Genomic DNA, 48,594 nt, shown 5'->3' with positions numbered 1-48,594 from the left:
TGCGAGGTGTAGGCCGGGTCCACGTGTACCAGAGCGACACCGGCACGGGCCGCCTTGTAGGCGATGAACCGGCCGAGCTGGTGGAAGCTCCATGAGTGCAGCGTGACCCGCTGGGGCTTGCGGAGCCGTACCCGGTCACGGATACCCCGGAGATCTTCCAGGGCGATGCCTTGCCCGGTGCGTGCAGCCTCGGTCACGATCTGCTTGGCGATGGTGTGGTCGGTGTTCGCGGCGAACCGGGCCTCGGCCCGGCGGCGCCGCCTCAGCAGCCGTTTCGCGGACTTGGTCTGCTTGGCCTGCAGGCGGCGGCGCAACTCGCGGTGGCGGTGACGGACCGCGTTCAGGCCCTTGCCGCTGTGGCGAACCCCGCCACTGGTGGTCGCGAGGTTGACGATCCCCAGGTCCACCCCCAGGAATCCGTCCGGGGCGGCGACCGGCCGGTCGGGAACGTCGCAGGTGGCGATGAGGAACCACATGCCATCGCGGTACAGAAGGTCCGATTCGCCCTTGCGGTAGGCGGCCAACGTCGTGAGCTGATCGGCCGAGGCGCTGAACGCCACGCTCCTCATCCGCCCGCGCGTGGTCCAGATGCTCACTGTGCGCGCGTCCACCTGCCAGGACAGACAGCGGTCGTCGAACGGCTGGGCCGCGCCGGGGCGAAAGACGATCGGCGTGGCCAAGGCACGCTCGCGCCGCGCGGAGCCGGGCCTGCCCACCTGGCCGTTGCGGACATTGGCGTGCAGCGTGGCGTAGGCGTCGGTGACCTTCTTGATGACATGCTGCGCGGCCTGAGCCGCCAGCCCGTATCTGTCCTTGATCTGCCCGTAGACGTGCTTACGCAGGTGGTAATTGCGAAATACCCGCTGGTCGTGGGCGAGCGCCGCCACCCAGGTGGCCGCGTCGTTGACCGCGCGCAGGGTCGCCTCCAGCGCCGCCGCCTGCTCAGGCGTCGGCAGGAGTCTCACCTGCACCACCAGCTTCACATCGCCCAAAATATCGTTTGGTCCATGTCACCGCGGTGGGAACCCGACTTTGACATCCGCCGGGGCCGAACCGTTGTCCACCCGCTGCACGCGCATTTGGTCCTCACCCCCAGGTACCGGCGCGGGGTCTTCACCGACGAACTACTGCGCCGCTGCGAAGACATCATGATCGAGGTGTGCGACAGCCTCGGCGCCCGGCTCGTCGAGTTCAACGGCGAGCACGACCAGGTCCACCTACTCGTCTGCCACCCGCCCAAGGTCGCCCCCTCGACCCTGGTCAATTCCCTCAAGGCCGTCTCGGCCCGCCTGCTGCGCAAGGACTACCCCGCTCACATCCGCGAGTACCCGTGGGACGGCCGTTTCCGGTCGCCGTCCCACTTCGCCGCCTCCTGTGGCGGCGCACCCTTGAGCATCATCAAGGAGTACATCAAAACCAGAAACGCCCGGACTAACGACCAGACGTTCACAACCCCAGGACCGGGAAGCGATTCCTCCCGGGCATGAACGCCCGGGGCTCCTCGCCAGATCACGCTGAAGATCCGAACTCGCGGCAGACCCTCAGGCCGGGTATCGGGTCGAGGCCAATGTGGCCGATCTCGTGAGCGGGTGCGGTCACCGGGCGGCCTGGAGGGGGGCGAAGGCCGGAAACTCCTCATCCGTTCGGGGCCGTGGCCTTCACCGCGGACAGTAGGAGGTCGATGCCGAAGGAGTAGTAGGCGTCAAGGTCAGGGGGAGTGGAGAGGGTGGCGGCGAAGGCGGCCAGGTGGGGGTAACGACCGGGAGGCAGGCGTTCCAGGTCGAGGCGATGTTGCCGCCTGAGCTCCGTGGCCTCCTCCTCGTTGCTTCCCACGCCGCCGGGCTGGCAGGACACCATCGCCGCGGCCCCCAGGAGCAGGTAGGTGGCCACCTGGTCGGCTTCCTGGAGCGTGAACCCGGCCTCGGTAAGCAGCCCGATCGCGGTGTCAGTGGCCCGACGGTATTCCTCGGCCGCACTCTTGTCGATCATCGGCAGCAGGGTGGACAGGTATGGGTGCGCGCGAGTCTGCTCCACCAGCGCAGTGATCATCGCGCGCAGGCGCTGGCTCCAGGGACGGTTCGGGTCCACATCGGCGACGAGCGCCGCGAGCAGGTGGTCGGCGAGCGCGGAGAGCAGCTCGTCCTTGTTCTTGACATGCCAGTACAGCGCCGTCGGCGTGACGCCGAGCTCGGCGGCGAGCCGACGGATGGTTACCGCCTGAAGCCCGTCGGTGTCGGCGAGCTTCAACGCCTGCTCAATGACGGCCTGGCGGGTCAGTTTCTCGGGAGCCACTTGACAACTATACGCGGCACAGGATCTCCTAAGCAACGTACATGTACAACGTTCATGAACGATGTACAGGGCAGGTCGGTAGCTGATTAGGCGACCGTTTCCGCTGGGAGGCACGCATCGCGGTCATCCCGGCAAGACCAGATCCACAAGGGGGCACCAGACATGAGACACGACGAGAGGGCCGAACCCACGCGCCTGCACCGCTTGGACCACTGGCTGTATCGCGGCGGTCGGCCCAACCGCCTGGCGCGGGCGATCAACCGGGTCTGGGCCACCGTGTTCGCGGCCGGGGTGCTGCAGCCGGACCGGATGGTGACCCTGCAGGTGCCGGGCCGACGTACCGGCCGCGTCATCTCCTTCCCGCTGGTCGTCGCGGACCACCAGGGCGAGCGCTACCTGGTGGCGATGCTCGGCCAGAACACCAACTGGGTGCACAACGTCCGCGCGGCCGAAGGGCGGGCGGTGCTGCGGCACGGCCGCAGCGAGGCGGTGCGCCTGGACGAAGTCGATCCCGGAGCCCGTGCACCCATCCTGCGCCGCTACCTGGCCCGCTCGCCGGGAGGCCGCACCCACATCCCGGTGGACCCGCAGGCACCGCTGGAGGAGTTCGAGCAGATCGCCGCGCAGTACCCGGTCTTCCGCATCACGCCCGACCGGTCGGCGTCCCCGCCCGGTTCTGGCCGATAGCCCTGCCCCATCCCGCGCGCCCCCCATGCCGCACCGGAGCCCAGGACCGACCCGGCATGTGGTGCGTGAGCCTCGTAGGGGGAGGAGGCGCCCCGACCCGGTGGCACCCGAGGTTGAGGCGCACCGAGGATTCCCCCGCGTGCGCGGCACTCGCTGTCCAGGTCTTCCACGTTCAGGGTGAGGATCTCCTTCGCGCGCGGCGGTTTCGTAGGTCATCCGCCAGAGCACTCGCTCGCGCAGGCCGTGCGCGTCATCTGGTCGGCTCCGTGACGATCGCGTCGGAATCCGGCATACGGCCAACCTGGCTTGACTTAAACCTTGGTTTAACAACGAGCCTGGTTCTGCCGGGGCGTCCGAAGGACGCCGCATATCCCTTGTGACCAGCGGAGAAACTGTCGTGCCCGAAGATCCCCTCCAGCTTGCAGTGAACGAGACCGTAGCTCAGTGGATCAAGCGGAACGCTCGCCCACTGGCCACGCTGGATCCCCAGGCCCCCCTCGACGACCTGGGGCCGCTGCGGGACATGGCCGCCGGGGCCGCCATCGTGGCTGTGGGCGCTTCGACACGCCAGGCCCATGAACTGTCGGCCATCACCCACCGGATCCTGCGTTCCCTGGTCGAGGAACAGGGATTCCGCTCCCTTGCTCTCGAAGGTGACGACCCGGCACGTGTCGGGCTGGATGCGTACGTACGGACCGGACGCGGCGATCCGCGGGCGCTGCTGGCACGGGCGCGGCCGTTCTGGCGGACGGAAGAAATCCTCGGTGTCGTCTCATGGATGCGCGCTCACAACGAGCGGCACCCGCACGACCACGTCCGTTTCGCCAGGCTGCCCGAGCCTGCCAGACCGGCTCCGCCGACCCGCGAGAACCTGGAAGAGCGCCTGGCCGATGATGTGATCTGGTGGCACGAACGCTCAGGACACAAGATCGTCTATTGGGGCGGTATCGCCCACACGATCAACTCTCCCGGCCATCTGGGTGGCCACCTGCGTGCGCGCTTCGGGCCCGGCTACCTGTCCATCGGCCTGACCTTCACCTGCGGCGCGCTGCCCCAATCGGTACCCAGCCCGCCGGCGGACTTCGCCGAGACGCCGTTGAGCGCCGCCGGCCTGGACGCGTTCCTGCTCGACCTGCGCACGCCCGGCCCTGAACCGGTACGCGCCTGGCTGCAGGCCCCGGCCAGAACCCGGCTGATCGGCCCCGCCCAAGACCCCACAGAACACCTGTCCGGCGGAACGTTCGGCGGCTGGTTCGACCTCGTCGCACATCACCGGCGGGTGACCCCCGTTCACCTCATCTCCATCTGACAAAGCAGGAGGCGCCATGAACACTCTCCACGGCAAGACCGCCCTCGTCACCGGCGCGAGCAGGGGAATCGGCCGGGCCATCGCCCTGCGCCTGGCCCGCGACGGCGCCCGCGTCGCCGTCCACTACGGCGGCAACGGGCAAGCCGCCAAGGAAACGGTCACCGCGATCGAGGCGGCAGGCGGGCAGGCCTTCACCTTGCAGGCCGAACTGGGCACGCCCGGCGACGCCGCACACCTCTGGGCCGCCTTCGACGCGCGCGCCGACGGACTGGACATCCTGGTCAACAACGCGGGCATCCTCAACGACGAGCCCGGCATCGAGCACGTGACCAGGCAGCAGTTCGAGCGGATCTTCGCCGTCAACACCACCGCCCCGTTCTTCGTCACCAAGCTCGCGCTGCCGCGGCTGCACGACGGCGGCCGGATCATCAACATCTCCACGATGCTGACCCGCGGCTCGGCCATGCCCCAGTCCATCGGCTACGCCATGTCCAAGGGCGCGCTCGATGTGCTCACCTCGACGCTCGCCAAGCAACTCGGACCGCGCGCGATCACCGTCAACACCGTGGCGCCCGGCGTCATCGACACCGACATGCACCAGGGCAGGCTCGTCGGGGACGCGCTGGCCTGGCTGTCGTCGCTGTCGCCCATGGGCCGCGTGGGCACCCCCGGGGACGTCGCCGACGCAGTGGCCTTCCTGGCCTCCGACGACAGCCGCTGGGTGACCGGGCACTGGCTGGACGCCTCAGGAGGAACCCTGCTGTGACGGGTCACGACGGGACCGCCCCACCCATGTGAACGCCCAGACGGCCCTCGTACCGCCGGCGAGTAGTGCTCCGTGGTCCACGTGATGACAGCATTGGTCGAAACGGTCAAACACCAGGCCTGGTCGGCCTGGTCGCCCAGCTGCGGCTTGGTGATGGCGCTCTGGTGGGTGTAGTGCAGCAGGCCATCGGCGCCGGCCGCCTCCCACCGGGCACTGATCCAAGCGTCATCCGGGACGTCAGAGCAGCAGGCGCACCGCGGCGAGCAGGGTGAGCCCCAGCGTGATGCGTTCGAAGAGTGTCCGGTCGATCCGGCCGATCACGGCACGCCCGGCCGCGGCCCCGGCCAGCACCGCGGGGGTGCCCAGTGCGGCGAACAGGAGGGTGGCCGGGGTGATCAGGCCGAGCGCGACGCTGAACGGCACCTTGAAGGCGTTGATCGTCAGGAAGAACCACGCGCTGGTCCCCAGGAAACCCAGCATCGGCAGGCCCGCCGCCAGGAGATAGACGGCCATGATGGGCCCCGCGGCGTTGGCCGTCATGGTGGCGAAGCCGGCCAGGACGCCCGCCAGGGCCGCCACGGGGCGGTGGTGGGCGAGGGAGTCCTCCTGCGCCCGGCGCCGGTTCCACAGGTGCACGACGACGATCACCACCAGGATCACGCCGATCAGCCGTCTCATCTGCGCGTCGTCGACCCAGCGCACCACGAACGCGCCGGCGACCACGCCCAGGGCGACCCACGGAAAGAGCCTGATCAGCCTGGGCCAGTCGGCATGGCGGCGGTAGGAGAACACCGCGACCACGTCGCCGACGAGCAGTAGCGGCAGCAGCATGCCCGTGGACTGCCTGGTCGGCAGCACGAGCGCGAACAGGGCGATCGCCACCGTCCCCGCTCCGGAGACGCCGGTCTTGGAGAAGCCCACAAGGAACAGGGCGGCCAGCAGCACCACCCACTGGACGGCGTCAAGGGAGAGCATCGGCCTCGCCGGAAACAGGGCACGAAGGGGGCGTACCGGATGTGAGAGGTCAGAGGCGACGGTACATGATGCGCAGGCCGACGGAGTCTTCGGCCGGCACCCCGTCTGGATGCCCGGTACTGGTCACGCAAGCCTTTCGGTCGCGTCCGCCGGGTGGGCCGCGGCCTCCGCTCGACCCGGGGGGAAGTGGCTGTCGACTTCCGGCCGTCCGTCCGAATCTGGCGGTCTCGACTGTCAGTGGTGGCCGCAACGCTCTGAGCTGATTGTCGTTCAGAGGGGGGCCCGATGGCGTTCCGGGCCGTGCACGCCGGCCCCACGCACACAGCACCCCAGGAGAGACCCGTTATCGTGCGTTGCGTATCCCGAGAATGTAGGTCGCGGTAAGCGCAACGGCACGGTCTTCGTCATGTGACAGATCTGCGAGGGCACGTGATGCTGTGATTCCCGGGATATCCGCGAGCGCCTGTGTCAGCCGTCGACGTGCAGACGATTCACCGGTGCCGTGGGCGAGGCGATCAACGAGCCTGATGGCGATCTGATCCGCCAACGCGGGACGACTCGCCAGCGCGCTCAGTGCATCGGCTGCATCGACGTCATTCGTCCCCTCGACGACCATATCGATGAGCGTCGGGACCGCGTCGGCTACTCCACGTGCCCCGAGCGCCAGAGCCGCATACCTGCGGACCACGATGTCGGGGTTCGCGAGGGCGTCCTGCAGCAGTGCGGTCGCCTCACCGTGCGGAATCTCGACGATGGACTGGACGGCACGTTTCCGCACCTCGGCCACCGGTGAGCCGAGGCCCTCCGCCAGCAGCGCCAAGCCGTCATCGCCCGACCGCGCCAACGCCCATCGAAGGGCTCCGGCGACGTTCGGGTCCGTCTCGCTCAGCGCTGCCTCGACCAGCGCTTCCACGGGCATCGGCGCCTCGTCGACCGAGGACAAGGCCGCGCGCTGGCGCTTCCCGGCGCTCTTTGACCCCAGCGCCTGCAGGAGTGCGACGATCTGGAGGACGTCCTCCCAGCCGGCGGGTTCTACGGCGTCGATCCGGCGCAGGCGCGTGAGCAACTCCGTTTCAGCCGCAATGCGTTCTCGCGTCTGGCGGATGAGGTCGTCGACGAGCTCCGAGGGCGTGAAGCCGGGATCATCGAGCGCGCGCCCGACTTCACGAAGCGACAACCCCAAGGACCGCAGGCTCTCGATATGAAAGATCCGCCGAACGTCCTCGCTGGAGTACTCCCGATAGCCTGCGCCGCTACGACCCGTTGGCCGCACCAGGCCGAGCGAGTCGTAATGCCTGAGCATGCGGGCGCTGACCCCGGACCGTCGTGCCACATCACCGATCAACACGGCCCATCACCCCTCCTTGCTGGTCCCGCCGAGGGCCACCACGCGCTTGGCCTCCTCGATCGCGAACTCGAATCCGGCATCCGGGTCGCCCAACAGCCGTTCCGTGGCGATCGCGTGCGCGCGCACGCGCGGGTCGAGATCCGTCATCGCAACGCTCAGCGTGGGCACAATCACCTCACCGAGCGCCACCAGCGCCCGGCTGAGGCTCAGCTGCGTCTCACGTTCGCCGCGCCCGAGCTGTGCCGACAACACTGCGGCCAACTCGGGCTCTTCACCTTCGGGCACGAGCACGACCGCTGCCCGCCAAGCGCTCCGCGCCACCTCATCGTCGGCGTCGGACAGAAGCGCCCGTGTGATCGCCGGCCACGCTTGCCGATCCCCGATCTTGGACAGCGTGTGCAACGCCTGACTTCGTGCCTGCGCACGCTCCGAGCGGAGTTCCCTGAGAAGCTCTGGGACCGTCATTGATGCTGAGTGGCGGGTGAGTGCCCATGTAAGCATGTCGCGCACGTAGAAGTCGGGTTCGATCGCGCATCGTTCGATGAGCTTGTCGATGAACCGCGGGTCAGGGGTCGTGCCGACCGCTAGCGCCGCCCGCAGCCGCACTGGCGAGCGGCTGTCCTCCAGCCCCTGGAAAGCTCGAATCGTATCCGTGTCCTGTTTCTGCATGGTCATCGGGACCACCTCCTTGGCAACAGTGAAGACCTTGTCACCGTGTCAAGGTCAAGCGGGGTCACGCCGCGAGATCATCAGGCACCCTCTGTCCATCGAGTTCGGTGCTTGTCAAGGCAGCCGAGACATGCGTGACGTTATGAGGCATGTTCACGTGTACGCCGACATCACGCAACGTCACGAATCACGAGTTGTGACACAGGCACTCAGCCTTCGGCGTCCTCCCCGCCCCCCGGCACAGTCGATCACCGCATCTACAAGATCGTTTGCTTTGACCGTACAGTGCATGGCGCGGTGCGCGGCCTCCGATCAGGGGCGGCGGCCCGCAAGGACGCAGAACTCGTTCCCCTCCGGGTCGGCGAGTACGACCCAGCTCTCATCGCCTTGGCCGACGTCGGCGTGTCGAGCACCTAGGTCGAGCAGGCGACGGACCTCTTCGTCTTGCTCCCTGTCGGTTGGGTTGACGTCGAGGTGGAGCCTGTTCTTGACGGTCTTGCCCTCGGGCACGCGCGCGAATGTCAACGTCGGTGGCACTGGGCCAAGGTGGTTCTTGCCTTCAGGCACCATAGGGGAGCCAATTGTGACAATTCCATCGTCTTCTTCTTGCACCTCGTAGCCAAGGACCGAGCACCAGAACCGGGCGAGACCGTTGGGATCGGCACAGTCGATCGCAAGGTCGGTGAACTTACTGGTCATGTCAGGACCTCCCGGTCAAGTAGCGGGTCCGCCAAAGGCCACACGCTAATCGCAGTGTTCGACAGCGAGGTAGGCCGCGCGTGGTGTGCGTTTCGGATGGCTACGAGCACAGCCGTACGGCCCGTGCGCTCGCCCCGCACAGAGCCTATGAGCACACGTGGTGAATTCCCGCAGGCGTATCGGGCTCCACGGGCGGGCACAGGTGAAAGTTTCAGTCGCCACCGGGCACAGGGGCGCTGGACCGCGTCTCGCCGGCGCCTGGTAGCCGCAGGTGGAAAGGGATGCGGCGGGCGCCGGAACCTCTTTGAGCACCGAGGCCACGGCATCCCCGATGGCTCCGGGAGGGGATTTTCGGTATGTGATGAAGGTTCTGAAAGCGCTTTCCAAACCCGTATCCGCTCAACCACAAGGGGAGAGCATGTCCCGATCATCACCACCGCCCCCGCGCCGCCTGCGCGTGATCTGCTCGGCGGCCGCGCTCGCGCTCGCCACGAGCCTGGCTCCGGTCCTGGTCGCCCAGGCCGCGGCGGCCGGCTGCCGCGTCGACTACTCGGTGTCCACCCAGTGGTCGGGAGGCTTCACCGGCAACGTGGCGCTCACCAACCTCGGTGACCCGGTCAACGGCTGGACCCTGAACTGGAGTTTCGCCGCCGGGCAGCAGGTGACCCAGGCCTGGAACTCCACCGTCACCCAGAACGGCACCCAGGTGAGCGCCACCGACGCCGGCTACAACGCCGCGATCGCCACCGGCGCCACCGTCTCCTTTGGTTTCAACGCCTCCTGGAACAACTCCGCCAACCCGGCGCCGGCGGTGTTCACGCTCAACGGCGTCGCCTGCACCGGCTCGACCGGCCCGACCCCGACCCCGACGGTCACCCCGACTCCCACGCCCACTCCCACTCCCACGCCCACTCCCACGGTGACCCCCACGGTGACCCCCACTCCGTCCGCCGGCGCCCGGCAGGTCGAGGACCTCGACCGCGGGCTGATCAGCGCCCGCTCCGGCAGCGGCAACTTCGTCGCCTGGCGCCTGCTGGGCACCGACCCGGCGGACGTGGCCTTCAACCTCTACCGGGGCTCGACCAAGGTGAACGCCTCGCCCATCACCGCCTCCACCAACTACTTCGACTCCGGCGCCGCGGCCGACGCCTCCTACACCGTGCGGGCGGTGGCCGGCGGCACCGAGCAGGCCGCCTCCGAATCCTCCCTGCGCTTTTCCGGTGGCAACTACCTCGACGTGGCGATCCAGCCCCCCTCCGGCGGGACCACACCCGACGGCGTCGCCTACACCTACGCCGCCAACGACGCCAGCGTGGGCGACCTCGACGGCGACGGCCGCCACGAGGTGATCCTCAAGTGGGAGCCCACCAACGCCAAGGACAACTCCCAGTCCGGCTACACCGGCAACGTCTACATCGACGCCTACCGGCTGGGAGGCGGACGGATGTGGCGCATCAACCTCGGGCGCAACATCCGCGCGGGCGCGCACTACACGCAGTTCCAGGTCTACGACTACGACGGTGACGGCCGGGCCGAGGTCGCGATGAAGACCGCCGACGGCACGGTGGACGGCACCGGCACCGTGATCGGCAGCTCCTCCGCCGACTACCGCAACTCCTCCGGATACATCCTGTCCGGCCCCGAGTACCTGACCATGTTCAACGGGCAGAACGGCGCGGCGCTGTCCACGGTCAACTACGACCCGCCCCGCGGCACGGTCTCGGCCTGGGGTGACTCCTACGGCAACCGGGTCGACCGGTTCCTGGCCGGGACCGCCTACCTGGACGGCACCCGGCCGAGCCTGATCATGGCCCGCGGCTACTACACCCGTACCGTCGTGGTGGCCTGGGACTTCCGTAACGGCTCGCTGACCCAGCGCTGGAAGTTCGACTCCAACAGCGCGGGATCGGCCTACACCGGGCAGGGCAACCACCAGCTCTCGGTCGCCGACGTCGACGCCGACGGCAAGGATGAGATCGTCTACGGGGCGATGACCCTCAACGACAACGGCACGGTCCTGTGGAACACCGGCCTCGGCCACGGGGACGCGTTGCACGTCGGCGATCTCAACCCGGCAAGGAGCGGCCTGGAGGTGTTCAAGGTCGACGAGGATGCCTCCAAGCCCAGCTCGTGGATGGCCGACGCCCGCACCGGGCAGATCCTGTGGCAGACCGGCTCGGCCGGCGACAACGGCCGGGGCGTGTCGGCCGACATCTGGTCCGGCAGCGCCGGAGCCGAGTCGTGGTCGGCCTCCGGCGGGGACGGCATCTTCAACACCTCCGGCCAGATCGTGGGCCGCAAACCCTCCTCGACGAACTTCCTGGCCTGGTGGGACGCCGACCCGGTACGGGAGCTGCTGGACGCCACCAAGATCGACAAGTATGGCACGAGCGGTGAGACCCGCCTGCTGACCGCCGGCGGGGTGCACTCCAACAACGGCACCAAGGCCACCCCGGCACTCTCGGGTGACCTGCTGGGCGACTGGCGCGAGGAGGTCATCTGGGCCACCTCCGACAACACCGCGCTGCGGATCTACACCACCACCGCCGTCACCGACCGGCGGATCCACACCCTGATGCACGACACCCAGTACCGGACCGCGATCGCCTGGCAGAACACCGCCTACAACCAGCCGCCGCATCCGAGCTTCTTCATCGGCTCGGGCATGTCGGCCCCGCCCAGGCCCAACGTCTACGTGCGCTGAGGGAAGGGCTCAAAGGAGCGGGACCAGATCGGGGCCGACGACGTGCCCCTGATGGAGGTCGGGTTCGTTCTGGTCGTGCCGGAAGTGCCCGGCGTACCAGACGACGACGTTGGTGGCGCTGACGCTCTCGCCGTTGACGAAGCGGTTCAGCATCGCCCGGTTGTCGGAGCCGGGGTTGCCGTCGTAGAGCTCGGCCGGGTGGTGGCGCAGGAACCACAGGTCGGCGACACCGTAGGGGTCTGCGGTGTTGTCGTGCTCACCGGGGTGTATCCGCCACCCCCGGCCGCTGGTCTTGTCGGTGACCTGCCAGAACAGTGCGGGAGGACGCCTTCTTCTGGCGACCTCCCGCACGATCGTCACCGGCTGGGGCACGGTCGAGCCGGTGTCGTCGAACTGCTCGATCACGTCGTTGGCCGAGCCCTCCACGTCGAAGTCGAAACGCCAGTAGACGTGGTGGCGGTGGCGCATGCAGGTGCGCGGGTTGCGCACCCCGGCGAAGCCGAAGCGCGGCCTGATCGTGCCCTCGTCGCTCAGGCGCCACTCCGAGGCGTAGCGGTACCAGCCGGCCGCCAGCTCGCTGACGATGCGCAGCTCACCGCCCGTGTGGTGGAAGGCCACGCCCTGGAAGTTGCCGGCGTCGTTGTCGCCCCGCTCCAGGATGGTGCGCGGAGGCTCCGAGCAGATCCGCCACCCCCAGCCCACCGGGTCGGTGCCGGTGGCGGAGAAACGGGTCTCCTGGTTCTGCCAGTCGCGGTAGGTGACGCCGTCCTCCTCGTACTGGACGTTGAGGATCGGCACGTGCGCCTGGCGCAGCACGAGCCTGCCCCGGTAGCGCACCTGCCTCAGCTCGACCCCGGAGCCGTCGCCGGGGTTGGCCGGCGAGGAGGCCCGGGGCCGCACCACGACCATGCTCCACAGCTCGGTGCCGCCGTCGACGACGCGCAGCCGCACCTGGTCGGGGCCACCCTGGTCGCGCAGGCTCTCCACCCCCACCGGCAGGTGCGACTCACAGTCGCCGGGGTGCATCGCGACACTGACACCGGCGGGGGACCAGTCGACGTCGCCGGTGGCGATGTCCACGGCCACGATGCGGTGCCTGGTCTCCCCCGAGGGGTGGTAGATGCCCAGGGTGGGACGGCGGGTGGTGGTGCCGTCGGGGTTGTCCAGATCGGCCAGGGGCGGCATGGGCTGGTAGATCAGCACGTCGTCTCCGGCGGGGAAGCGCTCCTCGGCCCGCAGGATCGCCGCCGCGGCCCGCAGCTCCTCGGGGCGCGGGTTGGGCCGGTAGGCGCTGGGCAGCACCTGCGCCCCCTCGGGCCGGTCCAGAGTGCCGCGCAGCTCGACCCCCCGGTTGGAGACCGGATCGAACACCGCTGCCCGAAACGAGGCGTTCTCATCTGGATCGTGGCCGAGCGCCACCGCCGGGCCCACGATCAGCCCTGCGGCGTCGGCGACCCGCAGGTGCTCGCGCACGTCGGGGTGCGCCGCGGCCACCTCGCGCACCCGCTCGGCGGCAAGCTCCGCCCGGCCGACCGCCTCGATGATCACCTGTACGGTCATGCCGGCCTCCCCGTCGTGACGTTCACCGGCCGTCCCACCTCCGGCATACGGCGCCTCCCCGTCATACCGTCCCGATGCGGCGCTGGGAAGACCCAAGATCGCGGAAACCGTCCGCGCCGCCGGGGAGCATGGACCCCGGCCCGGCAACGGCCCTGCGCCCGCACGGTGTGCTCCAGGCGCCGGTGGCGGAGCTGTTCGTCAACTGGCGGGCGAGTGTGGACTTCGACCGGCTCAAGGCGATCGACAATCCACCGGCGGCCAGACCGCCGACACCGCTCCTCCACGGCGGCGACGACAGCACGGTGCCGGTGCGGCGCTCCGGTTCGGCCGGCCGCTGCGCTATGAGGAGTTCCCGGGCGCCGAACACACCGGCTCCTGGAACACCGACCGCACCCGCGTCCTCGACTGACCGGCCCTCGCGAGGAGACGGCCCGCACAGGTCACCGCGAGTGACCTCGGCCGGTCGGCGGCAGGTTGTTGGCCGTCCTCAGCCACGGTCGAGCCGGATGGCGATGTCGAGGACCTGGCGGTTGGCGGGAAAGGCGCCGTAGTTGTAGTTGACGGCGCCGGTGAGCAGGTTGATGCCGTAGAACCCGTAGCGGCCGGCGACCTTCAGCGCGGCGAAGGCACTGTTGGAGACGGTGACTCCGTCGCGCAGCGAGCTGTAGACGTCGAAACCCGCCGCGCCGCTCGCGGCCACCCGCAGGCTGCCGGTCTGCACCAGGGTGCCCGCTCCCGCGGGCGACTGCAGGCTCACCTGGCCGGTGGTGGTGTTCACGCCGAAGAGCGTCGTGGCGGTGTCCGGGCTGAGGTCGTTGTTGGTGTATCCGGCACCCGACACACCGGTCGCGACCGTTCCCACCACGGCAGGCGGGACGGGCGGGAGGGTCAGCGTACGGTCGGCCACGGTCTGCCCGGCGGCCGGGCCGCCCGTGGGGTCGTCGAGGTTGTGCCGCAGGTTCTGCCCGGTGTCGCTGATCACACGCAGCCGGTTGGCCGCGGGACTGAAGTCGACGCCGAAGTGGTAGCCCCTCAGCGCCACGGTCAGCTGGGAGACCTTGACCGCCTTGGCCGGGCCGCTGAGCGTGTAGACGCCGCCCCGGTCTCCGACGCCGTACAGCCTGCCGTTCTGCACGCGGTAGTCGATGCCCACCAGCCGGGTGTCGCCGTCGAGCCCGCGGATCCTGCCCAGATCACGCGTGCGGCCGGGGGAGCGGATCGCAAAGCCCACCAGACGCTGGTCGCCGGTCAGCCCTATGACGTCGATGCCGGGCCGCCCGGCGGCCGGCGGGGCCGCGGCGCCGGCTGTCGCCACCGTGCCCAGCACCATCATCAGGGCGGTGAGTGTCCTTCGCATGTGCCTCTCCTTCGCAGCCGGGTGCCGTGAGCCCCGGACTTCGGCGGCAAAGCCGTTACGGATCGGAGAGACTCCATCACACACGGTGCCCGTCTGGCCCGCGAAGAGGGGAGGAGACACCGGCGTGTCCGCGATTCACCTCGCCCGCCCGTGTACCGGCCCCGGCGAAACCAGCGAAACCTCGCATCCGGCGGTCTCGGTACATGAGGCGGGCGGGGGCGAATCCGAAACCAGCTGCCCGGGGCAGCCGTCGCCGGGTGAGCCCGGCTTGGAGCCGAAGGTCGGCTGCGGCACAATACCCGCCATGAACACCCCTCCGGCGTCCCCCACTCCCGGCAGCGTGCTGGAGGCCGTGCTCGAACGCATCACCTATGCCAACGAGGAGAGCGGCTACACCATCGCCAGGGTGGCCGTCGATCGCTCCAGCGACCTGCTGACCGTGGTCGGGCCGCTGCTGGGAGCCCAGCCCGGCGAGTCACTGCGGCTGACCGGGCGCTGGACCTCCCACCCCAAGTACGGCAAGCAGTTCGAGGTGTGGTCCTACACCACCGTGCTGCCCGCCACCGTGCAGGGCATCCGGCGCTACCTGGGCTCCGGGCTGATCAAGGGCATCGGGCCGAGGATGGCCGAGCGGATCGTCGAGCACTTCGGCGTCGAGACCCTGGAGGTCATCGAGACCACCCCCGAGCGGCTGGTCGAGGTCCCCGGCCTCGGCCCCAAGCGGACCAAGATGATCGGTGTCGCCTGGGCGGAACAGAAGATCATCAAAGAGGTGATGATCTTCCTGCAGGGGGTCGGCGTGTCCACCTCGATCGCGGTCCGGATCTTCAAGCAGTACGGCGACAACTCCATCACCGTCGTCAAAAGCGAGCCCTACCGGCTGGCCGACGACGTGTGGGGCATCGGTTTCAAGACCGCCGACACCATCGCCCAGGCCGTGGGCATCCCTCATGACAGTCCCGAGCGCGTCAAGGCGGGCCTGCGCTACACCCTTTCCCAGGCCGCCGACGACGGCCACTGCTACCTTCCGGCGCCCAACCTCGTCGCCGACGCGGTGAAGATCCTGGAGGTCGCCGCCGAGCTGACCACGCGCTGCCTGCAGGAGCTCATCGCCGAAGAAGGCGTGGTCGCCGAGGAGATCCCGGTCGGCGACGGCACCGTCCCCGCGGTCTACCTGGTGCCCTTCCATCGCGCCGAGCTGTCCCTGGCGGGTGCCCTGCGCACCCTGCTGACCTGCGAGCACGACCGGCTGGGGGTCTTCGGCTCCGTCGACTGGGACGTCGCGCTCAAATGGCTGCGCACCCAGACCGGTGCCGACCTCGCCGAAGAACAGGCCCACTCGGTGCGGCTGGCGCTGACGCAGAAGGTCGCGGTGCTGACCGGAGGCCCGGGCTGCGGCAAGAGCTTCACCGTGCGCTCCATCGTCACCCTGGCCCGGGCCAAGAAGGCCAAGGTGATCCTGGCCGCGCCCACCGGCAGGGCGGCCAAGCGCCTGGCGGAGCTGACCGGCCACGAGGCCACCACCGTGCACCGGCTGCTGCAGCTACGCCCCGGCGGGGATGCCACCTTCGATCGTGACAACCCCCTGGACGCCGACCTGGTCGTGGTCGACGAGGCCTCGATGCTGGACCTGCTGCTGGCCAACAAGCTGGTCAAGGCCATCGCCCCGGGCACGCACCTGCTTTTCGTGGGCGACGTCGACCAGCTGCCCTCGGTCGGCGCCGGCGAGGTGTTGCGCGATCTGCTGGCCGCCGAGAAGGAGATCCCCCGGGTACGGCTGACCCACATCTTCCGCCAGGCCCAGGAGTCCGGTGTCGTCGTCAACGCCCACCGGGTCAACACCGGCCTGCACCCGGCGCTGGAGGGCATGAGCGACTTCTTCCTGTTCCCGTGCGAGGAACCCGAGGAGATCGCGGCGCTGACCGTGGACGTGGTCACCAACCGCATCCCGCGCAGATTCGGCCTCAACCCACGCCGCGACGTGCAGGTGCTGGCCCCGATGCACCGGGGCGCGGCCGGGGCGGGCAACCTCAACCACGTGCTGCAGGAGGCGCTGACCCCCTCGCGCGAGGGCATGCCCGAGCGCCGCTACGGCGGGCGGGTCTTCCGGGTCGGCGACAAGGTCACCCAGCTGCGCAACAACTACGAAAAGGGCGCCGCCGGGGTGTTCAACGGCACCGTGGGCCTGGTCGTCGACATCAAGCCCGACGAGCACAAGCTGACCGTGCTGACCGACGAGGACGAGAACGTCGAGTACGCCTTCGACGAACTGGACGAGCTGGCCCACGCCTACGCGGTGTCGATCCACCGCTCCCAGGGCAGCGAGTACCCGGCGGTGGTGATCCCGCTGGCCACCAGCGCGTGGATGATGCTCCAGCGCAACCTGATCTACACCGCGATCACCCGGGCCAAGAAGCTCGTCGTCATCGTCGGCTCCCGCCGCGCGCTGGCCCAGGCGGTGCGCACCCGCGGCGCCGGGCGCCGCCACACCAGCCTCACCCACCGCCTGCGCCGGTCCTAGGGGGCGGTTTCCGCCAGGCCGGTGACGCCCAGCAAGCGGGCCAGGGCCTCCTGCCCGGCGGCGGTGACGGCCAGGGCGCGTCCCGAGCCGATCCGGCTGACCCAGCCGCGCTCCAGCGCGGTCGCGCAGAGCACGGCCCCGGCGGTGCCGGCCAGGTGGTGGCGGCGCTCGGTCCAGTCCAGGCAGGGCCGGGCCAGCAGGCGGCGCCCGCCGACCGGCAGGCAGACCTCCAGCTCGGTGGCGAACCATGACAGCCCGGCGTCGCTGAGCGCGAAACCGGCGTCCTGGCGCAGCAGGCGGCGCGCGACGAGCGCGTCGGTGATCATCACTCCGAGCCGCCCGGCCAGGTGGTCGTAGCAGGTGCGGGCGGCCGCCAGCGCCCGGGTGGCGCTCGCGGCGCGCAGCGTGGCCGGCCGCGCACCGGCATCGGCGCCGGCGTGGGCGGCCAGGTCCTCGATGAGCTGGGCCACGCCCGGCCCGGCCAGACGCACGTACCGGTGGCGTCCCTGCCGCTCCTCGGTCAGCAAACCGCCGCCGATGAGCTGTGACAGGTGCTCGCTGGCGGTCGAGGCCGCCACGCCGGCGTGGGCGGCCAGCTCTCCGGCGCTCCAGGCGCGCCCGTCCAGCAGCGCCAGGCAGAACCTGGCGCGCGTGCCGTCGGCGAGCAGGGCGGCCAGCGCGGCGAGCGGGACCGGGGGAGTGAGAGTCATGTGCCCATCATCGGCCCGGGACGCTTCGGCGCCGGCCGAAGCCTCCCTCTTTCCGGCTCCGGGCCCCGCCGTGGCCAGGCCGCCCACACCTGACTCCCGGTCGGGATTTTTCCTACTTTAGGAAGAGACCGAAACGTTACCAAACCGGTCGCAACCATGCACAGTCACCATGCATCTCCTATTAGTGTTTTTAAGGGCAGTTTGCTGTAGTGGGGGAGAGAAATTGTGCTGACCGTGGAACGCCACAGGACGCCACTGGCCGCTCTGGCCCTGGCGACCGCGGCGGTGCTGGCCACCGCCTGCTCTACCGGGGCGGACACGAAGGCTCCCGTAGCCGGGCCGGGCGCCGAGGCGCCCAGTACCCCGGCCGCGCCGGAGATAAGGATCAGCCCCGCCGAGGGCAGCAAGACCGTGCGCCCGAACAGGAAGGTCGTCGTCAGCGCCTCCAGCGGCGCGCTGGAGGAGGTCACCGTCGAAACCGGCGGCCAGGTGCTGGAGGGCGACTTCGACGCCGAGCGCACCAAGTGGATCTCCACCACCCCCATGGTTCCCGCCAGCGACTACACCGTCTCGGCGCGCGCGGTGGACGGCACGACCGCCAGCAGTTCCTTCCGGACGCTCAAGCCCGAGCGTGAACTCGAGGTCGCGGACGTGACCCCGGCGATCAAGGGGGAGAAGGTCGGCGTGGGGGCGCCGATCATCGTCACCTTCAACCAGCAGATCGCCAACAAGGCCGGGGTGGAAAAGGCCCTGAAGGTCACCTCGGAGAAACCCTCCCAGGGAGCCTGGCGCTGGATCAACGACACGACCGTGATCTACCGCACCGCGAAATTCTGGCAGCCCCACCAGAAGGTGACCTTCACCGCCCGCCTCAAGGGCGTCCAGGGCGGCAAGGACATGTACGGCGTCAAGGACATGACCAAGGTCATCCACATCGGCGCGGCCCAGATCGCCACGGTCGACACCCGCAAGCACAAGATGATCGTCAAGCGTGACGGCAAGGTCGTGCAGACCATGCTGATCAGCGCGGGCAACGCCAGCACCCGCGAGTACACCACCACCAGCGGCATCCACCTGGCGATGGGCAAGGCCAACCCCGAACGCATGATCTCCCCCGGCCGCAAGAAGGGCGATCCCGGCTACTACGACCTGATGATCAACCACGCGGTCCGCTTCTCCAACAGCGGCGAGTACGTGCACGCGCTGAACAACGTCTGGGCCCAGGGACGCCGAAACGTCAGCCACGGCTGCATCAACTCCCGCCCCGACCAGGCCAAGTGGTACTACGACCAGGTCCAGCGCGGCGACGTGATCACCATCACGGGCACCGACCGCGAGATGGAGTGGAACAACGGCTGGGGCTTCTGGCAGATGCCGTACACGCAGTGGAAGAAGGGCAGCGCCCTGGCCTGACCTCGCGGACTGACCCCGCACCGGCGCCACCACGTACCCCGGATACGACGGTGGCGCCGGCGGCCGATGAGAACTCCAGCAAAGGAACAGGTTTGCGACTCCACCGGCAGGTCCTCATCTTCGACGCCGACGACACGCTCTGGGAGAACAACGTACTTTTCGAGCGCGTCGTCGAGGACTTTCTCGACTGGCTGGCGCATCCGACCCTGGAACGGGCCCGGATCCGCGCCGTCCTCGACGACATCCAGGCCGCCAACGCCGTCACCCACGGCTACGGCAGCACGATGTTCCTGCGCAGCCTCGGCGAATGCTTCGAACGACTGCGCGAGCGGCCGGCGACCGCGCAGGAACGCCGCCACATCGACGAGCTGGCACTGACCCTCCTGCAGCGCCGCGTGGAACTCGTCCCCGGCGTCGCCGAGACACTCACCGCCCTGGGCGAGCGGCACGAGCTGCTGCTGCTCACCAAGGGCGCCCTGGACGAACAGCGGCGCAAGCTGGAGGCCTCACAGCTGGCCCACCACTTCCGCGACGTGCACATCGTGGCGGAAAAGGACGTCACCACCTACCGGTGGCTCACCCGCGAGCACGCGCTGGCACCCGCGACGACCTGGATGATCGGCAACTCCCCGAAGTCCGACATCCTCCCCGCCCGGCAGGCGGGCATGAACGCCGTCTTCATCCCCAACGACCACACCTGGGCGCTGGAGCAGAGCGAGCTGGACCCCGGCGACGAGCGGGTACTGCGACTGAGCAGATTTCCCGACCTGCTCGATCACTTCTGATCCCGCACCGGGAAGGCTAGAGCAAGGTGAGCTGGGCCTGGCGGGGCAGCGCCAGCGGCAGGGGCTGCTCGGGCCGCACCGGACCCATGCCGTAACGGGCGGCCAGGTGCAGGACCTGGTCGGTGACGCGGCGCACGTAGCCGGCCTCGGCATCGGCACTTCTGGCGTACAGCTCGCCGTAGCGGGGTGCCAGCGCCGGATGGTGCTCACCCAGCCAGGCCAGATACCACTCACGAGCACCCGGAGGCAGGCGCAGCACGTGCGGGACCAGGCTGACGGCCCCGGCGTCGGCGACCCGGCGCACGGTGGCCGCGAGCTGGTCGGGGGAGTCGGTCAGCAGCGGCAGGATCGGCGCCATCGCCACCCCGCACGCCACCCCCCGCTCGTTCAGCTCGGCCACCAGCTCCAGGCGCTTTTGCGCGCTGTGGGCGCCGGGCTCCACACTGCGGCGGATCCGGTCGTCGACGAAGGCGATCGAGACGACCACCCCCGCCCCCGGAGTGGCGGCCAGCAGATCGGCGTCGCGCAGGATCAGCCGGCTCTTGGTGTGCACGGTGAACGGCGCCCCGGCCTCGCGCAACGCGGTGACCAGGCCGGGCATCAACCGGTAGATGTCCTCGGCACCCTGGTAGCAGTCACCGCCCACTCCCACCGTGACATGCTCGCCGTCCCAGCGCGAGGCCAGCTCCGCGCGCAACCGCCGCACGATGTTGGTACGCACCACGATCCGCGAATCGAAGTCACCGCCGGCGTCCAGCCCCAGATAGCGATGCCCCCGGCGCACCGAGCAGTAGCGGCAGGCCTGGGCGCACCCCCGGTACGGGCTGATGCTCCATCCCTCGGGCGTGCGCTCCAGCGCGGTGCGCGCCTGCACCTCGTAGCAGGTCAGCGCCCCGTGCACCCTGACCAGCGCGGAGCGCTCGATCCGCGGCCTGGCATCGGGCGGCACGGCGAGCAGGGAAGGCGCGTCCCATCGCATACGGCTCAGTGGAACACGCTTTCGACACCGCTCGCAAGTGGACTCCGGACGCGGCGCGGGCACCGCCGACCGGATGAAATGATACGTTCGTACAGATTTTGGGGGAGTGGTCATGGCGTGGTTGATCCTGGCTGGGGCGATCATCGCCGAGATCGTGGCGACCACCGCGCTCAAACTGAGCGACGGCTTCGCCCACAAAGGCTGGGCCGCCCTGGTCGTCGCCGGCTACGCCACCGCCTTCATCCTGCTGGCCCAGGCGCTGAAACTGCAACTGGAGGTCGGCACCGCCTACGCGGTCTGGGCCGGAGCCGGCACCGCGGCCATCGCCGCGATCGGCGTACTGTTCCTCGGCGAGACGATCAGCCTGGCCAAGATCGCGGGCATCGTCCTGATCATCGGCGGAGTCGTGGTACTCAACCTGGCCGGCAGCCCCCACTGACACCCGGCCGGAAATAACGCCTCGCCCGCCAGGGGGCACCTCGCCTACCCTGGCCCGGTGCTGAAACCCACCTACCCCATCCGGACCGACCGCCTGATCCTGCGCCCCTACACCCCGGCCGACCTCGACGCCCTGCACGCCATCCAGTCACTGCCACAGGTGACCCGCTACCTGTACTGGGAACCGCGCAACCGGGAGCAGACCGGCGAGGCACTCCAAACCAAGATCACCCAAACGGAGCTGCTCGAGGAGGGACAGATCCTCACACTGGCGGTGGAACTGGCCGCCACCGGCGAGCTGATCGGCGACGGCATGCTGATCTGGCACAGCCTCACCCACCGCAGCGGGGAGATCGGCTACGTCTTCCACCCCGCCCACCACGGCAAGGGGTACGCCACCGAGACGGGCCTGGCCCTACTGGAACTGGGATTCGACGGCCTTGACCTGAACCGGATCATCGGACGCCTGGACGCCCGCAACGAGGCCTCGGCCCGCGTGCTGGAGAAACTGGGCATGCGCCGCGAGGCACACCTGGTCGACAACGAGATGGTCAAGGGCGAATGGACCAGCGAGCTCGACTACGCGATCCTGCGGCGGGAGTGGCGCGCCCGGCAGTGACGCCCACCGCCTTTAGTTGAAGAACGCCCCTCCGCAGGGCACCATGTCTGCGATGACCATCCTGCATCTGGCCCTGGCCGCCGACTGGGACGCCGCCCTGCGGGCGGGGGAGTACCGCGTCTCCACCCTCGGCCGCACCCTGGACGAAGAGGGCTTCATCCACGCCTGCGCGAGCCACGAACAGCTACGTGGCGTGGTGGAGCGTTTCTACCGCGACGTCACCACTCCCCTGGTACTGCTCAGCGTCGACCCGAGCGGACTGGACGTGCGCATGGAGGTGCCCGCCGACTCACCCGAGGCCTTCCCGCACATCTACGGGCCGCTACCGGTCACCGCGGTGACCTCCGTCCTGCCGTTCGCCCCACCGGGCCTCGGCCCGCACCATCCGCACGACGCCGACCAGGCCGACGCACCTCGAACGGAGCCGTAACAGCAGTAAGCTGCGCGCCATGACCGACGTACCCGGACCGACGATCCGCACTCTCGACTCGACGGTCGTCTACACCAACCCCTGGATGAGCGTGCGTGAGGACCGCATCGAACGCCCCGACGGCTCCCACGGCATCTACGGCGTGGTGGACCAGGTCGACTTCGCCCTCGTCCTGCCCATGGAGAACGACGGCTTCCACCTCGTGGAGGAGTACCGCTACCCGGTGGGGCGGCGCACCTGGAACTTCCCCCAGGGCGGGGTCAAGGACAGCCCCTCGCCCCTGGTCACGGCGCACACCGAACTGGCCCAGGAGACCGGCCTGCGAGCCGCCTCGATGACCCACCTGGGCCGCCTGGACAACGCCCACGGCACGACGGGCCAGCACTTCGACATCTTCCTGGCCACCGACCTGACCGCGGGCACCCCCGACCGCGAGCACACCGAGCAGGACATGCGCCAGGAGTGGGTCTCACGGACGGAACTGGAGCAGATGATCCTGCGCGGCTCGATCACCGACAGCGGCTCGATCGCCGCCTACACCATGTTCCTGCTGCGCGGGGCGGCCTGACAGCCCGGCGAGAGCCGGCGGGGCCCTCACCGATCGGCCGCAAGACGGCTCGACCGCCGCGGGGACGCCGTACCCGAAGAGCAGCCGCGATCCGGTCGTTTCCGGCACGCACACGATGACCTTGTGACGATACGCTCGACTCATGTCGAACCCGATCGTCATCCTCCTTCTGACGGCGGTCGTCGTGGCGGTGGTCATCGCCCTGATCGTCCTTACGGTGCGGGCGGCACAGCACCCCAGAAACACCCTGGTCGGTGGTGGGGTCGGCCCCGAACTCGTGGAACAGGTCCTGAACCTGAAAGCCACCGGCCAGATCGACCAGGCCGTCTTCCTGGTCCGGGGCGAGACCGGTATGAGCCACCGCGCCGCCGCCCGTTTCGTCAGGAAGCTCACGCCGCCCCCTCCGCACTGACCTCCCCGCCCAGACCTCCTTGGGCCGGGTGAGGGAGTGCTCCAGCGCGGTGGCGGTCATTTCGGGATATGCGCTTCCTGGAAGGGGGAAGTGATCCCGGCGTAGGCAAGGTGCATGATCATGCCTTCCGAGCCGTGTTTGAAGTTGTGGCAGTGGTCCATCCAGATGCCCGGGTTGTCCGCGGTGAAGTCGATCTCGAAGATCTCGCCCGGAGCGACGTTGAGCGAGCCGGTCCACCAGGTGCTGCCGGTTGCGTGGGTGCCGTTGCGCGACAACACGCGGACCCGGTGCCCGTGCAGGTGCATAGGGTGGTCGATGAGGCTGCGATTGACGATGCGAACCTTGATCTGCTCGCCCTCAGCCACCATGGGATGTGGGCGTTTGCGACTCCACCTGGCCGACACCGAGCGTGAAGTCGACGATCGCCGCGGTGAAAACCTCGGGTTCTTCGAGATGCCCCAGGTGACCACTGTCTTCCAGCAGGACGAACCGGGAGTGGGCGATGCCCTCGTGCAGCAGCCGCCCCCAAACGGGTCCGCAGATGAAGTCGTGGCCTCCGCTGATGACCAAGGTGGGCGCGGTGATGTCGCGAAGCCGGTCGCGGCTGTCGAAGGGTTCCTCCTCCGCGCGCATCGGATCGACCCACGCGCGCAAGACAGCCCGGATGGGGGCCAGCTCGGATTCGTGGGCCCAGTAGTCGGCGAAGTAGGCGGGCAGGACGGCACGCAGACCCTGCGTGCAGGATTCGTTGTCGGTGGCGGCCAACGCCTGCCGGAAAGCCTCCGGGATGCCGGCCGCCTCAGGCTGGTCGGGGTGACGCTCTGGGAGGTGGTCGAGGTTGCTGAGCGCCTGGTTCCAGAACTCTTCCCCGGTGCGTGGCGAGGTGTCGTACAAGATCATGCCTGCCAGGACGGTGGGGTGGCTCAGCGCGTAGCGCTGCGCCACGAATCCGCCATGGGAGTGGCCGAGCAGGAACAGTCTTCGCGCGCCCAGATGTTCCACGACGCCGTGCAGGAACTGGGCGTAGGTGTCGATGCGGTAGGCCTGCGGCCGGGACAGGTGCCCGGATCCGCCGGTTCCGATCGGCTCCAGGTAGACCAGCGTCAGATGCCGCTCCAGTTCTGGCATCCGCAGGTACTCCCAGCCGAGCCCGGGCCCGCCGGAGTGAACAAGGCAGAGCGGGCCGGAGCCTGCGACGTGGTAGCGCTGAAGAACGCCCTGAATGCTCACGGTATGGGTGCCGGGCAGCAGCGGGCCGGAGGCGAGGCTCACAAGGTGCTCCTGACGTGGACAGTGCTGCCCCGGGGTTGCCGGGTCAGCACTCAGGTGGTTGCGCCTGGGCTGAAGTAGCGGCGCGGGTTGTCGATGAGCATCACGTCGATCTGGTGGTCGGTGACCCCTGCGTGGATGTGGGTCACGTGCACGCCGGCCTGTTTCAACGCGGATCGCCTGCTCACCGCGCCGGCGATCCGCTCGTCCTCCTGCCACAGGTGCGGGTAGTTGAGCCGGATCTCCGGCGTGGTCACGAACACGTGCTCGTGCATCGGGACCGTCTTCAGCTCATCTACCCGCACCCGCCCGCGGACGGTCTCCGGTTCAGCCGACCGCACGAGCGGCGTCCTGGATGATGCGGGTCACCAGGCCCGGCTGGCTGATCATCGGCACGTGCGAGGCGGCCGTCTCGTAGACCTGGGACTTGGCGCGCTTGTAGAAGAAGCGCTCCAGGGCAGGCGGGATGGCCTTGTCCTTGGTGGCCACCAGCGCCCAGGAGGGGATGGTGCGCCAGGCGGCTCCGGTGGTCTTGTCGGTGTAGGAGGAGGCGGCGAACGGGCGCTGGCCGGCCTGCATGAGGCGAGTGGTGGACACGGGCAGGTCCGCGGCGAACGCGCTGCGGAACTTGTCCGGCTTGAGGTACAGATCGATGCCGGTGCTGCCGTCGGGGCCGGTGAAGGGCACCTCCCGGACGGCGTCGGGGATCTGACTGCCGGGGAACTTCGCGAACAGCTCGGCGAGGGTCTCGCCCTCGTCGGGCGCCATCGCGGCGATGTAGACCAGCGCCTTGACGTTGGGGATGCCGACGGCGGCGTTGGTGATCACGGCTCCGCCGTAGGAGTGGGCGACCAACACGATCGGCCCCTCGATCGACTTCAGGACGCTGGCGATGTACGGCGCGTCGGTGGGCAGGCCGCGCAGCGGGTTGGCCGGCGCCAAGACCGGATAGCCCTTCTCCTGGAGCCTGGGGATCACGCCGTTCCAGTTGGAGGCGTCGGCGAAGCCGCCGTGCACCAAGACGATCGTGGGCTTGGCCGTGGAGGAGGTGTCAGCGTGCGCGGAGGCCGCGGACGCGGACGGCACAGTGAGCAGCGCGGCGGCCAGGCCGCCGGCGGCGACGGCGAGCATGACGCGGCGCGGCAGTGCGGTGGGACGGTTCATGGCTGTCTCCAATGGAGCTTTAGTTGAGAGATTGCGGGCGGATCCGGGGGCGACGCTCAAGCACGCTTCAGTGCGGCGCCGCCCCCGAGGTCAAGCGCCATCGTGGGGCGGCCCGGACCGGGAGGCGACTGGTTCTTGGCCACGGCCAGGCCGGACCGACGTGATGCGCGCAGTCCTCAGGCCGCGGCCTGGCGGATGAGGTCGGCGACCGCGGCGGGCTGGGAGACGTAGACGGCGTGGCTGCCGATGGCCTCGACGACGGACGCTCCGGCACGCTCGGCCATGGTGCGCTGGGCCGGCGGCGGGATCATGCGGTCCTCGGTGGCCACCAGGTACCAGCTGCGCTTGTGCCGCCAGGCCGGCTCGGTGACCACCCCGCCGAGGGCGTCCACCCCCCAGGGGACCTGCGCGTCGGCCATGAACGCGGCCATCTGCGCGGGCAGGTCGGCGGCGAACGCGCCGTGGAACCTGTCACGGTCGAGATAGAGGAAGCCGTCGCGCGGGGGCAAGATGGGCGGAACCGGCGCGCCGGGCGGCGGGTCGGCGATGAGCGCGGCGACCGATTCGCCCTTGTCGGGGGCGAACGCCGCGATGTACGCCAGCGCCGCCACGTTGGGGTGGGTACCGGCCTCACTGATGACGACCCCGCCGTAGGAATGGCCGACCAGGACGGCAGGGCCGTCGAGCACATCCAGCACCTGGCGGGTCGCGGCGACGTCACCCTCGAGCGACAGCGTCGGGTTCTGCACGATCCGGACCTGGAAGCCGTCCCTGGCGAGCTCGTCATAGACGCCCTGCCAGCCGGACCCGTCCACGAAGCCGCCGTGCACGAGCACGATGTTCCTGATGGTGGTCATGGTCACTCCTGCGCTGCTGAACAGGCCCGATGCCTGTCCGACACGCCCCATTCAAGTCGCGAGGAAGATCACGGACCACGCAGAACAGCACGCAGAAGTTCCGCGGAAACCGGCCTTCGGCGTCTCAGCGGGCAGTCGTCGCCAGGTCGTGGCAGCGGCCGCCGGCCTCGGCGTCGCCGCTCGCCTCGAACAGCTCGGCCGCACGCGCGTAGGCTCGGCGGCTCTCCTCGGTCCGGCCTTCCTCGGCAAGGACGACCGCCAGTGTCTCCAGGGCGCGGGCCTGTGAGCTGATCGTCTGGAACTGCTCCATGAGAGCGATTGCCTCGGTCAGTGTGATGATCGCTTCGGCCCGGTGGCCGAGCAGCCTCAGGCAGTGGCCGATACGGGCCAGCGTCTGCGGCCGGGTGAACGACACGATGTCCGCTGTCATGCCCGAGCCTTCGTCGTCCAGCAGGGCACGCACCTCGAGGTACTGCTCCAGCGCCGCCTCGTGGCGTCCGTCGCCGAGAAGGCAGTCGCCGAGAAGGCTCAGACTCTGGCAGTAGGCGTCGATGTCGGCGGCGGCATTGAACATCTCCGCCGCCTTGGCCAGTGAGTCGAAGGCCTCGCTCAGCCGGCCGAGCCGTCGTAGCGCCTCTGCGGTGTACTGGTGGGCCCAGGCGATCTGTGCCGTGGCGCCGCTGCGGGTGGCGAGGTCCAGCGCCTGGGTCGCGTACCGCATCGTGGCTTCCGGGTCCTCGGGCGGCACCAGATGCACCCAGGCCAGGTAGTTGAGTTGCGTGGCGTGCTGAGCCGTGTCACCGAGGGCGGCGGCGGCCTCGGCGCCGAGCGTGAAGACCTCTCCCCAGTGCGGCCAGTGAATCCACCGGTCGGAGAACCAGTGCATCGACTCGGCGCAGTCCAGCACCTCCACGTGCCGGGCCCCGCCCGACGCGGACCGCAGCGCGCCCAGCCAGTTGCCGGAGTTCACGCGCAGCCAGTGGTCGGCCTCCTCGGCGGTGGCGAAATCCTTCAGATCGGCCTTCGGCCGGTCGAAACGGTCGGGCTGGGGGCCGAACCGCTGCCCTGCCATGGTGGCCATCCGCAGCAGCCACGACGTCATCGTCGCGGCGAGCGCGTCACGGTCGGCCGCGGCTTCCTCCTCGTGAAGACGCTCGCGGGCGAACAGCCGCACCAGGTCGTGGAAGCGGTAACGTCCCGAGGTGCCGTCCTGCAGCAGGCCGAGATCGACGAGCTCGTCGAGGGCGTCCCAGGCGTCCCAGGGCGAGATACCGCCGAGCACTGCGGCGAGGGCGGCGTCGAAGTCCCGGCCGGGTACGAGGGACAGTCGGCGAAAGATCCGCCGCGCGGGTGCCGCGAGCTGGTCGTAGGACATCCCGAACGCGGTCGCGATCTTGAGGTCGCCGGCTTTGAGCTGGTCGAGCCGTCGCTCCTCGTCCGCCAGCCGGTCCGCGAACTCGGCGGCCGGCCAGCTGGGCCGGCTGACCAGCCGGTTCCCAACGATCCGCAAGGCCAAGGGCAGGCCGCCGCAGAACTGAGCGAGCTCGCTGATCGCCGCTCCGCCGTCCAAGGAACCACGCTTGGCCAAAATCCCGGTCAGCAGCTCGGCCGCTTCCACCGGCGGCAACGGGCCGAGGCTCAGCCGGTGCACGCCCTCCAGACCGGCCAGCAGCCGCCGGCTCGTCGCGAGCGCTCTGCTGAGGCCGCCACCGGGGAGGATCGGGCGGATCTGCTCCTCCGACCCGGCGTTGTCGAGCACGACCAGAACGCGCCGCTCTCGTAACAGCGACCGGTATAACGAGGCGCGCTCCAGGGGGTCGTGGGGCATGTGCCGCTCGGCGCTGCCGAGCGCGCGCAGTAGTTGCGTCAGGGCGTCGTCGGCGGTGAGGGGCTGGGGGGACATGCCGAACAGGTCGACGAAGAACACTCCGTCTGGAAAGCTCGGCCGCAGGATATGGGCGGCGCGGACGGCGAACGTGGTCTTGCCCAGACCGGCCGCGCCGGTGATGAGTGCAACGCCGGCGGCACCCGGCGAATCGCCGGCGTGCAAAAAGTCGTCCGCCCAGGCCAGCTCGGCGGCACGACCGGTGAAATCGTCAACGGATCGAGGCAGTTCACACAGTCCGGTCGGACGCGCCCAGTGATCCCGCAACCGGCCCTCTCGCGCCAGCTCGATGAACTGCTTACGCTCGCCCTCCCCAAGCGAGAGCGCCTGCGCCAGAGCGGCGACCGTCCGATGCTGGGGTCCGGTGCTGCGCCCGCGCTCCATGTCCGACAGGGTCCGGGCACTGACCCCCGATGCTTCGGCGAGCTGTTCCAAAGTGAGACGTGCCGCGCGCCGATGCCGGCGCAGTAACTCCGCGAAGCTGGGTGGGGTGGGAATGGGTCGCTCCTTCTCGTGACCTGCTGGAGGCGGCTTTGAGCTTACGGGCCAAGGCCGCTGAGCCCAAGGGCCGCGAAGATCGTGCGCAGGGCGGCCGGGGCAGGTACTCCGGAGCGCACGCCCGGTCGATGTCGAACTGCTCGGCGGTGATCCCGGCCCTGCGTCACGCGGGCGCCGCCGAGGCGCGGTTGACCATCACGCTGATCGACAACCCGCGCCGGCACTTCAGGCGAACGCGGTGCGCTGCCCGGGGCCGACGGCCGGCTCAGGGGAGCACACCGCGTTCGTGGCTTCTGCCGGCGGCGCTTCGGTCAGGTTTTGCCGCCTCGGGTTCCGCCGGCCGGCGGGCCGGGCTTCGCGAGGCGTCATAGCGAATCACTTTTCGAAGGAAGAGCGTTGAAGGGTCGCCAGGGCTGGACGATCACCCCCTGATCTCGTCGCCGGATTCTGGAGTGGCCCCCAGCCGGGAGCGGAGAAAGTTCACGATGATCGCCATGACCTGCGTGCTGGTCCAGATTCGGGCAGCGGCCGACAGCGCGCCGTGACCGGCGCCCTGCAGCACATACCGGGTGCTGTCCACGCCGGCGCGGCGCAGGGCCTGGTGCAGGCGGGCGGTTTGCGCAGGAGCCACGATGCGGTCGTCGTCGCCGTGCAACAGCAGAAACGGCGGAGTCTCGGATGTGATGTGGCTGGCCGGGTCGGCGTTGATCACTTCGGCGGGGTGGTCGGCCAGGGCCCGGCCCGGGCCGAGCAGGTAGGCGGGCAGCGCTGCGCCCGACATGGTGTGGGCGGTCACCGTGGCAGGGTCGAAGCCATCGGCCACGGTGGCCAGGTGGGAGGCACCGAACACGTCGACCACCGCGTCGACTCCCGCGCCGGTCACCGCCGCGACGCCACTGCCGGGGTCGGTTGCGGCTATGGCGGCCAGGTAGCCGCCCGCAGATTCGCCCCACAGCGCGGTCCGGGCGGGGGCGATCCCGTACCGGCCGGCGTGGAGGCGCAGGAAGCTCAGCGCCGCGGCGACGTCGGCCAGTCCATCGCGGTAGGTGGCGCCGTCACTGACGGTGCGGTAGTCGATACTGGCCACCACGAACCCTGCCTGGGCGACGTAGCGGCGCCGGCGGGCGGCCATCGCGCGCCGGGCGGTGACGAAACCACCTCCGGTTAGATACAGGACCAGCGGGTGCGGGCCGGGCGCCTGCGGGACCAGGATGTCCATGCGCAGCTTGCGTGCCGAAGCGGCGTACACGATCCCTCGATACGCGCGGGCGCCGCGGCCGGGCTTGATCTGGTCGGCCGGCCTCACGCGCAGCCGGATGCTGTCGGGGTCGTCATCTGGGGCGGCCACGCTGGACGGGCGGATCGGGCGGCCGCTCAGTGCGGCCAGTGCCATGATCAGGCGCATGGTGTTCATGCGAAACTCCTTTCGGGCAGAGGCCGCCAGGGGCGCGCTGCCAGTAGGGACAAGACGGCCAGCACCAGTGCGGCCGGCATGATCAACGCCATCGCGCGCAGCGTGGTGCCGCTCAGCGGGGCGGCCAGGGCGCCGAACAGGTAGGCGGCGCCGCCGGACAGCGCGGATGCGGCGCCGGCGCGGGCGTGGCCGATGGTCTGGGTGATGGTGGTGACGGCGGGAAAGACACCGCCGATGCCGAACAGCATGACGGCCAGGCACAGCCAGGTGCCGGCCAGGGTGGGCGCCAGCGTGGCCTGGATCGCCAGCGCGAGCGCGCCGAGCGTGCCGATGGCGAGGTAGCCCGACAGCAGTGCGGGCAGCGCCACCCGCCGGGCGGTCAGGCCGAAACTCGCGCTGGCGGCGAGCATGGCAGCGGCGTTGACGGCGAACACCAGCCCGTACTGGACGGCGCTCAGCCCGAAGCCGTTCTGGAAGACGTAGCTGGAGGCACCGATGTAGACGAACATCGCTCCGGCGGCCAAGCCGAGGGTCAGGGTGTATCCGGTGAAGGCGCGCTGGCGCAACAGCGCCGCCATGGAGGCGAATGCCGGCCCGAGGCCGCCGGGTGATCGCCGGGCGGGCGGCAGGGACTCCGGCACACCCAGCCAGGTTGCCGCCAGCATCACCAGCCCGAAGGCGGTCAGCGCCCAGAACACCGCGCGCCAGCCAGAGGCGGTCACGATCATGCCGCCCAGCAACGGACCGAGGACCGGCGCCACTCCCAGGATCATTGCCAGGATGGAGAAGTAGAACGGCAGCCGCGGCCCGGCGAAGCGGTCGGTCAGCACGGCACGGGCCAGCACCAGCCCGGCCGCCCCCGCGCAGCCCTGCAGGAAACGGCCGGCCACCAGCAGCGGCGCTGTCGGCATCAGCGCGCAACAGGCCGACAGCAGTGCGAAGGCGGCGGTGCCCGCCACCAGCAGCCGGCGCCGGCCCAGCCCGTCGCTGAGTGGCCCGATCACCAACTGGCCGGCGACCAGTCCGATCAGGAAGGCGCTCATCGACAGTTGCACCGACGACTCGCCCGCGACCAGCTCCCGGCCGAGGTCGGGAAAGCCGGGCACGTACATGTCGACGGCCAGGGGCGCCACTGCGGTGAGCAGGCTCAAGATGGCCAGCAGGACAGGACGCCGAAGCGCCGTGGTGTCTATCATGACATCAAAGGTAACCTGGTAATCAACCAGTTAACAATCGTCGGAGTGAGGATGGCATGAGCCGGAGTACCGATCGCGTCCGTGAGCTGTGGGCCGCGGCCCGTCCCGACCTCGACACCTCCCCGATGGAGGTGGTCGGCCCGCTTAAACGCGTCATCGCCCTGCTGGGCGAGGCGCTGGACCCGCTCTATGTCGACGCCGCGCTCACCGGCGCGGAACTCGATGTGTGCCTGCGGCTGCGGCATGACCCCAGTCCGACCATCGCGCGTCATCTGGCCGACCGGATGCGCCACTCGCGTGCAGCGATCAGCAAGACGCTGACCCGGCTGGAGAGTCGCGGTCTGGTCGTGAGAGAACCCAGCCCGACCGATCGGCGTGCCGCGCTGGTGCGGCTGACGCCCGCGGGCGAAGCGGCCGTCGATGCGATCTTCCCCCGGCAATTGGCCCGGGAGGCCGAGTTGCTGGAGGGATTGGGCGCGGATCGCGAACGCGTGATCGAGGCGCTCAACCTGCTGGCCGATGTCCTGGGCAGGCGCATGTGAGCTGCCTGAGCGCGTTGCGGATGTCGTGAGGTGGTGCCGATCTCAGCCATCGGCGGCGTGTTCGCAGCCAAGACGACGAGCGCGCGACAGGTACGCCGCCGAGGCGGCGAGGTCGGCACTCCATCCAGCCGGCGGGGGCGGCGGCTTCGTCGCGCTCGGGCGAGGTCCCCGCCCGGTCGGCACGCGCCCGGGCCACGTGCGTCGGCAGATCGGTGGCCCGCCTGGAGCTCACCACACGGACCCGACCGGCACCAAAAGGGAGCGCTCCCACGGAAAACGCCTCCCGCACGGACCCACCCCCCGAACTGTTAGCGCAAACACTCGGATACGCTTGGAGTAACTTCGACGAGGCGGACAGGGTGACCCAGCAGGTATCCGGACAGACGTTCTCCGAGCGGCCCAGAGCCGCCGTCATGGAAGACGTCGCCGCGCGCGCGGGCGTCTCGGCCATGACCGTCTCCCGCGTTCTCAACACCCCGGAGAAGGTGCGCCCCGACACCCGCGCCCGCGTCCTGGACGCGGTACGCGAACTCGGCTACCGCCCCAACTTCGCCGCCCGCTCGCTGGTCACCGGCCGCTCGGGCGCCCTGGGGGTCGTCAGCTTCGACACCACCCTGTACGGCCCGGCCTCCACCCTGCACGGCATCGAACAGGCCGCCCGCACCCACGACTACCTCGTCACCATCGTCAACGTCACCACCCTCAACCGCCGCTCCATCGCCGAGGCCGTCAACCGGCTGCGCTTCCAGTCCGTCGACGGCGTCGTCATCGTCGCCCCCCACGAGTCGGCCGCCGACGGCCTGCACCACCTGCCACCGGACCTGCCCGCCGTCGTGGTCGGCGCCCGTGAGAGCCTCCCCGTCCCCGTCGCCGCCGTCGACCAGGCGGCCGGAGCCGTGCGAGCGACCAGACACCTGCTCAGCCTCGGCCACAACACCGTCTGGCACCTGTCAGGCCCCGAGGACTGGATCGACGCCAGCGCCCGCGTCGAGGGCTGGCGCTCGGTCCTGACCGCCGAAGGCCGCCAGATCCCCGACCCCCTGCGCGGCGACTGGAGCGCACGCTCCGGCTTCGAGGCGGGCAGGCAACTGGCCCGCGACCCCGAGGTCACGGCCATCTTCGCCGCCAACGACCACATGGCCACCGGCGTGCTGCGAGCACTGCGCGAAGCCGGCCGCCGAGTGCCCGAGGACGTCAGCGTGGTCGGCTTCGACGACGTCCCCGAGGCCCCCTACCTGTGGCCGCCACTGAGCACCGTGCGACAGAACTTCACCGAGGTCGGCCGCCTGGCCTTCCGGCTGCTGCTGGAACGTATCGACGGCCGCACCGCCACCCCGCACCGCATGATCGAACCCGAACTCGTCGTCCGCGAGAGCACCGGCGCCCGGCCGACCCCCAGGTGAGACGCCCCCTCAGACCTACCAGGCCATCGCACTGAATGCGGCGGGCTGCGAGAAGCTCCTCGCCGACACCGCGTCGGGGAAGCTGACTGAGCGGCCCGAACTGACGCGGTATCTTCGCGGCGCTCGCGGAGTTCGAGCGGGAGCTGATCGCCGAACGGGCGGCGGTGGGCCGGGCGGCCGCGCGTACCCGAGGCCGCCTCGGCGGCAGGCCCGCCAAACTGCCGGCCGAGCAGATCGCGCTGGCCCGGTCGCGCTACGCGGCACAGGAGGGCACCGTGGCCGAGATCGCCAAGGCCCTGGGGGTTGGCCGTGGCACCATCTACCGGGCCGTGCAGCAGACCTCCTGACGCCAGAGCGAGGTCGCGCCGTTAACGGGCTGCAAACGGTTGACCAGCTAGTTCGCTTGGGGTCACGTCCACGGACGTGACCTCGCCCTGGCCTGCAATAAGAGGTCAGCAACCCCAGATAACGATAGGGCGCCGCAAGATCTGAACCCTCAAGACAAGTCCCTGAATCGGGATGGTGCCCGCAGCGCTCTGTATCCCAAACCAATGTAACCGCAGGTCAGAGGCAGGTTCGTTGGATTTCCAGGATTGCTGGAAGCGACCCTCTCAGTGAGGCGCCTACACCACGCGGTGGTTCTGGCGTACTGCCAGTGCCGTGGTCCACTACTCCGTGGTACCGTGTAGTGGTACTCGGTAGCACCGAGTACCAAGGGGAGACGGAAGAGGACCCACGATGGACGACCTGACGGAGATGCTGAAGGGCACGCTTGAGGGCTGCGTGCTTGAAATCATCGGCAGCGAGGAGACCTACGGGTACGCCATCACGCGCCGGCTGAACGAACTCGGCTTCGCCGACGTCGTCGAGGGGACGGTTTACACCATCCTGCTGCGACTGGAGAAGAACGGGCTCGTCCAGGCGACGAAACGACCGTCCGGGCTGGGCCCGCCGCGCAAGTTCTATGCGCTCAACGACGCGGGACGCGAAGAACTCGCGACGTTCTGGGCGAAATGGGAGTACATCACATCACGGATCGACAAGCTCAAGGAGGGCGGGAGATGAACTTCTGGGAGACCATGACAGGCAGCGATCTCACCAGGGAATGGAAGGCGTTCGAAGCCCGGGCCGAGGCATTGCCGGCCGACTACCGGGCGGCGTGGGAAGAGATCAAGGGTCATCTTTCTCCCTACTCGGACTTCACAGGTCGAAACCTGATGCCGATTCTCGACGGTGCTCTGGGGCTGCTCGAAGAGACAGCGGCCGATGGGCGGAGCATTCACGAGGTGCTGGGTGACGACATCGAGGGCTTCTGCGCGGCGCTGGCCGGCGGAGAAGGGGCTCGGAGCTATCGCGACCGGTGGCGCGAGCAGTTGAACAGGAACGTCGCAAGGAAATTGGGCCAGCTAGGAGGCTGACATGGGCATCCAAGACATCATCGAGGGCAAGAAGCAGTGGCGGGCGCACATGGCGCGGGTCAAGGCGCTCCCGCCGGACTACCAGATCGTCTACAAGGAGATTCAGAGGTACATCTTCAAGGTTGGACCGATCGACTTGCTTGACGGGCCCCTGCTCTCAGGGATCATCGATTTCTTCGAGGAGGGCGTCGCGGCCGGCAAGGGAGTCCTGGAACTCATCGGCAACGACGTCGCTGCCTTCTGCGACGACCTGGTCAAGGACTCACGCACCTACGCGGACATCTATCAGGAGTCCATCAGCGGGGAACCCGGCACGGCCGAGAAGTAACACCCGTCGACCCAAGGCACCGGCGGGCGCCCTGACCACCGGGACGTCGTTGTCGTGGCCAGTGGGCGTATGCCCGGACGGCCCTCGGCGAGCTGAGCAGCTTGTAAGCACTCCTCCAGGCTGCCACGCCGGGCCCGGGGCGTGGACCCAATCGGGGCGTTGGGAAAGATCATCACAGAGGATCAGAAACACCCTCCTACCAACAGAACATCCCCGCCGACCTCGCACGGAAGGGCTAAACGAGGGTTTTCGTTCCACTGCAGGTCCTACCCCGAGTCACCCTCGTTCGGGGTAGTGGCGTTACCTCCCTCACTCCCGCCGCCTTGCTTACCCTGGGGTTATGGGCCAGATCGACCACCGCGCCGAGGTCCGCGAGTTCCTCAGCTCGCGGCGCGCGCGCATCACCCCCGAGCAGGCAGGACTATCCGCCTACGGCGGCAACCGCCGCGTCAAGGGATTGCGACGGGAGGAGGTCGCGATGCTCGCCGGCGTCTCCATCGACTACTACGTCCGCATGGAGCGGGGGAACCTCTCCGGTGCCTCCGACAGCGTGCTGGACGCCCTGGCCCGGGCCCTGCGGTTGGACGAGGCCGAGCGTGAGCACCTGTTTTCCCTGGCCCGGGCCGCCGGCTCGGGCCCTCGCCGCCGCCGCACGCCGCCGACCAGTGTGCGGCCCGCGATCCAGCAGGTGCTCGACGCCATCACCGACGCACCGGCCTGGGTGCGCAACGGCCGCCACGACATCGTCGCCATGAACCGCCTGGCCCGCGCCCTCTACGCCCCCGTCCTGGCCAACCCGCGCCGCCCGGCCAACACCACCCGGTTCCTCTACCTCGACCCGGCCGCGCGCGAGTTCTTCGTCGACTGGGACCGGATCGCCAACGACGCCGCCGCCATGCTCCGGCTCGAAGCGGGCCGAAACCCGCACGACCGGGCGCTGATCGAGCTGGTCGGTGAGCTCTCGACGCAGAGCGAGGTCTTCCGGCAGCGCTGGGCCTCCCACGACGTGCAGTTCCACCGCAGTGGTCAGAAACGGCTACGCCACCCGGTTGTCGGCCAGCTCGACCTGGACTTCGAATCGATGGAGCTGCCCTCCGAGCCCGGGCCTGACCCTCAACGTCTACACCGCCGCTCCCAACAGCCCCACCGCCGACGGACTCAGGATGCTCGCCAGCTGGGCAGCCACCCAGGACCTCGCCGAGGCGCAGCAGGCGACCCCAGACCAGACCTGACCCGCGTCACCGACATCCTGGCTCCGCATCCCAACTCGTCGTACTCCCTGTGGACCCGGGACGTGGAGGAGCGGGTACTGCCGGTGCTGCGCGAGCTGGGCATCGGTTTCGTGCCCTACTCGCCGCTCGGCCACGGCTTCCTCTTCCTCACCGGCCAGATCCGCTCTCCCGAGCAGTTCGACGACACCGACTGGCGCACGACCAACCCGCGCTTCACCGGCGAGAACTTCCAGCGCAACCTGACCCTCGCCGGCGAGGTCCAGGCCATCGCCGCCGAGGCGGGCGCCAGCCCGGCGCAGGTGGCCCTGGCCTGGCTGCTGGCCAAGGGCGAGCACATCGCCCCGATACCCGGCACCAAGCGGGTCGCCCGAGTGGAGGAGGACATCGCCGCCGACGGCATCGAGCTGACCGCCGACCAGATCGACAAGCTGAACAACCTTCCCCCCGCCGCCGGAGAGCACCACAACGAAGAGCAGATGCAAATGATCGAACGCTGACCCCTGGAAAGATCGACCATGACCGGATCCGGTCCACTCATCACCCTCAACAACAGCGTGCAGATGCCCGCCCTGGGCTCGGCGTCTAGCCGAGGATGCCGCCGTAGGCGATTTCTTCCCGGGCTGCGCACACCCTGGGCGTGGCGTGCCACCGGGTGCGTACCGACGTACGGCGACCGGCGCACTTGAGGGGACTCCTGCGTGCGTGGCGAAGCAGGTGGCAAAACCGATCAGGAATCGAGAAGCATGGCAGTCAGAGCCGCAATTAGCCTGACCGACATGGAAATCACGATTCACTCCGCCTTTCTCCCGCACACCGACCCGGACGCGTCCCTCGCTTTCTACCGCGACACCCTCGGCTTCGAGGTCCGCAACGACGTCGGGTACGACGGGATGCGCTGGATCACGGTCGGCCCCGCCAACCAGCCCGGTACGTCCATCGTCCTGGAGCCGCCGGCCGCGGATCCCGGAATCACCGACGACGAGCGCATCACCATCGAGGAGATGATGGCCAAGGGCACCTACGCCGGTCTTCTGCTGGCCACTGCCGATCTCGACAGCACGTTTCAGCGAGTAGAGGCCAGCGGCGCCGAGGTCATCCAGGAGCCGATCAAGCAGGCCTACGGAGTTCGCGACTGCGCCTTCCGCGACCCCGCCGGCAACATGATCCGCATCCAGGAACTGCGCTGAGCCTCCGGCCGTCCCGATCCCCACACGAGATCGACCGCACGCGCAGCATCACCGGATGCTCTATGCCCACGGAGTCAAACATGGCCCTCAAGCCCGACGTCATCACCCTCGGAGCGCCCGAGGTGCACGCCGCGCGCAGGTTTTACGCCACCGCGCTCTCACCCACCATCACCGACGACGGTGACTCGGTGAACCTCGACATGCACGGGACCGGGCAACTCGAACTGTCCGCGACCGAAAGGCTCGCCGCGGACGCAGGCACGAAACCGGCGACATCGGGATTCCGCGGCTACATGCTGACCTACACCGTCAACCAGCCCACCGAGGTCAAGACCCTGATGGATGCCGCCGTCCACAGCGGAGCAGAGGTTCTCAAGCCCGCGAAGAAGGCCCTCTTCGGTTCGTTCTCTGGAGTGTTCCGGGCACCGGACGGCGCCATCTGGAAGCTGGCGGCGGCCACTAATAAGGACACCGGCCCCGCGGCGGAAACCCCGCGGCCGACCGAGACCACAGTCATCCTCGGCGTTTCTGCGCCGAAGGCATCCAAGGCTTTCTATGAAGCCCTGGGCATGACGGTCGACCGGGACTACGGCAACAAGTACATCGACTTCCACCCGACCAACGCAGCGGCCAGGCTCTGCCTGATGGAACGCGGGGTCCTCGCGAGGGATGCGGGCACTGCCAAAGACGGCGACGGCTTCCAATCGATGGTCTTCACCCACACAGCCGAGTCCCGTGAAGAAGTCGATGCCCTCCTGACGGCTGCGGCCGCTGCCGGCGGCCGGATCACAGTCACCGCTGCAGAAACAACCGGGTGCGGATATTCCGGCTACTTCACCGACCCGGACGGCTTCCAGTGGAAAGTGACGCACTGAGTCCCACGAGTCGTACACCGTCCGACCCCGGAGTACGTCCGCCTCGGACGGACCCCGCGGAAGTGGCGCGATGCGTTCCTGGCCTACTTCACCACCGAAAGGTCATCCAAGGCTTCATCGAACTCGCCCGCCGCCTCACAACTACGACAACCACCGCTCCGCATTCTCTTCATCGTCGGAGGTCTCGACCCCACCTGAAGTACGAAGAGCCGGCCATCCTGGCGATGAATTGATCAGGAATCGAAAAAGCGCCGATCCCACCTGCAATTAGCACGATGACCACGACGACCGACAAGAGGAGCAGCACGCAAATGAGCGCCGCATCGAAAGCCAGCGAGAAAAACAAGCAGAGCAAGTCCTCTGAGGAGGGATTCTCCGAGGTGGAGCGTGCCGCCATCAAGGAGCGCGCGGCAGAGCTGAAGGCAGATGCTCGCCGCAGTCGTGGCACAGGCAAGGCGGCAGTTGATGAGCGGGACGTGCTCGCGAAGATCGCCGAGATGCCGCCAACGGACCGTGCTCTGGCTGAGCGCGTCCACACCATTGTCACCTCAGCCGCCCCAGACCTTTCGCCGAAGCTGTGGTACGGCCAGCCGGCCTACGCCAAGGGCGGGAAGGTGGTGTGTTTCTTCCGCAGCGGGCAGATGGACAAAACGCGGTACTCAGTGTTCGGCTTCAACGAAGAAGCGAATCTCGACGACGACAGTGGCATGTGGCCAACCTCCTACGCCCTGACGGAGTTGAGCGAAGCCGCCGAGGCGGCGATCAGGGAGCTTGTCAAGAAGGCCGTGAGCTGAGGTCCCGGCAAGCCTGGGGGCGCGGTTGATACAGCATCAGGCCGTCGGCCATGGACTCGGCCGTCGGCATCGATGATATTTACGCGAAGAAACCGCTATCGCGGAAACACGATCCCGGCTCCCTCGCGGTGCCGGCCAGCAGGGTGGCGTGGGTAAGGTATCCGCGCGCGTCGTAGTGGTAGGTCGTGCGCCGCCCGAACGGGTCGACGACGGCGGCCGGCCGCTGGTCGGTGCCGCGTTGAGCACGGGCACCGGGTGGGAGTTCAGGCCCGCGTGGGATCGGCCAGATGCGTCGATGCCGTCGCTGCTGAGTGGGTGGCCCAGGCTGAGCCCGACCAGCGCCGCCGCGTTCACCGCCAGCGCGGGCTAGAGGTCGTCGCGAACGACGAGGACCAGCTTCGTGGCCAAGGGCATGGTGGATCTTCCGTTCTCGCTCACGTGGATGCGGGACGCGGGGTGGAGGCAGGGGTGTCGAGGCGGAGCCGGGCCAGTTCCGCCGCGGCCTGGGCGGGTGTCATCTGTCGATGTTCCGCCGTATCGAGGAGGTCGGCGACGGTGTGCTCGATGGCCTCGACGCGTTCGCGTGCCTCGTCGGGGGTTTCGTGGTGCAGTTCCATGGTGAGCGCGTTGATGATTCCGCCCGCGCTGACGACGTAGTCGGGTACCCAGACGATGCCGCGTCGGTGCAGGAGGTCGGCGACGGCCGCGGTGGCCAGTTGGTTGTTGGCCGGCCCCACGATGGCGGAGCAGCGCAGCCGCGGCACGATGTCCCCGGTGAGGATGCCGCCGAGCGCGGCCGGGACGAGGATGTCGGCGTCCGCGGTGAGGGCTTGCTCGGGCGAAGCCCAGGTGGCGCCGAGTTCCTCGCTTCCCGCCCGTTTCGCGGGGTCGATGTCGCTGACCAGGAGGTCGGCTCCGTCATCGGCGAGCAGGCGCGCCAGCCGCATACCGACGCTGCCCAGCCCTACCAGCGACACGCGCACGCCTGTGAGCGTGCGCGTGCCGTGGAGGCGTCGGCTTATCGCGCGCAGTGCCGCCAGCGTGCCGAGCGCGGTAGCCGGCGAGGAGTCGCCACTGCCGCCATGCTGTGCCGGCTTGCAGAAGACATGAGGGGTGCGCTCACCGATGACCGCCATGTCCTGTGGAGTCGTTCCGACGTCCGGACCGGTCGCATACACCCCGTCCAGTGAAGCGATGGCGTCGGCCACGTCGTCCAGCACCGCGCGACGCATGGCCGCGTCCAGCTCGGCGCCCCGGGGCACGGCGACGACGGTCTTGCCGCCGCCGTTCGCGAGTCCGGCCACGGCGCATTTGGCGGTCATGCCGGCCGACAGGCGCAACGCGTCGGCGAGGCCGTCCTGCCAGTCGGCGTAGCGCCAGAGCCGGCATCCGCCGACCGCCTGGCCGAGCGTGGACGAATGCACGGCGACGATGACCGGCAGGCCCGAGCGCGCTCCCGTGCGGATCAGGACCTGTTCGTGGTCGAGGATGGACATATCGAACCTCCGTGTCACATGAGCGATGCCGCCCCGCAAGCATCGGACATCCAGCCGCACAATGAAGGTTTGACCGTACGAATGATCGGAATCACCGGCAGAATCCCGTACATGGACGAACTTGATTCGGAGATCATCAGCCTTCTCCAGACAGATGCGCGGCAGTCCAACCGCGAACTGGCACGCAGACTCGGCGTCGCGCCCTCGACCTGTCTGGAACGCGTCAGGGCGCTCACCCGTCGTGGCGTAATCCGCGGTTACCACGCCGAGATCAACCCGGCCGCGCTCAATCGCGGCGTCCAGGCCATGGTCTCGGTACAGGTGCGCCCCCTCAGCCGCACCATCATCGATACCTTCAAAAGCTCCGCGAGCGCCATGCCCGAGGTGCTCAGCGTCTTCGTGCTGGGCGGCGGCGATGACTTCCTCCTCCACGTCGCAGTCCAGGATCTCGACCACCTGCACGCCTTCCTGCTCGACCGGCTCAGCAAGCGCCGGGAGATCGCGGGCTTCCGCACCTCAGTGATCTTCCAGCAGGTACACAACGCCGCCCCGACCAGACTCCCTGACGTGCCCGACCTCCCGCAGCCGCCGGCCGGGAAACCCTCCACCGCAACGACCTGAAATGTGGTGGAGGACATGCCGGTGGTGGATGGCAGAACGCAACTGGGGCATACGACCAGCACGCACGCCCGGTCATCGGCCGGCCGAAGTCGGCACAGAGCAGACCCTGGTCGACTGTGACAGGGAAGCGCCCGTTCCCTGTCACCTCCAACGCTCTTGATGGCGTCTCTGACCTGGTCGTACAGGGCTCGCGTGTACCTGGTGACTGCTCCTTAACGACAGGCCGTAATCTGACGTAGCTGCGGCAGCCGCCGGATCTACGTCATTTGACGCAATCGAGCCCCCTTCGTGCTCGTCTACCGTTCCGGACATCTTCCCAATCGAGCCCGAGCCTGGATTCTCGGGCGAAGGAGGCAGTGCAGTGAACGCAGGTTCGGACGTGAAGAACATCGTGCTGGTGCACGGCGGGTTCGTCGACGGCTCCGGCTGGCAGGGGGTCTACGACCACCTGACCGCCGACGGCTACCGGGTCGCCGTGGTGCAGAACCCGACGCTGTCGCTGGCCGGGGACGTGGCCGCGACCCACCAGGTCCTCGACGGCCTGGACGGCCCGGCCGTCCTGGTCGGGCACTCCTACGGCGGCGTCGTCATCACCGAGGCCGGCAACCACCCCAACGTCGTCGCGCTCGCCTACATCGCGGCGTTCGCCCCCGACAAGGGCGAGTCGGTCAGCTCGTTGATCGCCGACCCGCCGCCCGGCGCGCCGGTCCCACCGATCCTGCCGCCCAAAGACGGGTTCCTGTTCCTGGACCGCGGCAAGTTCGCCGCGTCATTCGCCGCCGACCTGCCCGCGGCGCAGGCCGCGTTCATGGCCGACTCGCAGGTACCGTGGGGCGTCGACGCGCTCGGCGGCGCGGTGTCCGAACCGGCCTGGCGGACCAAGCCGTCGTGGTACCTGGTCGCCACCGACGACCGCATGATCCCCCCGCCCGCGCAGCGCGCCATGTCGGAGCGGACCGGCTCGACGGTCACCGAGACCCCGGGAAGCCACGCCGTCTACGTGTCCAACCCCGCCGCCGTGGCCGCCGTCATCGCCCAGGCCGCCACTTCCGGCCAGTAGACGTCCGCGCCGGACAGGCTGGACAGATACGGCAAGGCGAAGGAAGGTCGGGGGATGGACTGGTTCGACGCACGCCACGATCAGGTGGCGAACCTGGTCGGCCGCGAACCGGAGATCCATCGACTGCACCTGTTCGTCAGCCGGATCGCCGGGGGCGCGGGGGAGGCGTTGCTGCTGGCGGGTGACCCGGGCGTCGGAAAGACGTCCCTGCTGGACCATGCCGCCGCTCTCGCGACCGGTTCGGGGATGCGGGTGCTGCGGGCGACCGGCTCGCAGTTCGAGGCGGACATCTCCTACGCCGCGCTCCACCAACTCCTCCACCCGTGCCTTGGCGAGGTGCCCCGGCTGAGCCCTCTGCTGGCCGGGGCGCTGAACGTGGCGCTGGGCCTGGGCGAGGGGCAGCCGCCCGCGCAGCTCCTGGTCGCCAGTGCGGTCCTGGCGCTGCTGCAGGCGACGGCCGAGAAGCAGCCGCTGCTGCTCGTGGTCGACGACCTGCCGTGGCTGGACCGTGCCAGCGCGCTCGTGCTCGGCATGGTGGCCCGCCGCCTGAACGGCCTGCCGGTGGGCATGGTCGTGGCCTGCCGCAGCGGCGAACCCAGCTTCTTCGACCTGGGCAGCCTGGCAGTCGTGTACGTGGACCCCCTGTCGGAGGAAGCAGCGACCGAGCTGCTGACCGGCCGCTATCCCGTGATGACCCCGCGCGTGCGGCGGCGGCTGCTGGACACGGCCCGGGGCAACCCGCTCGCCCTGCTGGAGCTACCCGTCTCCCTCGGCGACCTGGGCACCACGGTCGCCGGGGCGCTGCCCGCGGCGCTGCCGCTCACGCACCGGCTGCAGAGCGTCTTCGCCTCCCGGGTCCGCGCGCTGCCCGCGCCGTTCGTCGAACTGCTACTGCTCGCCGCGTTGGACGGTACGGGAGACCTGCGGCTCGTCCGGGCGATCGACACCGACCGCGGCGGCGGGGCACTGCACGCGGCCGAGCGGTCCGGCCTGGTACGCGCGGACGAGTCCGGTGAACGGCTGACCTTCCGCCACCCGCTCATCCAGTCGGCGATCGTGGACCTGTCGACCAGCGAGCAACGCCGCCGCGCCCACGCCGAACTCGCCGCCCGCCTCGCCGACCGCCCCGAACGGCACGCCTGGCACCTGGCCGAAGCCACTGAGGAACCCGACGAGAAGGTCGCCGCCCTGCTGAAGGAGGTCGCCATCACCAACCTGCGCCGCGGCGACTCCGTCGGCGCCGTCGCCCAACTGCTGCGCGCCGCCCAGCTCAGCCCGCCTGGCAAGGGCCGCAGCGGACGGCTGGCCGAAGCCGCCTACCTGGGCTCCCTGGTCACCGGCGACCTGCGCGACGCGCCCCGCCTGCTGGAGCAGGCCCGCCTCGCCGACCCCGGCCCCAGCGACCTGCTGTCGGTTGCGGGCGCCCGCGCCTTCCACCTCCTACACGGTGACGGCGACATCGACACCGCCCACCGGCTGCTGATCACCGCCATCCAGGACCAAGACGCTGCGCGCGACGCGAGCGACATCGTCGTCATCGAAGTGCTGTACACGCTGCTCATGGTGTGCTTCTTCGGCGGCCGGGCCGACCTGTGGCCGCCGCTGCATGAGGCCATCGACCGCCTCAGACCGCGCCCACCCGGACTCCTGGTGATCTTGTCCCACGCGTTCGGGGACCCGGCCCGCCTGACCCCGGACATGCTGGCCCGCGCCGACGCGGCCGTCGCGAGCGTCAGCGACGAGGTCAGCTCGGCCCGCATCATCCGCACCAGCATCGCGGTGGCCTATCTCGACCGACTCTCCCCGTGTCACGACGTCCTGCAGCGCGTCATCCAGCACGGCCGTGAAGGCGGCGCGGTCAGTTCGGCGATCGAGGCGCTGTTCCTGCTCGGCCAGGACGCCTTCCACACCGGCCGGTGGGACGAGGCCCAGCGGCTGGTCGACGAGGGCCTGCGGTTGTGCGAGGCCCACGGCTACGACCTGCTGACCTGGCCGGGCCGCCTCACCGGCGCCCTGCTGGCCGCGGCACGCGGCGACGTCCGGAAGGCGGCCAGTACCGCCCGCGACATGGACGCCTGGGCCGCGCCCCGCCGCGCCGGGATCATCGGCGCCTACGCCTGCCACATCCGCGCCCTGGCCGCCCTCGGCGAGGGCGACTTCGAGACGGCCTTCCACAACGCGGCCGCCGTCAGCCCGCCCGGCACCCTCGCGCCCTACGCGCCGCACGCCTTGTGGGTGTTCCACGACCTCATCGAGGCCGCTGTCCACACCGACCGGAGCGCGGAGGCCGCGGCCCACGTCGCCGCCGCCCGCGACTGCCGTCTCGACCGGCTCTCCCCGCGCCTGCGCCTGGTGGTTCTGGCCGCCGCGGCCATCATCGCCCCGCAGGCCGACACCGCTGACCTGGAACGGGCGATCGCCGAACCCGGCAACGACCGCTGGCCGTTCGACCTGGCCCGCATCCAGCTCACCTACGGCGCCCACCTGCGCCGCGCCAAGCGCACCGGCGAGGCCCGCCGGCACCTGGCCGACGCGTCCCAGACGTTCCACCGCCTGGGCGCCGTCCCCTGGGCGGAGCGGGCCGACCGGGAATTACGCGCCACCGGCATCAGCCATTCGATCACCGCGACGGGTCTGGCCTCCCTGACCCCGCAGCAACTCCAGATCGCCCAGCTCGCGGCGGCGGGCCATACCAACAAGGAGATCGCCGCCCGCCTGTTCCTGTCCCCGCGGACGGTCTCCACCCACCTCTACCAGGTGTTCCCCAAGCTCGGCATCACCTCCCGCGCAGCCCTGCGCGATGCCCTCGCCGACCCGGCCGACTCCGAGTGACATCGAATCTCAGCCCGACTCGGCGTCTTCGGGGTTGAGGAACCTGCGGACAGCCGTTAACGCCGAAAAGGACCTTTTCGGCGGCTTCGGGCCAAGAGCGCCGGCTGGCCGTGTCCCGACTCCAGACACGGGCGAACTTCAGCGCGACCGGCCCGGTCAGCTGGGGGAGGGCCAGGGCGGCCTGGGTGGTCTGGACGCGTTCGGCGAGCGCGTCCTCGAACGCGGTGATGGCCTCTTCCAGGTCGGTGAGGCCGATGGCGAGCCTGTGCCATCACACCGGTCATCGCCCGACGGGGTGGGTGGCGCGCTCGGCGGGGTGGTTCGCGGCCCGAAGCCAGGCCGGTGCATCGGCATACGGGACGGTCTATACTCGTTTCCTTAGCGCTATCGCACGGAAAAGCGAACACACCCCCAGCTAAAAGGAGCGTATCAAGGAAATGTCGAGCCGTCAAGTGTCAAGCCCTCACATCGAAGCCGAGCAGTCCTACATCACCATGCTGTACTGCCACCTCGATGAGGCGCGTGAGCGGGCCGAGACCTCTCTGAAGGAGGCGCACCGCAGTCCCGGTGTCGGCACCGCTCGGGGCATGGTCGAGCGGGAGATGTTCTCCGGAGAGTACGCCAGGCGCCTCGCCAGGCTCAATGGGGTGGAGCACGGCCTGTGCTTCGGCCGGATCGACGACTCCGGCGGCGAGACCCTCTACATCGGCAGGATCGGGTTGCGCGACGGCGACGGCGAGCCGGTCCTGATCGACTGGCGGGCCCCTGCCGCCCGCCCGTTCTACACCGCCACGCCCGGCAACCCGGGTTCGCTGGTACGGCGCCGCCACCTGCACACCCGCAACCGGACCGTGGTCGGCGTCGACGACGAGGTGTTCGACCTCGATCGGATGAGCGACGCCGACCGCCAGTCGCTGGTCGGGGAGGCGGCGCTCCTGGCGACGCTGCGCCGGGCGAGGACCGGCAAGATGAGCGAGGTGGTGGCCACCATCCAGACCGAGCAGGACCGCGTGATCCGCTCGGGCCTGCACGGGACCCTCGTGGTCCAGGGCGGCCCTGGCACCGGTAAGACGGTTGCCGCGCTGCACCGCGCCGCTTACCTGCTCTACACGCACAGGGACGTCCTGGAGCGCAGGGGTGTCCTGATCATCGGGCCTAACGACCTGTTCTCCCGCTACATCGAGCAGGTGCTGCCCTCCCTCGGCGAGAGCGACGTAGTGATGACCACGCTCGGGCGGCTCTATCCGGGCATCGCGGCGACGGCAGAGGACGGCCCGTCTCAGGCTGTGATCAAAGGTGACCTGCGGATGGCCGAGGTGATGGCGGGAGCCGTACAAGATCGGCAGCGGGTCCCCGAAGGAGACCTCGAGGTCAAGATCCCCGCTCGGACGTCGGTGCGCGGCGGCAAGGAAGTCGTGGTCGACTGGACGACGCTCCGCGTGGACCACGGCACCTGCATCATCGCCCGCGACCGCGCCCGTGCACTGCGCAGCCCACACAACGAGGCCCGGCACGTGTTCGTGCTCGACATGCTGCGGGCGCTGGCCACCGCCGAGGCCGAGCAGTACGAGCGGCTGACGGATGAGGAGGAGCTGGGGGTGGTGCTGCCTGACGACGGCGACTCGTGGCTGGAACTGCCGCCGGACGAGGAGGAGATGCGGGTCGACGAGGAGGAGACGCTATGGGAGGCGTGCCGGGTGCTGTGGGAGCAGCCGACGGTACGGCAGGCGATGGACGAGCTGTGGCCGATCCTCACCCCGGAGCAACTGGTCGACGAGCTGCTGGCCGACTGGGAGGCGATGCTCTCGGCGGGTCTGGACGCCGGTGAGGCCGGGGAGCTGCTGCGCCCGCCGGGTGCGCCGTGGACGGTGGGTGACGTGCCGCTGCTCGACGAGGCCGCCGAGCTGCTCGGTTCCGACCTGACCGGCGATCAGGAACGGGATCGGGCCAACGCTGCCGAGCGGCGCGACGAACAGGCCTACGCCCAGGACGTGCTGACCTACAACAACGACTTCGAGATCCTGGACGAGGCCGGGGCGAGGCTCGGTGACCTGCTGGACGTCGGCACCCTGGCCGAACGCCACCACGACCGCGGCCCGGCACTGACCACCGCCCAGCGCGCAGCCGCCGACCGGACGTGGGTCTACGGTCACGTGATCCTCGACGAGGCCCAGGAGCTGTCGGCGATGGCCTGGCGTTCGGTCATGCGGCGCATCCCGACCCGCTCACTGACCGTGGTCGGCGACATTGCCCAGACCGGATCGGCAGCGGGCGCCCGCACCTGGGAAGAGGTGCTGGCTCCCTATGCCGAGGACCGCTGGCGCGAGGAGCGACTGATGATCAATTATCGGACCCCGGCCGAGATCATGGACGTGGCCGCCGATGTCCTGCGCGCCGTGGCTCCTGACCAGGTCCCCCCGCAGTCGGTCCGCACCGGCGAGACTCCGCCTCGCGCCATCCGTCAGACGTCACTCGGCTTCGCGGATGTGGTGAAGTCTGAGCTCACCGCGATCGGTGAAGGGCGGCTGGCCGTCATCGTTCCTGACGCCCGTCATACCGGGTTCGCCGAGGTCGATCTCGAGGCGCCGATGGTGGTGCTCACCGTGACCCAGTCCAAGGGTCTGGAGTTCGACGCCGTCGTGGTCGTGGCTCCCGACGAGATCCTCGCCCAGTCACCCAAGGGGGGTCACGATCTCTACGTGGCGATCACCCGAGCCACCAGGCGCCTTGCCGTGGTGCACGAGGCGGAACTACCTGACATGCTCGCCAAACTCGCCCGGTGACGGAGCCGGCTCTGGGAATGGGGCTAGGCGAAAGGTCTTGCATCGACCGGTAGGTGCTGCAGTGGAAAATCGTTCGCTCGGCGCGATGCTGCTGACGGGTGAGGTGCTGTGGCGGATTGGGCTGCACTTCCTGAACCGGACCGAACAAAATCGAGACGGTCAGCTCACCAGGTGATCCACATTCGCTCGCCCGGACGGCAGCGCCCGGTCGTGCATCACCGTGTAGCCGTTGCGCGTCAGGGGGCGCAGCATCCGGGCGGTGCGTCGCTCCCCGGCCGCGCCTTTGCGCCAGGTCCGTACCGCCTCGTGGGAGCGCCATCGGTGGAGCGCGTCGGCCAGGGCGACGAGCGCGGCCAAGATCAGCCCCCCACCCATCCCTCGGCTGCCGAGCCCGTTGCCGAGCCGGCCCGTCCGTACCGTCTCAGACGGTACCCGACAGGCGCAGCCGCCCGCCGGCGCGGACACGATCGGGGACGTCGATCGACATGGGCCTCAGCCC

Annotated in this window: 49 protein-coding genes; 27 read left to right on the top strand and 22 right to left on the bottom strand. The window is 69.4% G+C overall.

Annotated features, from left to right (window positions below):
- Positions 1 to 983 (bottom strand): RNA-guided endonuclease TnpB family protein (locus tag ACWD3H_RS40120; protein WP_451958743.1); only part of this gene is annotated, 983 nt, incomplete at its 3' end.
- Positions 984 to 1,007: 24 nt separating this feature from the next.
- On the opposite strand from ACWD3H_RS40120, the gene tnpA reads away from it, so the two are divergent.
- Positions 1,008 to 1,487 carry an IS200/IS605 family transposase gene (tnpA, locus tag ACWD3H_RS40115; RefSeq protein WP_451958742.1) on the top strand — a complete coding sequence of 160 codons (480 nt, stop codon included), beginning with the start codon at positions 1,008 to 1,010 and terminating at the stop codon, positions 1,485 to 1,487.
- Positions 1,488 to 1,635: 148 nt separating this feature from the next.
- On the opposite strand, the gene ACWD3H_RS40110 is transcribed toward tnpA, so the two are convergent.
- Positions 1,636 to 2,292, bottom strand: coding sequence for a TetR/AcrR family transcriptional regulator (locus tag ACWD3H_RS40110; RefSeq protein ID WP_355558429.1), 657 nt, complete (start codon positions 2,290 to 2,292; stop codon positions 1,636 to 1,638).
- A gap of 162 nt (positions 2,293 to 2,454) precedes the next feature.
- Between ACWD3H_RS40110 and ACWD3H_RS40105 the strand changes: the two genes are divergently transcribed.
- From ACWD3H_RS40105 to ACWD3H_RS40095, 3 genes are all read left to right on the top strand, one after another.
- Positions 2,455 to 2,979, top strand: coding sequence for a nitroreductase/quinone reductase family protein (locus ACWD3H_RS40105; RefSeq protein WP_355558427.1), 525 nt, complete (start codon positions 2,455 to 2,457; stop codon positions 2,977 to 2,979).
- A gap of 424 nt (positions 2,980 to 3,403) precedes the next feature.
- Entirely contained in the window at positions 3,404 to 4,288 is an 885-nt protein-coding gene (locus ACWD3H_RS40100) for an erythromycin esterase family protein (RefSeq protein WP_355558424.1), read from the top strand.
- A 16-nt stretch (positions 4,289 to 4,304) separates the two neighbouring features.
- The gene (locus ACWD3H_RS40095; RefSeq protein WP_451958741.1) at positions 4,305 to 5,054 is read left to right on the top strand and encodes an SDR family oxidoreductase; all 750 of its coding nucleotides are present in this window, start codon (positions 4,305 to 4,307) and stop codon (positions 5,052 to 5,054) included.
- 237 nt (positions 5,055 to 5,291) lie between these two features.
- On the opposite strand, the gene ACWD3H_RS40090 is transcribed toward ACWD3H_RS40095, so the two are convergent.
- The 4 genes from ACWD3H_RS40090 to ACWD3H_RS40075 all read right to left on the bottom strand — a co-directional run bounded on the left by ACWD3H_RS40090 (position 5,292) and on the right by ACWD3H_RS40075 (position 8,745).
- Complete coding sequence (locus ACWD3H_RS40090; protein WP_355558419.1) at positions 5,292 to 6,029, bottom strand: sulfite exporter TauE/SafE family protein; 738 nt, start codon at positions 6,027 to 6,029, stop codon at positions 5,292 to 5,294.
- A gap of 343 nt (positions 6,030 to 6,372) precedes the next feature.
- Positions 6,373 to 7,377: a HEAT repeat domain-containing protein gene (locus tag ACWD3H_RS40085; RefSeq protein ID WP_451958740.1), complete on the bottom strand. Its 1,005-nt coding sequence runs from the start codon at positions 7,375 to 7,377 to the stop codon at positions 6,373 to 6,375.
- A gap of 6 nt (positions 7,378 to 7,383) precedes the next feature.
- A complete protein-coding gene (locus ACWD3H_RS40080; protein ID WP_451958739.1) occupies positions 7,384 to 8,052 on the bottom strand; it encodes a HEAT repeat domain-containing protein in 669 nt (222 codons plus the stop codon).
- Between the two features lie 306 nt (positions 8,053 to 8,358).
- On the bottom strand, positions 8,359 to 8,745 hold the full coding sequence (locus ACWD3H_RS40075; RefSeq protein WP_355558413.1) for a VOC family protein: 387 nt from the start codon (positions 8,743 to 8,745) through the stop codon (positions 8,359 to 8,361).
- Between the two features lie 418 nt (positions 8,746 to 9,163).
- Between ACWD3H_RS40075 and ACWD3H_RS40070 the strand changes: the two genes are divergently transcribed.
- Positions 9,164 to 11,449: a rhamnogalacturonan lyase family protein gene (locus ACWD3H_RS40070; protein ID WP_451958738.1), complete on the top strand. Its 2,286-nt coding sequence runs from the start codon at positions 9,164 to 9,166 to the stop codon at positions 11,447 to 11,449.
- A 9-nt stretch (positions 11,450 to 11,458) separates the two neighbouring features.
- Here the strand turns inward: ACWD3H_RS40070 and ACWD3H_RS40065 are convergent, their stop codons facing one another.
- The 3 genes from ACWD3H_RS40065 to ACWD3H_RS40055 all read right to left on the bottom strand — a co-directional run bounded on the left by ACWD3H_RS40065 (position 11,459) and on the right by ACWD3H_RS40055 (position 14,366).
- Positions 11,459 to 13,009 (bottom strand): hypothetical protein, encoded by a 1,551-nt coding sequence (locus ACWD3H_RS40065; protein WP_451958737.1) that lies wholly within the window; start codon positions 13,007 to 13,009, stop codon positions 11,459 to 11,461.
- A 61-nt stretch (positions 13,010 to 13,070) separates the two neighbouring features.
- Positions 13,071 to 13,376, bottom strand: a complete 306-nt coding sequence (locus ACWD3H_RS40060) for a hypothetical protein (protein WP_451958736.1) — start codon at positions 13,374 to 13,376, stop codon at positions 13,071 to 13,073.
- A 120-nt stretch (positions 13,377 to 13,496) separates the two neighbouring features.
- Entirely contained in the window at positions 13,497 to 14,366 is an 870-nt protein-coding gene (locus ACWD3H_RS40055) for a DUF4394 domain-containing protein (protein WP_451958735.1), read from the bottom strand.
- Positions 14,367 to 14,670: 304 nt separating this feature from the next.
- Here ACWD3H_RS40055 and recD2 point away from each other — a divergent pair, with 304 nt between their 5' ends.
- On the top strand, positions 14,671 to 16,887 hold the full coding sequence (recD2, locus tag ACWD3H_RS40050; protein ID WP_451958734.1) for an SF1B family DNA helicase RecD2: 2,217 nt from the start codon (positions 14,671 to 14,673) through the stop codon (positions 16,885 to 16,887).
- Here recD2 and ACWD3H_RS40045 read toward each other — a convergent pair.
- On the bottom strand, positions 16,884 to 17,597 hold the full coding sequence (locus ACWD3H_RS40045) for an ArsR/SmtB family transcription factor (RefSeq protein WP_451958733.1): 714 nt from the start codon (positions 17,595 to 17,597) through the stop codon (positions 16,884 to 16,886). The two genes, recD2 and ACWD3H_RS40045, sit on opposite strands and share 4 nt — an antisense overlap.
- 225 nt (positions 17,598 to 17,822) lie before the next feature.
- Here ACWD3H_RS40045 and ACWD3H_RS40040 point away from each other — a divergent pair, with 225 nt between their 5' ends.
- Both ACWD3H_RS40040 and ACWD3H_RS40035 read left to right on the top strand, forming a co-directional pair.
- Positions 17,823 to 19,010 carry an Ig-like domain-containing protein gene (locus tag ACWD3H_RS40040; protein WP_451958732.1) on the top strand — a complete coding sequence of 396 codons (1,188 nt, stop codon included), beginning with the start codon at positions 17,823 to 17,825 and terminating at the stop codon, positions 19,008 to 19,010.
- 92 nt (positions 19,011 to 19,102) lie between these two features.
- A complete protein-coding gene (locus ACWD3H_RS40035; RefSeq protein ID WP_355558390.1) occupies positions 19,103 to 19,795 on the top strand; it encodes an HAD family hydrolase in 693 nt (230 codons plus the stop codon).
- Positions 19,796 to 19,811: 16 nt separating this feature from the next.
- Here the strand turns inward: ACWD3H_RS40035 and ACWD3H_RS40030 are convergent, their stop codons facing one another.
- Positions 19,812 to 20,774, bottom strand: coding sequence for a radical SAM protein (locus ACWD3H_RS40030; protein ID WP_451958731.1), 963 nt, complete (start codon positions 20,772 to 20,774; stop codon positions 19,812 to 19,814).
- 112 nt (positions 20,775 to 20,886) lie between these two features.
- On the opposite strand from ACWD3H_RS40030, the gene ACWD3H_RS40025 reads away from it, so the two are divergent.
- The 5 genes from ACWD3H_RS40025 to ACWD3H_RS40005 all read left to right on the top strand — a co-directional run bounded on the left by ACWD3H_RS40025 (position 20,887) and on the right by ACWD3H_RS40005 (position 23,241).
- The gene (locus ACWD3H_RS40025; RefSeq protein ID WP_350954111.1) at positions 20,887 to 21,213 is read left to right on the top strand and encodes a DMT family transporter; all 327 of its coding nucleotides are present in this window, start codon (positions 20,887 to 20,889) and stop codon (positions 21,211 to 21,213) included.
- A gap of 57 nt (positions 21,214 to 21,270) precedes the next feature.
- Positions 21,271 to 21,831 (top strand): GNAT family N-acetyltransferase, encoded by a 561-nt coding sequence (locus ACWD3H_RS40020; RefSeq protein ID WP_451958730.1) that lies wholly within the window; start codon positions 21,271 to 21,273, stop codon positions 21,829 to 21,831.
- A gap of 52 nt (positions 21,832 to 21,883) precedes the next feature.
- Positions 21,884 to 22,261, top strand: a complete 378-nt coding sequence (locus tag ACWD3H_RS40015; protein ID WP_350954115.1) for a DUF952 domain-containing protein — start codon at positions 21,884 to 21,886, stop codon at positions 22,259 to 22,261.
- A 19-nt stretch (positions 22,262 to 22,280) separates the two neighbouring features.
- Complete coding sequence (locus ACWD3H_RS40010) at positions 22,281 to 22,829, top strand: NUDIX hydrolase (protein WP_355558378.1); 549 nt, start codon at positions 22,281 to 22,283, stop codon at positions 22,827 to 22,829.
- A gap of 142 nt (positions 22,830 to 22,971) precedes the next feature.
- The gene (locus ACWD3H_RS40005; protein ID WP_355558376.1) at positions 22,972 to 23,241 is read left to right on the top strand and encodes a hypothetical protein; all 270 of its coding nucleotides are present in this window, start codon (positions 22,972 to 22,974) and stop codon (positions 23,239 to 23,241) included.
- 56 nt (positions 23,242 to 23,297) lie between these two features.
- Here the strand turns inward: ACWD3H_RS40005 and ACWD3H_RS40000 are convergent, their stop codons facing one another.
- From ACWD3H_RS40000 to ACWD3H_RS39965, 8 genes are all read right to left on the bottom strand, one after another.
- Positions 23,298 to 23,609, bottom strand: a complete 312-nt coding sequence (locus tag ACWD3H_RS40000) for a multicopper oxidase domain-containing protein (RefSeq protein WP_451958729.1) — start codon at positions 23,607 to 23,609, stop codon at positions 23,298 to 23,300.
- A complete protein-coding gene (locus tag ACWD3H_RS39995; protein ID WP_451958728.1) occupies positions 23,599 to 24,513 on the bottom strand; it encodes an alpha/beta fold hydrolase in 915 nt (304 codons plus the stop codon). The genes ACWD3H_RS40000 and ACWD3H_RS39995 overlap by 11 nt, the downstream gene beginning before the upstream one ends.
- A 50-nt stretch (positions 24,514 to 24,563) precedes the next feature.
- Complete coding sequence (locus ACWD3H_RS39990; protein WP_451958727.1) at positions 24,564 to 24,851, bottom strand: phosphotriesterase family protein; 288 nt, start codon at positions 24,849 to 24,851, stop codon at positions 24,564 to 24,566.
- Complete coding sequence (locus ACWD3H_RS39985) at positions 24,838 to 25,674, bottom strand: alpha/beta fold hydrolase (protein ID WP_451958726.1); 837 nt, start codon at positions 25,672 to 25,674, stop codon at positions 24,838 to 24,840. The genes ACWD3H_RS39990 and ACWD3H_RS39985 overlap by 14 nt, the downstream gene beginning before the upstream one ends.
- 176 nt (positions 25,675 to 25,850) lie before the next feature.
- A complete protein-coding gene (locus ACWD3H_RS39980) occupies positions 25,851 to 26,531 on the bottom strand; it encodes an alpha/beta fold hydrolase (RefSeq protein ID WP_355558361.1) in 681 nt (226 codons plus the stop codon).
- A 124-nt stretch (positions 26,532 to 26,655) separates the two neighbouring features.
- The gene (locus tag ACWD3H_RS39975) at positions 26,656 to 28,884 is read right to left on the bottom strand and encodes an ATP-binding protein (protein ID WP_451958746.1); all 2,229 of its coding nucleotides are present in this window, start codon (positions 28,882 to 28,884) and stop codon (positions 26,656 to 26,658) included.
- A gap of 451 nt (positions 28,885 to 29,335) precedes the next feature.
- Positions 29,336 to 30,328, bottom strand: coding sequence for a prolyl oligopeptidase family serine peptidase (locus tag ACWD3H_RS39970; protein ID WP_451958725.1), 993 nt, complete (start codon positions 30,326 to 30,328; stop codon positions 29,336 to 29,338).
- A complete protein-coding gene (locus ACWD3H_RS39965; protein ID WP_451958724.1) occupies positions 30,325 to 31,524 on the bottom strand; it encodes a Bcr/CflA family efflux MFS transporter in 1,200 nt (399 codons plus the stop codon). Before ACWD3H_RS39965 ends, ACWD3H_RS39970 begins: the two co-directional genes overlap by 4 nt.
- A 56-nt stretch (positions 31,525 to 31,580) precedes the next feature.
- Here ACWD3H_RS39965 and ACWD3H_RS39960 point away from each other — a divergent pair, with 56 nt between their 5' ends.
- The 10 genes from ACWD3H_RS39960 (at position 31,581) to ACWD3H_RS39915 (ending at position 39,303) form a co-directional block, all read left to right on the top strand.
- Positions 31,581 to 32,066 carry a MarR family winged helix-turn-helix transcriptional regulator gene (locus tag ACWD3H_RS39960; RefSeq protein ID WP_355558352.1) on the top strand — a complete coding sequence of 162 codons (486 nt, stop codon included), beginning with the start codon at positions 31,581 to 31,583 and terminating at the stop codon, positions 32,064 to 32,066.
- Positions 32,067 to 32,425: 359 nt separating this feature from the next.
- Positions 32,426 to 33,469, top strand: coding sequence for a LacI family DNA-binding transcriptional regulator (locus ACWD3H_RS39955; RefSeq protein WP_355558348.1), 1,044 nt, complete (start codon positions 32,426 to 32,428; stop codon positions 33,467 to 33,469).
- A gap of 110 nt (positions 33,470 to 33,579) precedes the next feature.
- Positions 33,580 to 33,816, top strand: a complete 237-nt coding sequence (locus ACWD3H_RS39950; RefSeq protein WP_451958745.1) for a helix-turn-helix domain-containing protein — start codon at positions 33,580 to 33,582, stop codon at positions 33,814 to 33,816.
- Positions 33,817 to 34,207: 391 nt separating this feature from the next.
- Positions 34,208 to 34,534, top strand: coding sequence for a PadR family transcriptional regulator (locus tag ACWD3H_RS39945; RefSeq protein ID WP_155350237.1), 327 nt, complete (start codon positions 34,208 to 34,210; stop codon positions 34,532 to 34,534).
- The gene (locus ACWD3H_RS39940) at positions 34,531 to 34,887 is read left to right on the top strand and encodes a DUF1048 domain-containing protein (protein ID WP_355558339.1); all 357 of its coding nucleotides are present in this window, start codon (positions 34,531 to 34,533) and stop codon (positions 34,885 to 34,887) included. The genes ACWD3H_RS39945 and ACWD3H_RS39940 overlap by 4 nt, the downstream gene beginning before the upstream one ends.
- Before the next feature lies 1 nt (position 34,888).
- A complete protein-coding gene (locus tag ACWD3H_RS39935; protein ID WP_355558337.1) occupies positions 34,889 to 35,215 on the top strand; it encodes a DUF1048 domain-containing protein in 327 nt (108 codons plus the stop codon).
- Between the two features lie 340 nt (positions 35,216 to 35,555).
- Positions 35,556 to 36,944 carry an aldo/keto reductase gene (locus ACWD3H_RS39930; RefSeq protein ID WP_451958723.1) on the top strand — a complete coding sequence of 463 codons (1,389 nt, stop codon included), beginning with the start codon at positions 35,556 to 35,558 and terminating at the stop codon, positions 36,942 to 36,944.
- 279 nt (positions 36,945 to 37,223) lie between these two features.
- Complete coding sequence (locus tag ACWD3H_RS39925; RefSeq protein ID WP_355558330.1) at positions 37,224 to 37,634, top strand: VOC family protein; 411 nt, start codon at positions 37,224 to 37,226, stop codon at positions 37,632 to 37,634.
- 80 nt (positions 37,635 to 37,714) lie between these two features.
- A complete protein-coding gene (locus tag ACWD3H_RS39920; RefSeq protein WP_451958722.1) occupies positions 37,715 to 38,509 on the top strand; it encodes a VOC family protein in 795 nt (264 codons plus the stop codon).
- 311 nt (positions 38,510 to 38,820) lie between these two features.
- Positions 38,821 to 39,303: an iron chaperone gene (locus ACWD3H_RS39915; RefSeq protein WP_451958744.1), complete on the top strand. Its 483-nt coding sequence runs from the start codon at positions 38,821 to 38,823 to the stop codon at positions 39,301 to 39,303.
- 36 nt (positions 39,304 to 39,339) lie between these two features.
- On the opposite strand, the gene ACWD3H_RS39910 is transcribed toward ACWD3H_RS39915, so the two are convergent.
- Together ACWD3H_RS39910 and ACWD3H_RS39905 are read right to left on the bottom strand one after the other, a co-directional pair.
- Positions 39,340 to 39,657 (bottom strand): hypothetical protein, encoded by a 318-nt coding sequence (locus tag ACWD3H_RS39910; protein WP_451958721.1) that lies wholly within the window; start codon positions 39,655 to 39,657, stop codon positions 39,340 to 39,342.
- A gap of 80 nt (positions 39,658 to 39,737) precedes the next feature.
- Positions 39,738 to 40,799, bottom strand: a complete 1,062-nt coding sequence (locus ACWD3H_RS39905) for a Glu/Leu/Phe/Val family dehydrogenase (protein WP_451958720.1) — start codon at positions 40,797 to 40,799, stop codon at positions 39,738 to 39,740.
- Positions 40,800 to 40,817: 18 nt separating this feature from the next.
- Here ACWD3H_RS39905 and ACWD3H_RS39900 point away from each other — a divergent pair, with 18 nt between their 5' ends.
- The 4 genes from ACWD3H_RS39900 to ACWD3H_RS39885 all read left to right on the top strand — a co-directional run bounded on the left by ACWD3H_RS39900 (position 40,818) and on the right by ACWD3H_RS39885 (position 48,095).
- Positions 40,818 to 41,420, top strand: coding sequence for an Lrp/AsnC family transcriptional regulator (locus ACWD3H_RS39900; RefSeq protein WP_451958719.1), 603 nt, complete (start codon positions 40,818 to 40,820; stop codon positions 41,418 to 41,420).
- 361 nt (positions 41,421 to 41,781) lie between these two features.
- A complete protein-coding gene (locus ACWD3H_RS39895) occupies positions 41,782 to 42,480 on the top strand; it encodes an alpha/beta fold hydrolase (protein ID WP_355558319.1) in 699 nt (232 codons plus the stop codon).
- Between the two features lie 54 nt (positions 42,481 to 42,534).
- A complete protein-coding gene (locus ACWD3H_RS39890) occupies positions 42,535 to 45,312 on the top strand; it encodes an ATP-binding protein (RefSeq protein WP_451958718.1) in 2,778 nt (925 codons plus the stop codon).
- A gap of 437 nt (positions 45,313 to 45,749) precedes the next feature.
- Positions 45,750 to 48,095, top strand: coding sequence for a HelD family protein (locus tag ACWD3H_RS39885; protein WP_451958717.1), 2,346 nt, complete (start codon positions 45,750 to 45,752; stop codon positions 48,093 to 48,095).
- A gap of 159 nt (positions 48,096 to 48,254) precedes the next feature.
- On the opposite strand, the gene ACWD3H_RS39880 is transcribed toward ACWD3H_RS39885, so the two are convergent.
- Positions 48,255 to 48,452: a nuclease-related domain-containing protein gene (locus tag ACWD3H_RS39880; RefSeq protein ID WP_451958716.1), complete on the bottom strand. Its 198-nt coding sequence runs from the start codon at positions 48,450 to 48,452 to the stop codon at positions 48,255 to 48,257.
- Positions 48,453 to 48,594 lie beyond the last annotated feature (142 nt).

The sequence above is a fragment of the Streptosporangium sp. NPDC002607 genome (assembly GCF_053592655.1).
This window is presented reverse-complemented; position numbering and strand designations above follow the sequence as displayed.

What these genes read in the sequence shown, in the direction of transcription:
- tnpA (WP_451958742.1), top strand. Translation starts at nt 1,008, where the DNA reads ATGTCACCGCGGTGGGAACCCGACTTTGACATCCGCCGGGGCCGAACC.
- ACWD3H_RS40105 (WP_355558427.1), top strand. Translation starts at nt 2,455, where the DNA reads ATGAGACACGACGAGAGGGCCGAACCCACGCGCCTGCACCGCTTGGAC.
- ACWD3H_RS40095 (WP_451958741.1), top strand. Translation starts at nt 4,305, where the DNA reads ATGAACACTCTCCACGGCAAGACCGCCCTCGTCACCGGCGCGAGCAGG.
- ACWD3H_RS40090 (WP_355558419.1), bottom strand. Translation starts at nt 6,029, where the DNA reads ATGCTCTCCCTTGACGCCGTCCAGTGGGTGGTGCTGCTGGCCGCCCTG.
- ACWD3H_RS40080 (WP_451958739.1), bottom strand. Translation starts at nt 8,052, where the DNA reads ATGACCATGCAGAAACAGGACACGGATACGATTCGAGCTTTCCAGGGG.
- ACWD3H_RS40075 (WP_355558413.1), bottom strand. Translation starts at nt 8,745, where the DNA reads ATGACCAGTAAGTTCACCGACCTTGCGATCGACTGTGCCGATCCCAAC.
- ACWD3H_RS40070 (WP_451958738.1), top strand. Translation starts at nt 9,164, where the DNA reads ATGTCCCGATCATCACCACCGCCCCCGCGCCGCCTGCGCGTGATCTGC.
- ACWD3H_RS40065 (WP_451958737.1), bottom strand. Translation starts at nt 13,009, where the DNA reads ATGACCGTACAGGTGATCATCGAGGCGGTCGGCCGGGCGGAGCTTGCC.
- ACWD3H_RS40055 (WP_451958735.1), bottom strand. Translation starts at nt 14,366, where the DNA reads ATGCGAAGGACACTCACCGCCCTGATGATGGTGCTGGGCACGGTGGCG.
- recD2 (WP_451958734.1), top strand. Translation starts at nt 14,671, where the DNA reads ATGAACACCCCTCCGGCGTCCCCCACTCCCGGCAGCGTGCTGGAGGCC.
- ACWD3H_RS40045 (WP_451958733.1), bottom strand. Translation starts at nt 17,597, where the DNA reads ATGACTCTCACTCCCCCGGTCCCGCTCGCCGCGCTGGCCGCCCTGCTC.
- ACWD3H_RS40030 (WP_451958731.1), bottom strand. Translation starts at nt 20,774, where the DNA reads ATGCGATGGGACGCGCCTTCCCTGCTCGCCGTGCCGCCCGATGCCAGG.
- ACWD3H_RS40025 (WP_350954111.1), top strand. Translation starts at nt 20,887, where the DNA reads ATGGCGTGGTTGATCCTGGCTGGGGCGATCATCGCCGAGATCGTGGCG.
- ACWD3H_RS40015 (WP_350954115.1), top strand. Translation starts at nt 21,884, where the DNA reads ATGACCATCCTGCATCTGGCCCTGGCCGCCGACTGGGACGCCGCCCTG.
- ACWD3H_RS40010 (WP_355558378.1), top strand. Translation starts at nt 22,281, where the DNA reads ATGACCGACGTACCCGGACCGACGATCCGCACTCTCGACTCGACGGTC.
- ACWD3H_RS40005 (WP_355558376.1), top strand. Translation starts at nt 22,972, where the DNA reads ATGTCGAACCCGATCGTCATCCTCCTTCTGACGGCGGTCGTCGTGGCG.
- ACWD3H_RS40000 (WP_451958729.1), bottom strand. Translation starts at nt 23,609, where the DNA reads ATGGTGGCTGAGGGCGAGCAGATCAAGGTTCGCATCGTCAATCGCAGC.
- ACWD3H_RS39985 (WP_451958726.1), bottom strand. Translation starts at nt 25,674, where the DNA reads ATGAACCGTCCCACCGCACTGCCGCGCCGCGTCATGCTCGCCGTCGCC.
- ACWD3H_RS39980 (WP_355558361.1), bottom strand. Translation starts at nt 26,531, where the DNA reads ATGACCACCATCAGGAACATCGTGCTCGTGCACGGCGGCTTCGTGGAC.
- ACWD3H_RS39970 (WP_451958725.1), bottom strand. Translation starts at nt 30,328, where the DNA reads ATGAACACCATGCGCCTGATCATGGCACTGGCCGCACTGAGCGGCCGC.
- ACWD3H_RS39965 (WP_451958724.1), bottom strand. Translation starts at nt 31,524, where the DNA reads ATGATAGACACCACGGCGCTTCGGCGTCCTGTCCTGCTGGCCATCTTG.
- ACWD3H_RS39960 (WP_355558352.1), top strand. Translation starts at nt 31,581, where the DNA reads ATGAGCCGGAGTACCGATCGCGTCCGTGAGCTGTGGGCCGCGGCCCGT.
- ACWD3H_RS39945 (WP_155350237.1), top strand. Translation starts at nt 34,208, where the DNA reads ATGGACGACCTGACGGAGATGCTGAAGGGCACGCTTGAGGGCTGCGTG.
- ACWD3H_RS39940 (WP_355558339.1), top strand. Translation starts at nt 34,531, where the DNA reads ATGAACTTCTGGGAGACCATGACAGGCAGCGATCTCACCAGGGAATGG.
- ACWD3H_RS39935 (WP_355558337.1), top strand. Translation starts at nt 34,889, where the DNA reads ATGGGCATCCAAGACATCATCGAGGGCAAGAAGCAGTGGCGGGCGCAC.
- ACWD3H_RS39930 (WP_451958723.1), top strand. Translation starts at nt 35,556, where the DNA reads ATGGGCCAGATCGACCACCGCGCCGAGGTCCGCGAGTTCCTCAGCTCG.
- ACWD3H_RS39925 (WP_355558330.1), top strand. Translation starts at nt 37,224, where the DNA reads ATGGAAATCACGATTCACTCCGCCTTTCTCCCGCACACCGACCCGGAC.
- ACWD3H_RS39920 (WP_451958722.1), top strand. Translation starts at nt 37,715, where the DNA reads ATGGCCCTCAAGCCCGACGTCATCACCCTCGGAGCGCCCGAGGTGCAC.
- ACWD3H_RS39915 (WP_451958744.1), top strand. Translation starts at nt 38,821, where the DNA reads ATGAGCGCCGCATCGAAAGCCAGCGAGAAAAACAAGCAGAGCAAGTCC.
- ACWD3H_RS39905 (WP_451958720.1), bottom strand. Translation starts at nt 40,799, where the DNA reads ATGTCCATCCTCGACCACGAACAGGTCCTGATCCGCACGGGAGCGCGC.
- ACWD3H_RS39900 (WP_451958719.1), top strand. Translation starts at nt 40,818, where the DNA reads ATGAGCGATGCCGCCCCGCAAGCATCGGACATCCAGCCGCACAATGAA.
- ACWD3H_RS39890 (WP_451958718.1), top strand. Translation starts at nt 42,535, where the DNA reads ATGGACTGGTTCGACGCACGCCACGATCAGGTGGCGAACCTGGTCGGC.
- ACWD3H_RS39885 (WP_451958717.1), top strand. Translation starts at nt 45,750, where the DNA reads ATGTCGAGCCGTCAAGTGTCAAGCCCTCACATCGAAGCCGAGCAGTCC.